This window comes from Streptomyces sp. NPDC046939 (assembly GCF_040644575.1).
GTDB lineage: Bacteria > Actinomycetota > Actinomycetes > Streptomycetales > Streptomycetaceae > Streptomyces.
Genome location: NZ_JBEYWV010000003.1, coordinates 113,114 through 167,833, shown reverse-complemented (window position 1 = coordinate 167,833; position 54,720 = coordinate 113,114). Strand labels below are relative to the sequence as shown.

At 70.9% G+C, this 54,720-nt stretch carries 56 protein-coding genes and 2 pseudogenes (2 of these 58 only partly in view); 28 read left to right on the top strand and 30 right to left on the bottom strand.

Annotated features, from left to right (window positions below):
* From mctP to ABZ877_RS04780, 3 genes are all read right to left on the bottom strand, one after another.
* A protein-coding gene (gene mctP / locus ABZ877_RS04790) for a monocarboxylate uptake permease MctP (protein ID WP_361064326.1) crosses the window boundary here: on the bottom strand, positions 1–520 show its beginning. It extends 1,109 nt beyond the left edge of the window; only the first 520 of its 1,629 coding nucleotides appear in the window; the start codon lies at positions 518–520; its stop codon lies off the left edge, out of view.
* The gene (locus ABZ877_RS04785; RefSeq protein WP_361064323.1) at positions 517–810 is read right to left on the bottom strand and encodes a DUF3311 domain-containing protein; all 294 of its coding nucleotides are present in this window, start codon (positions 808–810) and stop codon (positions 517–519) included. The genes mctP and ABZ877_RS04785 overlap by 4 nt, the downstream gene beginning before the upstream one ends.
* A 161-nt stretch (positions 811–971) precedes the next feature.
* Positions 972–1,736 (bottom strand): GntR family transcriptional regulator, encoded by a 765-nt coding sequence (locus ABZ877_RS04780; RefSeq protein WP_361064320.1) that lies wholly within the window; start codon positions 1,734–1,736, stop codon positions 972–974.
* Positions 1,737–2,124: 388 nt separating this feature from the next.
* Here ABZ877_RS04780 and ABZ877_RS04775 point away from each other — a divergent pair, with 388 nt between their 5' ends.
* The 4 genes from ABZ877_RS04775 (at position 2,125) to ABZ877_RS04760 (ending at position 6,812) form a co-directional block, all read left to right on the top strand.
* Positions 2,125–3,408 carry an extracellular solute-binding protein gene (locus ABZ877_RS04775; protein ID WP_361064317.1) on the top strand — a complete coding sequence of 428 codons (1,284 nt, stop codon included), beginning with the start codon at positions 2,125–2,127 and terminating at the stop codon, positions 3,406–3,408.
* Positions 3,409–3,502: 94 nt separating this feature from the next.
* Positions 3,503–4,492, top strand: coding sequence for a sugar ABC transporter permease (locus ABZ877_RS04770; RefSeq protein ID WP_361064314.1), 990 nt, complete (start codon positions 3,503–3,505; stop codon positions 4,490–4,492).
* Positions 4,489–5,319, top strand: coding sequence for a carbohydrate ABC transporter permease (locus ABZ877_RS04765; RefSeq protein ID WP_361064311.1), 831 nt, complete (start codon positions 4,489–4,491; stop codon positions 5,317–5,319). Before ABZ877_RS04770 ends, ABZ877_RS04765 begins: the two co-directional genes overlap by 4 nt.
* A gap of 8 nt (positions 5,320–5,327) precedes the next feature.
* Entirely contained in the window at positions 5,328–6,812 is a 1,485-nt protein-coding gene (locus ABZ877_RS04760; RefSeq protein ID WP_361064307.1) for a glycoside hydrolase family 3 protein, read from the top strand.
* A 137-nt stretch (positions 6,813–6,949) separates the two neighbouring features.
* On the opposite strand, the gene nagB is transcribed toward ABZ877_RS04760, so the two are convergent.
* Together nagB and ABZ877_RS04750 are read right to left on the bottom strand one after the other, a co-directional pair.
* Complete coding sequence (nagB, locus tag ABZ877_RS04755; RefSeq protein ID WP_361064304.1) at positions 6,950–7,735, bottom strand: glucosamine-6-phosphate deaminase; 786 nt, start codon at positions 7,733–7,735, stop codon at positions 6,950–6,952.
* A gap of 189 nt (positions 7,736–7,924) precedes the next feature.
* Positions 7,925–8,692 (bottom strand): SDR family oxidoreductase, encoded by a 768-nt coding sequence (locus ABZ877_RS04750; RefSeq protein ID WP_361064301.1) that lies wholly within the window; start codon positions 8,690–8,692, stop codon positions 7,925–7,927.
* A gap of 109 nt (positions 8,693–8,801) precedes the next feature.
* On the opposite strand from ABZ877_RS04750, the gene ABZ877_RS04745 reads away from it, so the two are divergent.
* Positions 8,802–9,455 (top strand): TetR/AcrR family transcriptional regulator, encoded by a 654-nt coding sequence (locus ABZ877_RS04745; protein ID WP_361064299.1) that lies wholly within the window; start codon positions 8,802–8,804, stop codon positions 9,453–9,455.
* A gap of 362 nt (positions 9,456–9,817) precedes the next feature.
* Entirely contained in the window at positions 9,818–11,284 is a 1,467-nt protein-coding gene (locus tag ABZ877_RS04740) for a PAS domain-containing sensor histidine kinase (RefSeq protein ID WP_361064763.1), read from the top strand.
* A 199-nt stretch (positions 11,285–11,483) separates the two neighbouring features.
* On the opposite strand, the gene ABZ877_RS04735 is transcribed toward ABZ877_RS04740, so the two are convergent.
* Both ABZ877_RS04735 and ABZ877_RS04730 read right to left on the bottom strand, forming a co-directional pair.
* Complete coding sequence (locus tag ABZ877_RS04735) at positions 11,484–11,741, bottom strand: WhiB family transcriptional regulator (protein WP_016639615.1); 258 nt, start codon at positions 11,739–11,741, stop codon at positions 11,484–11,486.
* A gap of 319 nt (positions 11,742–12,060) precedes the next feature.
* Positions 12,061–13,029, bottom strand: coding sequence for a diacylglycerol kinase family protein (locus ABZ877_RS04730; protein ID WP_361064296.1), 969 nt, complete (start codon positions 13,027–13,029; stop codon positions 12,061–12,063).
* Positions 13,030–13,088: 59 nt separating this feature from the next.
* Between ABZ877_RS04730 and ABZ877_RS04725 the strand changes: the two genes are divergently transcribed.
* Complete coding sequence (locus ABZ877_RS04725) at positions 13,089–13,538, top strand: hypothetical protein (protein ID WP_361064292.1); 450 nt, start codon at positions 13,089–13,091, stop codon at positions 13,536–13,538.
* A 16-nt stretch (positions 13,539–13,554) separates the two neighbouring features.
* Here the strand turns inward: ABZ877_RS04725 and ABZ877_RS04720 are convergent, their stop codons facing one another.
* From ABZ877_RS04720 to ABZ877_RS04710, 3 genes are all read right to left on the bottom strand, one after another.
* Positions 13,555–14,580, bottom strand: a complete 1,026-nt coding sequence (locus ABZ877_RS04720) for an RNA polymerase sigma factor SigF (RefSeq protein ID WP_361064289.1) — start codon at positions 14,578–14,580, stop codon at positions 13,555–13,557.
* Positions 14,577–14,990 (bottom strand): anti-sigma regulatory factor, encoded by a 414-nt coding sequence (locus ABZ877_RS04715; RefSeq protein WP_361064287.1) that lies wholly within the window; start codon positions 14,988–14,990, stop codon positions 14,577–14,579. The genes ABZ877_RS04720 and ABZ877_RS04715 overlap by 4 nt, the downstream gene beginning before the upstream one ends.
* Before the next feature lie 263 nt (positions 14,991–15,253).
* Positions 15,254–15,514, bottom strand: a complete 261-nt coding sequence (locus ABZ877_RS04710) for a UBP-type zinc finger domain-containing protein (protein ID WP_361064284.1) — start codon at positions 15,512–15,514, stop codon at positions 15,254–15,256.
* 50 nt (positions 15,515–15,564) lie between these two features.
* Here ABZ877_RS04710 and ABZ877_RS04705 point away from each other — a divergent pair, with 50 nt between their 5' ends.
* Complete coding sequence (locus ABZ877_RS04705; protein WP_361064281.1) at positions 15,565–17,163, top strand: Na+/H+ antiporter; 1,599 nt, start codon at positions 15,565–15,567, stop codon at positions 17,161–17,163.
* On the opposite strand, the gene ABZ877_RS04700 is transcribed toward ABZ877_RS04705, so the two are convergent.
* From ABZ877_RS04700 to ABZ877_RS04690, 3 genes are all read right to left on the bottom strand, one after another.
* Entirely contained in the window at positions 17,142–18,065 is a 924-nt protein-coding gene (locus ABZ877_RS04700; RefSeq protein ID WP_361064278.1) for a pyridoxal-phosphate dependent enzyme, read from the bottom strand. The two genes, ABZ877_RS04705 and ABZ877_RS04700, sit on opposite strands and share 22 nt — an antisense overlap.
* Positions 18,066–18,121: 56 nt before the next feature.
* Positions 18,122–18,709: an N-acetylmuramoyl-L-alanine amidase gene (locus tag ABZ877_RS04695; protein WP_361064276.1), complete on the bottom strand. Its 588-nt coding sequence runs from the start codon at positions 18,707–18,709 to the stop codon at positions 18,122–18,124.
* A 153-nt stretch (positions 18,710–18,862) separates the two neighbouring features.
* On the bottom strand, positions 18,863–19,096 hold the full coding sequence (locus ABZ877_RS04690) for a hypothetical protein (RefSeq protein WP_361064273.1): 234 nt from the start codon (positions 19,094–19,096) through the stop codon (positions 18,863–18,865).
* Positions 19,097–19,283: 187 nt separating this feature from the next.
* On the opposite strand from ABZ877_RS04690, the gene ABZ877_RS04685 reads away from it, so the two are divergent.
* The 3 genes from ABZ877_RS04685 to ABZ877_RS04675 all read left to right on the top strand — a co-directional run bounded on the left by ABZ877_RS04685 (position 19,284) and on the right by ABZ877_RS04675 (position 22,761).
* Entirely contained in the window at positions 19,284–20,690 is a 1,407-nt protein-coding gene (locus ABZ877_RS04685) for a family 2B encapsulin nanocompartment shell protein (RefSeq protein WP_361064271.1), read from the top strand.
* Positions 20,691–20,802: 112 nt separating this feature from the next.
* A complete protein-coding gene (locus ABZ877_RS04680) occupies positions 20,803–21,948 on the top strand; it encodes a family 2 encapsulin nanocompartment cargo protein polyprenyl transferase (protein WP_361064268.1) in 1,146 nt (381 codons plus the stop codon).
* A gap of 204 nt (positions 21,949–22,152) precedes the next feature.
* Positions 22,153–22,761: a GNAT family N-acetyltransferase gene (locus ABZ877_RS04675; RefSeq protein ID WP_361064265.1), complete on the top strand. Its 609-nt coding sequence runs from the start codon at positions 22,153–22,155 to the stop codon at positions 22,759–22,761.
* Between the two features lie 3 nt (positions 22,762–22,764).
* On the opposite strand, the gene ABZ877_RS04670 is transcribed toward ABZ877_RS04675, so the two are convergent.
* Positions 22,765–23,355: a TetR family transcriptional regulator gene (locus tag ABZ877_RS04670; protein ID WP_361064262.1), complete on the bottom strand. Its 591-nt coding sequence runs from the start codon at positions 23,353–23,355 to the stop codon at positions 22,765–22,767.
* A 114-nt stretch (positions 23,356–23,469) separates the two neighbouring features.
* On the opposite strand from ABZ877_RS04670, the gene ABZ877_RS04665 reads away from it, so the two are divergent.
* The 5 genes and pseudogenes from ABZ877_RS04665 (at position 23,470) to ABZ877_RS04645 (ending at position 26,454) form a co-directional block, all read left to right on the top strand.
* Entirely contained in the window at positions 23,470–24,057 is a 588-nt protein-coding gene (locus tag ABZ877_RS04665) for a dihydrofolate reductase family protein (RefSeq protein WP_361064259.1), read from the top strand.
* A gap of 29 nt (positions 24,058–24,086) precedes the next feature.
* Positions 24,087–24,410, top strand: a pseudogene (locus ABZ877_RS04660) (DUF952 domain-containing protein); the annotation flags it as partial.
* A gap of 33 nt (positions 24,411–24,443) precedes the next feature.
* Entirely contained in the window at positions 24,444–24,992 is a 549-nt protein-coding gene (locus tag ABZ877_RS04655; protein ID WP_361064760.1) for a sugar O-acetyltransferase, read from the top strand.
* 11 nt (positions 24,993–25,003) lie between these two features.
* On the top strand, positions 25,004–25,921 hold the full coding sequence (locus ABZ877_RS04650) for a hypothetical protein (RefSeq protein ID WP_361064256.1): 918 nt from the start codon (positions 25,004–25,006) through the stop codon (positions 25,919–25,921).
* Between the two features lie 77 nt (positions 25,922–25,998).
* Positions 25,999–26,454, top strand: coding sequence for a group II truncated hemoglobin (locus tag ABZ877_RS04645; RefSeq protein ID WP_361064253.1), 456 nt, complete (start codon positions 25,999–26,001; stop codon positions 26,452–26,454).
* 56 nt (positions 26,455–26,510) lie between these two features.
* Here the strand turns inward: ABZ877_RS04645 and ABZ877_RS04640 are convergent.
* From ABZ877_RS04640 to sodN, 3 genes and pseudogenes are all read right to left on the bottom strand, one after another.
* A pseudogene (locus tag ABZ877_RS04640) lies at positions 26,511–26,775 on the bottom strand (hypothetical protein); the annotation flags it as partial.
* Positions 26,776–26,798: 23 nt separating this feature from the next.
* The gene (locus ABZ877_RS04635; RefSeq protein ID WP_361064792.1) at positions 26,799–26,948 is read right to left on the bottom strand and encodes a hypothetical protein; all 150 of its coding nucleotides are present in this window, start codon (positions 26,946–26,948) and stop codon (positions 26,799–26,801) included.
* 131 nt (positions 26,949–27,079) lie between these two features.
* Positions 27,080–27,475, bottom strand: coding sequence for a superoxide dismutase, Ni (gene sodN, locus ABZ877_RS04630; RefSeq protein ID WP_361064250.1), 396 nt, complete (start codon positions 27,473–27,475; stop codon positions 27,080–27,082).
* A 157-nt stretch (positions 27,476–27,632) separates the two neighbouring features.
* On the opposite strand from sodN, the gene sodX reads away from it, so the two are divergent.
* Positions 27,633–28,076, top strand: a complete 444-nt coding sequence (gene sodX, locus ABZ877_RS04625; protein WP_361064248.1) for a nickel-type superoxide dismutase maturation protease — start codon at positions 27,633–27,635, stop codon at positions 28,074–28,076.
* Here the strand turns inward: sodX and ABZ877_RS04620 are convergent.
* Positions 27,980–28,609, bottom strand: coding sequence for a CGNR zinc finger domain-containing protein (locus ABZ877_RS04620; protein WP_361064245.1), 630 nt, complete (start codon positions 28,607–28,609; stop codon positions 27,980–27,982). The two genes, sodX and ABZ877_RS04620, sit on opposite strands and share 97 nt — an antisense overlap.
* A gap of 126 nt (positions 28,610–28,735) precedes the next feature.
* Between ABZ877_RS04620 and ABZ877_RS04615 the strand changes: the two genes are divergently transcribed.
* Positions 28,736–29,500 carry a class I SAM-dependent methyltransferase gene (locus ABZ877_RS04615; RefSeq protein ID WP_361064242.1) on the top strand — a complete coding sequence of 255 codons (765 nt, stop codon included), beginning with the start codon at positions 28,736–28,738 and terminating at the stop codon, positions 29,498–29,500.
* Between the two features lie 348 nt (positions 29,501–29,848).
* Here ABZ877_RS04615 and ABZ877_RS04610 read toward each other — a convergent pair whose 3' ends face one another.
* From ABZ877_RS04610 to ABZ877_RS04600, 3 genes are read right to left on the bottom strand one after another with little or no spacing between them, the layout of a single operon-like run.
* Positions 29,849–30,601, bottom strand: a complete 753-nt coding sequence (locus tag ABZ877_RS04610; RefSeq protein ID WP_361064757.1) for an amino acid ABC transporter ATP-binding protein — start codon at positions 30,599–30,601, stop codon at positions 29,849–29,851.
* Between the two features lie 35 nt (positions 30,602–30,636).
* Entirely contained in the window at positions 30,637–31,572 is a 936-nt protein-coding gene (locus ABZ877_RS04605; protein WP_361064239.1) for an amino acid ABC transporter permease, read from the bottom strand.
* Positions 31,573–31,608: 36 nt separating this feature from the next.
* Positions 31,609–32,586, bottom strand: a complete 978-nt coding sequence (locus ABZ877_RS04600; RefSeq protein WP_361064235.1) for an ABC transporter substrate-binding protein — start codon at positions 32,584–32,586, stop codon at positions 31,609–31,611.
* Positions 32,587–33,160: 574 nt separating this feature from the next.
* Between ABZ877_RS04600 and ABZ877_RS04595 the strand changes: the two genes are divergently transcribed.
* The 5 genes from ABZ877_RS04595 to ABZ877_RS04575 all read left to right on the top strand — a co-directional run bounded on the left by ABZ877_RS04595 (position 33,161) and on the right by ABZ877_RS04575 (position 36,725).
* A complete protein-coding gene (locus ABZ877_RS04595; RefSeq protein WP_361064232.1) occupies positions 33,161–34,384 on the top strand; it encodes an NADP-dependent malic enzyme in 1,224 nt (407 codons plus the stop codon).
* 241 nt (positions 34,385–34,625) lie between these two features.
* A complete protein-coding gene (locus ABZ877_RS04590) occupies positions 34,626–34,775 on the top strand; it encodes a hypothetical protein (protein WP_361064229.1) in 150 nt (49 codons plus the stop codon).
* Between the two features lie 119 nt (positions 34,776–34,894).
* Positions 34,895–35,857: a zinc-binding dehydrogenase gene (locus tag ABZ877_RS04585; protein WP_361064226.1), complete on the top strand. Its 963-nt coding sequence runs from the start codon at positions 34,895–34,897 to the stop codon at positions 35,855–35,857.
* A gap of 101 nt (positions 35,858–35,958) precedes the next feature.
* A complete protein-coding gene (locus tag ABZ877_RS04580; RefSeq protein WP_361064223.1) occupies positions 35,959–36,168 on the top strand; it encodes an HTH domain-containing protein in 210 nt (69 codons plus the stop codon).
* A complete protein-coding gene (locus tag ABZ877_RS04575; protein WP_361064754.1) occupies positions 36,168–36,725 on the top strand; it encodes a Clp protease N-terminal domain-containing protein in 558 nt (185 codons plus the stop codon). Before ABZ877_RS04580 ends, ABZ877_RS04575 begins: the two co-directional genes overlap by 1 nt.
* 142 nt (positions 36,726–36,867) lie before the next feature.
* On the opposite strand, the gene ABZ877_RS04570 is transcribed toward ABZ877_RS04575, so the two are convergent.
* Positions 36,868–37,872, bottom strand: coding sequence for a helix-turn-helix transcriptional regulator (locus tag ABZ877_RS04570; protein WP_361064220.1), 1,005 nt, complete (start codon positions 37,870–37,872; stop codon positions 36,868–36,870).
* Position 37,873: 1 nt separating this feature from the next.
* A complete protein-coding gene (locus ABZ877_RS04565; RefSeq protein ID WP_361064217.1) occupies positions 37,874–38,761 on the bottom strand; it encodes a DUF4097 family beta strand repeat-containing protein in 888 nt (295 codons plus the stop codon).
* Positions 38,762–38,941: 180 nt separating this feature from the next.
* On the opposite strand from ABZ877_RS04565, the gene ABZ877_RS04560 reads away from it, so the two are divergent.
* The gene (locus ABZ877_RS04560; RefSeq protein WP_361064215.1) at positions 38,942–39,775 is read left to right on the top strand and encodes a hypothetical protein; all 834 of its coding nucleotides are present in this window, start codon (positions 38,942–38,944) and stop codon (positions 39,773–39,775) included.
* A gap of 27 nt (positions 39,776–39,802) precedes the next feature.
* Here the strand turns inward: ABZ877_RS04560 and ABZ877_RS04555 are convergent, their stop codons facing one another.
* The 5 genes from ABZ877_RS04555 to ABZ877_RS04535 form a co-directional block, all read right to left on the bottom strand.
* The gene (locus tag ABZ877_RS04555) at positions 39,803–39,985 is read right to left on the bottom strand and encodes a DUF6104 family protein (protein ID WP_003961784.1); all 183 of its coding nucleotides are present in this window, start codon (positions 39,983–39,985) and stop codon (positions 39,803–39,805) included.
* A 68-nt stretch (positions 39,986–40,053) separates the two neighbouring features.
* Positions 40,054–43,875 carry a multifunctional oxoglutarate decarboxylase/oxoglutarate dehydrogenase thiamine pyrophosphate-binding subunit/dihydrolipoyllysine-residue succinyltransferase subunit gene (locus ABZ877_RS04550; RefSeq protein WP_361064212.1) on the bottom strand — a complete coding sequence of 1,274 codons (3,822 nt, stop codon included), beginning with the start codon at positions 43,873–43,875 and terminating at the stop codon, positions 40,054–40,056.
* A gap of 234 nt (positions 43,876–44,109) precedes the next feature.
* Positions 44,110–45,252 (bottom strand): HAMP domain-containing sensor histidine kinase, encoded by a 1,143-nt coding sequence (locus ABZ877_RS04545; RefSeq protein WP_361064210.1) that lies wholly within the window; start codon positions 45,250–45,252, stop codon positions 44,110–44,112.
* Positions 45,249–45,986: a response regulator transcription factor gene (locus ABZ877_RS04540; RefSeq protein WP_361064207.1), complete on the bottom strand. Its 738-nt coding sequence runs from the start codon at positions 45,984–45,986 to the stop codon at positions 45,249–45,251. Before ABZ877_RS04540 ends, ABZ877_RS04545 begins: the two co-directional genes overlap by 4 nt.
* Before the next feature lie 94 nt (positions 45,987–46,080).
* Positions 46,081–46,767: a spermidine synthase gene (locus ABZ877_RS04535; RefSeq protein WP_361064204.1), complete on the bottom strand. Its 687-nt coding sequence runs from the start codon at positions 46,765–46,767 to the stop codon at positions 46,081–46,083.
* Between the two features lie 164 nt (positions 46,768–46,931).
* On the opposite strand from ABZ877_RS04535, the gene ABZ877_RS04530 reads away from it, so the two are divergent.
* Positions 46,932–47,723 (top strand): rhomboid-like protein, encoded by a 792-nt coding sequence (locus tag ABZ877_RS04530; protein WP_361064201.1) that lies wholly within the window; start codon positions 46,932–46,934, stop codon positions 47,721–47,723.
* Positions 47,724–47,805: 82 nt separating this feature from the next.
* Complete coding sequence (gene lon, locus ABZ877_RS04525) at positions 47,806–50,229, top strand: endopeptidase La (RefSeq protein WP_361064198.1); 2,424 nt, start codon at positions 47,806–47,808, stop codon at positions 50,227–50,229.
* 162 nt (positions 50,230–50,391) lie between these two features.
* Here the strand turns inward: lon and ABZ877_RS04520 are convergent, their stop codons facing one another.
* Positions 50,392–51,213 (bottom strand): lysozyme, encoded by an 822-nt coding sequence (locus ABZ877_RS04520; protein ID WP_361064195.1) that lies wholly within the window; start codon positions 51,211–51,213, stop codon positions 50,392–50,394.
* Positions 51,214–51,525: 312 nt separating this feature from the next.
* On the opposite strand from ABZ877_RS04520, the gene ABZ877_RS04515 reads away from it, so the two are divergent.
* Positions 51,526–52,038: a MarR family transcriptional regulator gene (locus tag ABZ877_RS04515; RefSeq protein ID WP_361064751.1), complete on the top strand. Its 513-nt coding sequence runs from the start codon at positions 51,526–51,528 to the stop codon at positions 52,036–52,038.
* 15 nt (positions 52,039–52,053) lie between these two features.
* Here the strand turns inward: ABZ877_RS04515 and ABZ877_RS04510 are convergent, their stop codons facing one another.
* Positions 52,054–52,842, bottom strand: coding sequence for a protein phosphatase 2C domain-containing protein (locus ABZ877_RS04510; protein WP_361064192.1), 789 nt, complete (start codon positions 52,840–52,842; stop codon positions 52,054–52,056).
* A gap of 659 nt (positions 52,843–53,501) precedes the next feature.
* Between ABZ877_RS04510 and ABZ877_RS04505 the strand changes: the two genes are divergently transcribed.
* Positions 53,502–54,720, top strand: the 5' portion of a protein-coding gene (locus tag ABZ877_RS04505) for a nitrate- and nitrite sensing domain-containing protein (protein ID WP_361064189.1). The gene runs 1,841 nt beyond the window's last position; the window shows 1,219 of its 3,060 coding nt (coding positions 1–1,219); it begins with the start codon at positions 53,502–53,504; its stop codon lies beyond the right edge, outside the window.

The window sequence follows — 54,720 nt, the reverse complement described above, 5'->3', positions numbered from 1 at the left end:
GCGGCAGGTCCTTGATGAACCAGTTGGTGTTCTCGCCGCCGCCGACGCCCATGACGTCGAGCACGGCCTGGATGCCGACGAGCTGGAGCGCGATGTACGGCATCGTGGCGAGGATGCCGGTGATCGCGACGGCCAGTGACAGCCCCTTGGAGCCGAAGCGGCCGCGGACGAAGTCCGACGTCGTGACGTACCCGTGGCGGTGCGAGACCGACCACAGGCGCGGCAGGAACGTGAAGATCAGCGGGTACACCAGGATCGTGTACGGCACGGCGAAGAAGCCGGACGCGCCCGCCGCGTAGATCGCCGCAGGGACGGCGACGAAGGTGTACGCCGTGTAGAGGTCGCCGCCGAGCAGGAACCAGGTGATCCAGGTGCCGAACGAGCGTCCGCCGAGGCCCCATTCGTCGAGCGAGTCGTGCTCGGAGCGGCGCCAGCGCGCGGCGAGGAAGCCCATGACCGTGACGGCCACGAAGAAGAAGATGAAGACGGTGAGCGCGACACCGTTGACGCCGCCGTTCATCGCTGCCCCTCCGAGGTCTGGGCGGAACGGGTGGCCGAGTCCCTGCGGCCGCGCTGGTCGCGCTGCCACAGCTTGTACGCGATCATCGTGAGCCCGGTCGAGATCAGCACCCAGAGCATCTGGTACCAGTAGAAGAACGGGATGCCGATGAAGGTCGGGTCGATCTTGGAGTAGGAGCTGACCCAGAGCATCGCCACGAACGGCGCGACCAGGCACAGTCCGATCACCACGCGGACCGGTGTCACCACCGGTCCCCCTGCTTTGTTGGCCACATCCGGCGCATCGGACATTTCGGGCTCCGTCCCCTCGCTGATCCCACTTATCTCACGCTTAACGTGCGGGAAATCTAGTGCGAGAGTCTTGCTCTCCGGAACCCCTGTCCGGATAACGGACCGGACCGTTCCGGTCCCGGGCCTGCGGTTATGCAGGGAATCGGGCGCGTATGGGCGGGTCAGTCCATCGGGCGCTTGAGCCGCGCCACGAACTTGTACCGGTCACCCCGGTAGACCGACCGCACCCACTCCACCGGCTGGGCCGAACCGTCGATCGAGTGCCGGGAGAGCATCAGCATCGGCAGACCGACATCGGTGCCGAGCAGGCCGGCCTCGCGCGGGGTGGCGAGCGAGGTCTCGATGGTCTCCTCGGCCTCGGCGAGATGGACGTCGTAGACCTCGGCGAGAGCCGTGTAGAGAGAGGTGTACTTGACGAGCGAGCGGCGCAGTGCTGGGAAGCGCTTGGCGGACAGATGGGTCGTCTCGATGGCCATGGGCTCGCCGCTGGCCAGGCGCAGGCGTTCGATGCGCAGGACGCGGCCGCCGGCGGAGATGTCGAGGAGTTGAGCGAGGGTGTCGTCCGCCGTCACGTACCCGATGTCGAGCAGCTGCGAGGTCGGCTCCAGGCCCTGCGCCCTCATGTCCTCCGTGTAGGAAGTGAGTTGCAGCGCCTGGGAGACCTTGGGCTTGGCGACGAAGGTGCCCTTGCCCTGGATGCGCTCCAGGCGGCCCTCGACGACCAGCTCCTGGAGGGCCTGGCGGACGGTGGTGCGGGAGGTGTCGAACTCGGCGGCGAGCGTGCGCTCGGGCGGCACCGGCGTGCCCGGCGGCAGGGTCTCCGTCATGTCGAGCAGATGCTTCTTCAGGCGGTAGTACTTGGGCACGCGTGCGGTACGGACGGGCGCCCCGCTCTCGTTCTCCGCACTGCTCACGTCGGTGCTCATGCTCCGCCTTCCCGGCTCCGGTGCCGATGCGACCGACATGCCCATCGGCCACGGCTCACATCGTGGCACGGCTCGCTCCGGGGGAGACCCCGCACGCTCCGTGATCCCTCCTTATACCGCCCGCTGCCGCTCTGGTCTAGTCCACGCACCCACGGATGGGAGCGGTCCCCCGAACCGCCCAACGCCCTTGTCCCACCTGGCGGGTGTCGTTCCGATAACGGACGCACGGGTCTTTCTCAGCCTCCCTTGACACCTCAATTGGTCTGGGCCAAGCTCCCCGTACTGGTCTACACCATTAAACGGAGACCGGGTCCCAGTCCCACGAAGCACTGCTCGTCGTATGCGTCGCTGTGGGTGGGGGGTTGCTGGCATCCCTGAGGAGGGTGACGTGAAGCGCAAGCTCATTGCGGCCATCGGCGTCGCGGGCATGTTGGTCTCGATCGCGGCCTGTGGCAGTGACGACGACAAGGACAGCGGGAGCAAGGCGGGGGCGGACGGGTACAAGGGGCAGACGCTGACCGTCTGGACCATGTCCGGCTCCAACCCGCCGGAGTGGACCAAGAAGGTCACCGCCGAGTTCGAGAAGAAGACCAAGGCGAAGCTGGACATCCAGGTCCAGGAGTGGAACGGCATCCAGCAGAAGGTCACCACGGCCCTCTCGGAGTCCAACCCGCCGGACGTCCTGGAGATCGGCAACACGCAGACCCCTGCGTACGCCAAGACCGGCGGCCTCGCCGAGCTGACCGACCTCAAGAGCGAGATCGGCAAGGACTGGGCCGAGGCGGTCAACAAGCCGGCCGTGTACGACGGCAAGCAGTACGCGCTGCCGTGGTACTTCGGCAACCGCACGGTCATGTACAACAAGAAGATCTGGAAGCAGGCCGGCATCACGGAGACGCCGAAGACCCGCGCCGAGCTCTTCGACGACCTCAAGAAGATCGGCGAGAAGACCAAGGCCGAGCCGCTCTACCTGCCGGGCCAGAACTGGTACTTCTTCGACGGCCTCCTCGTCGGCCAGGGCGTCGAGCCCGTCAAGAAGGACGGCGACAAGTGGGTCTCCAACCTCGGTGACCCGAAGGTCGCCAAGGCGATGGACATCTACAAGCAGTACCAGGCCTTCTCCAAGGCGCCCAAGGACAAGGACGAGGCCACGCCGCAGCAGGCCACCGTCTTCGGCAAGGGCAACACCGGCGCGATCATCGCCATGGGCTACGAGGCCGGCACCGCGCTCCAGGCCAAGAAGCTCAAGGCCGAGGACATCGGCTTCTTCACCATCCCCGGTGAGAGTGCCGACAAGCCCGAGGGCGTCTTCCTCGGCGGCTCCAACCTCGCCGTCGCCGCGGGCTCCAAGAAGCAGGACCTCGCCAAGGAGTTCCTGAAGATCGCGCTCTCCGTCGAGAACGACGGCCAGCTCGTCAAGGAGGCCGGCTGGGTCCCGAAGTCCCCGGCCCTGGAGTCCTACGCCAAGGACCAGCCGGCCGCGCAGGCCGGCGCCCCCGCCGCCGCCAAGTCCGGTGGCACCACGCCGCTGATCCCGGAGTGGGCGCCGGTGGAGAACCCGCCGAACCCGATCAAGACCTACATGACCTCGGTCCTGAACGGTAAGTCCGCTGCCGCCGCCGCCAAGCAGGTCGAGGGCGAGCTCAACAAGCGCCTGAGTCAGCAGCAGTAGTCGCCCGGGCCGGGGCGGCGGAGCGGGTCCCGACCCGGGCCGCCGCCCCGGCCCGACGCATCATCCAGTCACGGCTTTGGAAGAGATGGCGAGCATGGCAGTGCAGACCAACCCGGCGGACACGGTCGACAAGATCGTGCCCGACGGGCAGCGCAGCGGTCGCGCACCCGGGCCGCGGGGGGAGAAGCGGAAGGGCGCGGCGAACACCGTCCCGTACCTGCTGCTGCTCCCCGCCCTCCTGGTGACGGCGATCTTCCTCGGCTGGCCCCTGGTGAAGGACGGCTTGCTGTCGTTCCAGAACCTCAACATGGGCCAGCTCATCCAGCACGTCACCGAGTGGAACGGCGTAGAGAACTACAAGGAGGTCCTCGGCGGCGAGGACTTCTGGCGCGTCACACTGCGCTCCACGATCTTCACGGCGATCAACGTCGTCCTGATCATGGTGGCGGGGACGCTCGTCGGGCTGCTGCTCGCGCGCCTCGGCAAGAAGATGCGCCTGGTGCTCATGCTCGGCCTCGTGCTGGCCTGGGCGATGCCGATCGTCGCGTCGTCCACCGTCTACCAGTGGCTGTTCGCGTCCCGCTTCGGCGTCGTCAACTGGGTCCTGGACAAGCTCGGCTGGCACTCCATGGCCGACTACAACTGGACCGGCTCGCAGATCTCCGCGTTCTTCGTGATCGGCCTGCTGATCGTCTGGGGCTCCATCCCGTTCGTCGCGATCAACCTGTACGCCGCCACGACCACCATCCCGCGCGAGCTGTACGAGGCCGCCGCGCTCGACGGGGCCGGCGTGTGGAAGCAGTTCACCTCGGTGACCTTCCCCTTCCTGCGCCCCTTCCTCTACGCCACGACCTTCCTCGAGGTCATCTGGGTCTTCAAGGCGTTCGCCCAGGGCTTCACGATCACCGAGGGCGGCCCCGACCGGCTGACCGAGACCCTGCCGATCTACGCGTTCGTCGAAGGCGTCGGCAACCAGCACTACGGCATGGGCGCCGCGATCGCGATGCTCACCATCGTGGTCATGCTGGTCCTCACCGCGTACTACCTCCGCATCGTTCTCAAGCAAGAGGAGGACGAGCTGTGAAGCGCTCACTGCTCGGCCGCATCTGGCCCAACGCCACGGCGATCGTGCTGTTCGCGCTGATGGTCTTCCCCGTGTACTGGATGTTCACGACGGCCTTCAAGCCGACCGCGGACATCGTCACCGACGACCCCGTCTGGTTCCCGACCGACGTCACCTTCGGGCACTTCAAGACGGCCGTCGACGCGCCCGACTTCTGGAAGCTGGTGACCAACTCGGTCACCGTCACCGTCTGCGCGGTGCTCCTCTCGCTCCTCATCGCGCTGTTCGCGTCGTTCGCCCTCGCCCGGATGCGGTTCAAGGGGCGCAAGGGAATGATCGTGGTCTTCATGGTCGCGCAGATGGCGCCCTGGGAAGTCATGGTCATCGCGATCTACATGATCGTGCGCGACGCCGACATGCTGAACAGCCTCCTCCCGCTGACCCTCTTCTACATGGTGATGGTGCTGCCCTTCACCGTCCTGACGCTGCGCGGCTACGTGGCCGCGGTGCCCAAGGAGCTGGAGGAGTCCGCGATGGTCGACGGGTGCAGCCGCCCGCAGGCCTTCGTCAAGGTCATCCTCCCGCTGCTCGCACCCGGTCTCATGGCCACCTCGCTCTTCGGCTTCGTCACGGCGTGGAACGAGTTCCCGCTGGTGCTGATCCTGAACAAGGAACCGGGCTCGAAGACCCTCCCGCTCTGGCTCTCGCAGTTCCAGAGCCAGTTCGGGGACGACTGGGGCGCCACCATGGCGGCGGCCTCCCTCTTCGCCATCCCGATCCTCATCGTCTTCGTCTTCCTGCAGCGCAAGGCCGTCAGCGGCCTCACCTCCGGCGCCGTGAAGGGATAACGCCACCGATGACCACTGTCACCAGCGGCACAGACACGCTGACCCGCGACGCGCTCGCCGTCCTCCAGCCCGGCTTCGCCGGCACCACCGCACCGGACTGGGTGCTGCGCCGTCTCGGCGAGGGCCTCGCCTCCGTCGGCCTGTTCGGCCGCAACATCCAGACGGCGGACCAGGTCGCGGCGCTCACCGCCCAGTTGAAGGCGGAGCGCGACGACCTGCTCGTCGCCATCGACGAGGAGAGCGGCGACGTCACCCGCCTCGAGGTCCGTACGGGCTCCTCGTTCCCCGGCAACCACGCGCTCGGCAAGGTCGACGACGTGGAGCTGACCCGCTCCGTCGCCTTCGAGCTGGGCCGACGCCTCGCCGAGTGCGGCGTCAACCTCAACTGGGCGCCGTCCGCCGACGTCAACGCCAACCCCGACAACCCGGTCATCGGCGTCCGCTCCTTCGGCGCCGACACCGCGCTCGTCGCCCGGCACACCGCCGCCTACGTGGAGGGCATGCAGGCGGCCGGGGTCGCCGCCTGCACCAAGCACTTCCCCGGCCACGGCGACACCGGTGTCGACTCCCACCACGACATGCCGCTCATCGACGTCGGCCTCGACGTCCTGAACGCCCGTGACCTCGTCCCGTTCCGCGCGGCGATCGCGGCGGGCAGCCGCGCCGTGATGAGCGCCCACATCATGGTCCCGGCGCTCGACGCGGACCGCCCGGCGACCCTCTCCCGCCGCATCCTCACCGGCCTGCTCCGCGAGGAACTCGGCTACGACGGCCTCATCGTCACCGACGGCATCGAGATGCGCGCCATCTCCGCCGCCTACGGGATCGAGCGCGGCAGCGTCCTCGCCATCGCCGCGGGCGCCGACGCCATCTGCGTGGGCGGCGGCCTCAACGACGAGGGGACCGTCACCCGGCTGCGGGACGCCCTCGTGGCCGCCGTCCGCTCCGGCGACCTCCCCGAGGAACGCCTCGCGGACGCCGCCGCCCGGGTCCGCGCCCTCGCCACGTGGACGGCGACGGCGGGCGCGGGCTCGGAGATCGTGTCCGACCCCGAGATCGGCCTGATCGCGGCCCGCCGCGCGGTGACGGTCACCCGCGGCGACTACGCGCCGCCGGCCTCGGGCCCGGTCCACGTCGCCGCCTTCTCCCCGCTGGCCAACATCGCGGTCGGCGACGAGACCCCCTGGGGCGTCGGCGCCGAACTCGAACGCCTCCTCCCCGGCACCACCACCGGCTCCTACTCGGGCCCCGACGCGGGCGCCGACGCCCTGGCCGCCGCCGGTGACCGGCGCATCGTCGCCGTGGTCCGCGACGAACACCGCCACCCCTGGATGACCGACGCCGTGACCACCCTCCTCGCCGCCCGCCCGGACACGGTCGTCGTCGAGATGGGCGTCCCGCAGGCGCCCCCGCGCGGCGCCCTGCACATCGCCACGCACGGAGCGGCTCGGGTGTGCGGGGTCGCTGCCGCTGAGGTCATCGTCGCGGGGTAGCCGACCCCCAGGCAGGTACTCACCGGCAAGCCGCTCGCAAGAGACGAAGGGGCCGGAGGGACGAAAGGGCCGGTCATCCCCAGCGGGGACGACCGGCCCTTTCGCGCGAGCCGCGGGCGGCTGGGACGAGCCCGGGCCTACAGCCCCTGCCACTCCGGCTTGTTGGCGTACGTGTGCCGGAAGTAGTCCGCGAGCTTCAGCTTCGACGCGGCCGCCTCGTCCACGACGATCGTCGCGTGCGGGTGCAGTTGCAGCGCCGACGCCGGGACGACCGACGCGACGGGCCCCTCCACCGTCGCCGCCACGGCGTCCGCCTTGCCCTCGCCCGTGGCGAGCAGCACCAGGTGCCGGGCCTCCAGGATCGTGCCGATGCCCTGCGTGATGACGTGGCGCGGCACCTGGCTCAGGTCCCCGTCGAAGAACCGCGCATTGTCCGCGATCGTCTGTTCGGTCAACGTCTTGATCCTGGTCCGCGAGGCGATCGACGAGCACGGCTCGTTGAACCCGATGTGCCCGTCGGTGCCGATCCCGAGCAACTGCAGATCGACCCCGCCGGCCTCGACCAGCGCCCTGTCGTACGCCTCGCACGCCGCCTGCACGTCCTCGGCGCTGCCGTCGGGCCCCATGAACGCCGCCTCGTCCAGCCCGAGCGGCTCGACGACCTCGCGCAGCACCGTCGCCCGGTAGGACTCGGGGTGTCCGGTCGGCAGCCCCACGTACTCGTCGAGCTGGGCGATGCGGGCCTTCGACGCGTCGACCTCACCGGCGCGCACCTTGGCCGTCAGCGCCTGGTAGATGGGCAGCGGCGTCGAGCCGGTGGCCACGCCGAGCAGCGCGTCGGGCTTGCGCCGCAGCAGCTCGGCCATGGCCTCGGCGATCAGCTCGCCACCTGCCTTGGCGTCCGGAACGATCACAACTTCCACGCTGGGCCTGCCGTTCTGGTCAGAGGAGACTGGAGAGTATGTGGTATAGACCAATCACCACCAATCTAGCAGAGCGCCCCCTCCCCGGTCAGGCCCCGCACACCCCTGCTCCGTCCATGCTCGGCGCTGCGGGCGGCCTTGGCATGTCGGGGACGGGGAGGGGCGGCGAACGCTCCGGGCGGGTGCGGCTCAGCGGCCCAGCAACGAGCCTCCCGTCGCGTCCACCCACTGCCCCGTCACCCACCGCCCGTCCGGCGACGCGAGGAACGCCACCACGTCGGCTATCTCCGCCGGCGTCCCGACCTTGCCCAGGGCCGAGAGCGCGGCAGCGCCGTCCCACGCCTCGTCGCTCGCGCGGAGCCACTCCGCGTTGACGTCCGTGTCGACGATGCCGGGCGCCACCGTGTTCGCCGTGATGCCGCGCGGCCCGAGCACCTTGGCGAGGTAATGGGTCAGCACGTCGAGCGCGCCCTTCGTCATCGCGTACGGCATGAGGTCGGGCAGCATCGCCGTGCGCGCGGCGCCGGAGGAGATGTTGATGATGCGGCCGCCGTCGCGCATCCGGGGTGCCGCGAGCTGGGCCAGGAAGAACGGTGACTTGGCGTTGACCGTGAAGAGGCGGTCGAACTCCGCCTCCTCGATGTCCGCGAAGGCGCTGGACGTGCCGATCCCCGCGTTGTTCACCAGGATGTCCACGCCGTCCGCCCGCGCGTCGAACTTCTCCCACAGCTCCTTCGCGGCCCCCGGCGCACCCAGCTCGGCCCCGAGCGCGAACGCCGAACCGCCCGCCGCCTCGATCGCGGCCACCGTCTCCTCCGCGGCCGCGCGGTTGCTCCCGTAGTGCACCGCGACCCGTGCCCCGTCCCGGCCGAGCCGCTCCGCGATGCCGCGCCCAATGCCCCGGCTCGCGCCCGTGACCAGTGCCGTCCTGCCTGCGAGTACACCCGTGCCGCTCATGCCGCAGCCCCTCTCGTCCCGTAGCCGTGAAATCTGTAGCGGTCGTTACGAAAATGACCGTAGCGCATCCCCGTCCCGTTTCGCTAGTGACCGCTATAGAATTCACTCCATGGCGACCAAGCAGCGTGGGCGGCCCCGCTCCTTCGACCGGGAGACCGCCCTGGAGAAGGCCATGCGGGCCTTCTGGGAGAACGGCTACGAGGGGACCTCGGTCTCCGAGCTGACCCGCGAGATGGGCATCGGCGCCCCCAGCCTCTACGCCGCCTTCGGCGACAAGCGCTCGCTGTTCGAGGAGGTCGTGCGGGTCTACGGCACCACCCACGGCGCCGGACCCGGCCGCGCCCTGGCCGAGGAGCCCACCGCCCACGCCGCTGTCGAGCGCCTGCTGCGGGAGGCGGCCGACGAGTTCACCGCCCCCGGTCACCCGCACGGCTGCCTCGTGATCCACGCCGCGACCAACTGCACGACGCCCGAGGTCGAGCAGGCGCTGCGCGACCAGCGCGGCGCCAGCCTCGCCGCGATCGAGGACCGGCTGCGCCAGGGGGTGGCGGCGGGGGAGTTGCCCGAGGCCACGGACACCGCGGCTCTCGCGCGCTACGTGGGCGCCGTCTTCCAGGGCATGTCGCAGCAGTCCAGGGACGGTGCGACCAAGGCCGACCTGGAGGCGATCGCCGCCCTCGCGATGGCCGCCTGGCCCGTGAGCGAACCGGCGCGACGAGGCGTAGGAACCGGCGCGGGACGAAACGTAGGGACCGGCGCGTGAACCGGCGCGCGTGCGTGCCCGTGAAGAGAGGCGTACGCCACTGCCGAAAGAGCCCCGCGGCTCGGAGGAAGGGACGAGAATTAAGCCGGTCCGACGCATAGACATCGGAGAATGGTCTAGTCCACAATGCGTACGGAAGACCTCCGCCCTCCCCGCACAGGAGGACGGACAGAGGAACCCCGCTCTCTGCCCTGACTGCGGCGGCTCCTCGATCGGCAGCCGGGCACCGCACACCTGGCGGCCGATGCACCTGAAGGGCTGCGGTGCCAGGGAAAGGGTCGAGGGTCCCTCCCCCCGGCGCCGCGGCCCGTCGGTCTTTTCGGGGCCCGACGACCTGCGGGTACGCTCGCCTCGTGCCCTCCATGAACGATCTCGTACGCCAGCACACCGCCCTCGGCGACTCCGACCTCGAGTGGCTCCACCTGCTGGTCTCGGAGTGGCAGCTGCTCTCCGACCTCTCCTTCGCCGACCTCGTCCTGTGGGTCCCGACGCGCGACGGCACCCGGTACGTCTCCGTGGCGCAGATGCGCCCGAACACCGGTCCGACGTCCTACCAGGACGACATGGTCGGCCATCTCGTGCCGCGCGGCCGCCGCCCCATGCTGGACGCCGCGCTCGACGAGGGCCGCATCGTGCGCGAGGGCGATCCCGAGTGGCGCGAGGAGGTCCCGGTGCGGGTCGAGTCCATCCCCGTACGCCGGGAGGGCCGGGTCCTCGGCGTCATCGCGCGCAACACGAACCTGCTGACCGTCCGCACGCCCTCGCGCCTGGAGCTGACCTATCTGCAGTCGGCGTCCGACCTGGCGCAGATGATCGCCGCCGGCGCGTTCCCCTTCCCGGGGCAGCAGGTGGACATGGACGCCTCCCCACGCGTGGGCGACGGTCTGATCCGGCTCGACGCCGACGGAGTCGTCCAGTACGCGTCCCCGAACGCGCTCTCCGCGTACCACCGCCTCGGCTTCTCGGCGGATCTGGTCGGCCACCACCTCGGCACGACGACGGCCGAACTCGCGCCCTCGCGCGGGCCGGTGGACGAGGCGCTCGCCAAGGTGGCCAGCGGATGGGCGCCGCGCGAGTTCGAGATCGAGGGCGAGGAAGGATCGATTCAGCTGCGCGCGATCCCGCTCAAGCCCAAGGGCACGCGCATCGGTTCCCTGGTCCTCCTGCGTGACGTCACCGAACTGCGGCGGCGCGAGCGGGAGTTGATCACAAAGGACGCGACCATCCGGGAGATCCACCACCGGGTGAAGAACAACCTGCAGACAGTGGCCGCCCTCCTGCGCCTCCAGGCCCGGCGCATCGGGTCGGACGGGGGGCGCGAGGCGCTCGAGGAAGCGGTCCGGCGCGTCGGGTCCATCGCGATCGTCCACGAGACGCTGTCGCAGAACCTGGACGAGCGCGTGGAGTTCGACGAGATCGCCGACCGGGTGCTCGCCATGGTCGCCGAGATCTCACCCGGACAGGTGACGGGCCGGCGCACCGGCCGCTTCGGCATCCTGGACGCCGAGGTCGCCACACCCCTGTCGATGGTCCTCACCGAAGTACTGCAGAACGCCCTGGAGCACGGCTACCGGCAGGGCGACACCGGCACCGTCGAGGTCTCGGCGGTGCGCGGCGGCACCAGCAAGGACGCCCGGCTCCTCATCACCGTCCAGGACGACGGCGTCGGCCTGCCCGAGGGCTTCGACCCCAAGCGGGCGGGCAACCTGGGGCTGCAGATCGTACGTACGTTGGTGGAGGGCGAGTTGGGCGGATCGTTCGACATGGTGCCCGCACCCGAGCGCGGCACCCAGGTCGTCCTCGACATCCCGGTGCGCTCGACCAAGTAGCCGATCCCGCTGTCAGGTGGACAGCAATGAGCCCCGGACCGTCGAACGGTTCCGGGGCTCACTGCTCGCGTTGCTCGGGTCTTGTCCCGGGCTGAGCCTGGGGGAGCATCGGGGGGTACTGCGCGCTGCGGCTCGGGGGCGGGGGGATGCGTACTCGCTGTACGCGCCGCCGGGCTCAGGCTCGATAAGGGGTGGGGGATCAGGCGGAGGCCTGACGGGCCCGGTTGCGAGCGGCGCGGCGCTTCATCGCGCGGCGCTCGTCCTCGCTGAGGCCACCCCAGACGCCGGAGTCCTGGCCGGACTCGAGCGCCCACTGCAGGCACTGCTCCATGACGGGGCAGCGACGGCAGACGGCCTTGGCTTCCTCGATCTGCAGCAGCGCGGGACCGGTGTTGCCGATGGGGAAGAACAGCTCGGGGTCTTCCTCGCGGCAAACGGCGTTGTGACGCCAGTCCATGGCTGCTACCTCTCCTTGGTATTACGTGCGGATTGCTTGTGAATGTGAACGCTTTCACGAATCCCTCAACAAGTGAAGGGACGGACGTCACATCTGCGACGGGTGTCCGTTGCTTTGAGGAGGGGATTCGGGCTCTCTGTGGGGCCGATGTTGCGGGCCGTCCCGAGCGCCATGTAGAGATTCGCAAACCTCGGCGGCGGATACAACCCCTTCCGGAAAGTTTTTTTTGATTCCTCGGTGTCGACTAGGTCACAGCCGTCATTCCATGGGGTGGGACCTGGCCCAAACGTTCGAGATGAAGGACTTTGGACCCTTCCACTCACACAATCACACGCAGTGCACGGCGTACGCCTGTGAACGTCACGCTAGTACGCAGCCCCAGGTGGTCACCGTCCATCTGAAGGGGCAGGGGCGCCTTCGAATGCAAGGTGAAGTCCGTGAGGTCATGGAGCGTGACCGCGTTCTTACCGTGAGGTCCCCGCTCGGGCGACGACGTCAGCAACTGGGTGCCGTAACGGGCCACCGCCGGCGTCGACAATTTCTTGAGTCCCAGCACGTCAAGGCCGGTGTCGAAGGACGCCTTCGGCGTCGGATAGAGCGGCCGGTTGCCCAGGAACGACCACGGGGAGGTGTTGCTGACTATGGAGACGACCAGATCCGTGACCGGATCCTCGCCCGGCCGTTCGAGCGTGATCGTGCCGTGTCTGCGGTCCGGCTCCCCAAGGAATTGACGCACCACCTGTCGCACGTACAGGGCATGCGTCGAACGCTTGCCGCGTTCCCGCTGCTGCTCGACTCTGCCGACCACACCGGCGTCGAAGCCGACCCCCGCGCTGAAGGTGAACCAGCGCGACGGCACCGCCTCGTCCTCCGTGCCCGGAGTGCCCGCGGTGAGGCCCAGACCGACCGTGCGCTCCCGGCCCTCGCGCAGGGCGTCCAGAAGCTGCCCGGTCGCCTCCACGGGCTCGTTCGGCAGACCCAGGGCGCGCGCGAAGACGTTGGTGGAGCCGCCGGGGACGACGGCCAGGCGCGGCAGCCGGTCGGGGTCCGGGCCGTGGTGCAGCAGCCCGTTCACCACCTCGTTGACCGTGCCGTCGCCGCCGAGGGCGACGACCAGCTCGATGTCCTTGCTCTCCGCCGCCTGGCGGCCCAGGTCGCGCGCGTGCCCGCGGTACTCGGTGGTGACCGCGTCGAGCTTCATCTCGCTCGCGAGGGCGTGGATCAGGACATCGCGCGTGCGCGCACTGGTGGTGGTTGCCGCCGGATTGACCACGAGAAGTGCACGCATGCGAAGCAGGGTACCCAGCGCCCTGCGGGGAACGCGTGGCCGGGGGCTACCCTGCACAGGTGACCTCTGAGCAGAATCCCGCCCCCGAGACCTCCGAAGCAGACGGCCCGCGCCCCGGCCGGCTGACCGCCGCGGCGGCCCTGGCCGGACTCGAGGGCGTCGCACTCGTCGCGGGCGGCGTCTCCCTGCTGGTCGCCGGGGTCACCGGGAACCCCGACAACACCCAGCAGGCCGTCACCGGCGGGGTGACCCTCATCGTGCTCGCCCTGCTGCCGCTGCTCGCCGCGCGCGGGCTCCTCGCGCGCAAGAGCTGGAGCCGCGGCCCGGCGATCATCACGCAGATCATGGCGCTGCCGGTCGCCTACACGCTGCTGCAGGCCGACAGCATGGCCATCCCCGGCGGCATCGCGCTCGCCGCCGTGGCGATCGCCGCGCTGGTCCTGCTGGTCAATCCGGCGACCACGCGCGCGCTCGGCATCCGTACGCCGGGCAGCGCACAGCCCAAGTAGGCGCGGCCGCCGCGACTCACTCCTCTACGAGGAGCTTCTCCCGCAGCTGTGCGAGGGTGCGGGCGAGGAGGCGGGAGACGTGCATCTGCGAGATGCCGACCTCCTGCGCGATCTGCGACTGCGTCATGTTCCCGAAGAAGCGCAGCAGGAGGATCCGCTTCTCGCGCGGGGGCAGGTCCTCCAGGAGCGGCTTGAGGGACTCGCGGTACTCGACACCCTCCAGTGCCTCGTCCTCGGCGCCCAGGGTGTCGGCGACCGCCGGGGACTCGTCGTCCGTGTCCGGGACGTCCAGGGACAGCGTGGAGTAGGCGTTGGCCGACTCCAGGCCCTCCAGGACCTCCTCCTCCGAGATGGCCAGCTTCTCGGCCAGCTCGTGGACCGTGGGGGAGCGGCCGTGCGTCTGCGACAGCTCGGCCGTCGCCGTCGTCAGGGACAGGCGCAGCTCCTGGAGGCGGCGCGGGACGCGCACCGCCCAGCCCTTGTCGCGGAAGTGCCGCTTGATCTCTCCGACGACCGTCGGCGTCGCGTACGTGGAGAACTCCACGCCGCGCTCCGGGTCGAACCGGTCGACCGACTTGATCAGGCCGATCGTCGCGACCTGGGTGAGGTCGTCCAGCGGTTCCCCGCGGTTGCGGAAGCGGCGGGCCAGGTGCTCGACGAGCGGCAGATGCATGCGCACGAGCTGATTGCGCATCTCCGCGTACTCGGGGCTGCCGGACGGCAGGGTGCGCAGCTCGATGAACATCGCGCGCGCGTTGCTGCGGTCCCGCGGGTCGTGCCGGCCCTGCTGCTCACCGTGTCGCTCGTGGTCGCTCATCAATCCCGCCCGTCGCGCGTCCGATCCCCCTGGCCGCTCACGGAGCCCGGCCCCGGAAGTCGGCGCTGCCTGCTCTGGCGCGTCGGCCATCGGGTCCTCCGGGTGCGGCCTGGCCTGCTGCTCGGGGATGCCGGCGGCCATCCGCCGCACCCCCGCCGTGCCGTCGGCCGGGAAATCCCGTGTGCCGCGCTTGTCGTCCCGCACCGGACCGTCCCCGTTCCTCACGCCGGGCCGGGGCCCGCGCCGCGCTTCTTGTAGAGGCTGATCGAGACGGTGTTGTCCTCGGCCACCGAGGAGTCGACCTGGCCCGCGAGGGCCGACAGCACCGTCCAGGCGAAGGTGTCGCGCTCCGGGGCCCGGCCGTCGGTGGTCGGGGCGGAGACCGTCACCTCCAGGGAGTCGTCGACGAGCCGGAACACGCAGCTGAGCACCGAGCCCGCGACGGCCTGCTGGAGCAGGATCGCGCAGGCCTCGTCGACCGCGATGCGCAGGTCCTCGATCTCGTCGAGGGTGAAGTCCAAACGTGCCGCGAGACCGGCCGTGGCCGTCCGCAGCACCGACAGGTAGGCACCCGCAGCCGGCAGCCGGACTTCCACGAAGTCCTGATTCCCGGGCTCTCCCGCGATCTCGGACACCCTCACCTCCAAGGTGGTACAAGCACTTTCGGGCTCCGGAGGTCCTCCCCCGGGTGACGCGCCACATATATCTGCGGTGACGCTACCGCGCGCCCGACTTCCCTGTCCCGGGGACCCCCGGCCCAGTGCTGTCACTCATAGTAAGCCTACGGGTACGGACAGTGGCTAGAGGGCGTGCGCTCCCAATTGGAAAGAGCGGGCGCCGGATTGACGTACCCAAGCGCCAACCGGTCGAACCCCGACCCGGCCGCGGATCGTCCGGATCAGACCAAAGTCGTGTCCACGAAGCACCAACGCCAGCTCTCACCAGGCTCGAAGGTGCGCATCACCGGATGGCCCGTCTCCTTGAAGTGCTCCGTCGCGTGCCGGTACGGCGAGGAGTCGCAGCATCCGACGTGGCCGCAGACCAGACACAGCCGTAGTTGCACAGGGTGACTGCCCAGGGCCAGGCACTCCAGACAGGTCTCGCTCAGCGGGGCCGGCTCGGGGTGCGGCAGCGCGTCGACGTGCGGGCACTCGTTCATGATGGCCAGGTTACGACGGGGGACGTGAGAAGGACGGCGGAAGGCTGGGCATGGACGTATTGCCACTGGTGGGGTTGGTCGCGGTGAGCGCGGCGGTGGCGGGGGTGGCGCGCAGGACACCGATACCGGCACCGCTCCTCCTGGTCGCGGCAGGCCTGATCGCCTCCTATGTGCCGGGGGTCCCGGCGTACGCGCTCGACCCGCACGTCGTCCTGCCGCTGATCCTTCCGCCGCTGCTGCACACGGCGGCCCTGGAGAGCTCCTACCTGGACCTGCGGGCCAACATCAGACCCGTCGCCCTGCTCTCCGTGGGCTACGTCCTGTTCGCCACGGTGGCGGTGGGCTGGCTGGCGTACGAGCTGATCCCGGACCTGCCGCTGACCGCCGCGCTCGTCCTCGGCGCGGTGATCGCCCCGCCCGACGCGGTGGCCGCGACGGCGATCGCGCGCCGGGTGGGCCTGCCCGCGCGGCTCACCACGATCCTCCAGGGCGAGTCCCTGGTGAACGACGCCACCGCGATCACCGCCTACAAGGTGGCGCTCGCCGCCGCCGTGGGGGAGGGGGCGAGCTGGGCGGGCGGCATCCGCGAGTTCCTCATGGCCGCCGTGGGCGGTGTCGGGGTCGGCCTGCTCCTGATGGTGCCGCTGCACTGGCTGCGCAAGCGGCTCACCGAGGCGGTCCTGCAGAACACCCTTTCCCTGCTGATCCCCTTCGTGGCGTACGCGACGGCGGAGCAGGTGGGCGCCTCCGGGGTCCTCGCGGTCGTCACGGTCGCCCTGTACCTCGGGCACCGCTCCTGGCAGGTCGACTTCGAGACGCGGCTCCAGGAGGCCGCGGTGTGGAAGGTCGTCTCCTTCATCCTGGAGTCGTCCGTCTTCGCGCTCATCGGTCTGCAACTGCCCGTCGTCCTGAAGGACCTCGGCGAGTACAGCGTGGGGCAGGCCGTCTGGTACGCGGTCGGGGTGTTCGTCCTGGTGGTCGTGGTCCGCTTCGTGTGGTCCTACCCGGCCACTTACCTGCCGATCTTCCTGTCGGCGCGGATCAGGGAGCGGGAGAGCGACACCGACTGGAAGCGGCCGCTCATCGTGAGCTGGGCGGGGATGCGCGGGGTGGTGTCGCTGGCCATCGCCTTCTCCATCCCGCTCGTCACGGAGGACGGCGAGGAGTTCCCCGCGCGCAACCTTGTGCTCTTCCTGACCTTCACCACCGTCATCGGCACCCTCGTGGTGCAGGGGCTCAGCCTGCCGGCGCTGATCAAGGCGCTGAGGCTGCCGGGGCGGGACGTCCAGCGCGAGACGCTCGCCGAGGCGCAGGCCCAGAGCGTCGCCTCGACCGCCGCGGAGGAGCGCGTGGACACCTTGATGCAGGACGAGCGCAACTGCCTGCCGCAGCCCCTCCAGGACCGTCTGCGCACCGTTCTGGAGCGGCGCCGCAACTCCGTGTGGGAGCGGCTCGGCCAGCCCAACCCCGTGACGGGCGAGTCCGCCGACGACACCTACCGCAGGCTCGCGCGCGAGGCCATCGCGGCCGAGCGCGAGGTCTTCGTACGGATGCGGGACGAGCGGCGGATCGACGACGAGATGATGCGCACCCTGCTGCGCAAGCTCGACCTGGAGGAGGCCGCCGCCTACCGGGAGGTCGACGACTGAGCACCCTCGAAAGGGGCTCCCGTGACGACGGCGGCGAGCGTCGTGCCCGGCGCGAACGCGCCCTCCTCCGCGAGCACGACAAGAGCGTGGAGCATCTTGGCGACGTAGAGATGCTCGACCGGGACGCCGTGGCGCCGCTCGAAGTCCTCCGCGAAGGCGACCAGAGCGGCGGGCACGCGCGCGTAGCCGCCGCAATGGAAGCGGTCCTCGATGTGCCATGTGCCCCGGGGGCAGCCGAACGCCGCCTCTTGCAGCGCGCGGACGTCGGCCGTCAGGAAGCCGCCCTTGAGCACGGAGACGCCCAGGGCGCGCTGGCCGGGGGCGAGCCCGGCGGCGAGGCCGGCGAGCGTGCCGCCCGTCCCGCAGGCGACAGCGACGACGTCGGCCTCGCCGCGCAGTTCACGGCCGAGCTCCGTGCAGCCCGCCACCGCGCGGGCGTTGCTGCCGCCCTCGGGAACGACATGGGCGTCCGTCGCACCCGTGGCGTCCAGGAGCGCGGCCAGGACGTCCGGATCGCTCTTGCGCCGGTACGTGGCCCGGTCGACGAAGTGCAGCCGCATGCCGTCGCGGACGCACCGGGCCAGCGACGCATTGGGCGGCCGCTCCGCGAGCTCCTGGCCGCGGACGATGCCGAGGGTGGGTACGCCGAGGAGGCGCCCGGCGGCGGCCGTGGCCCGCAGGTGGTTCGAGTAGGCGCCGCCGAACGTGACGAGGGCACGGCCCCGCGCCGCCGCCAGGTTCGGGGCGAGCTTGCGCCACTTGTTGCCGATCAGCTCCGGGTGGATCAGATCGTCCCGCTTGAGCAGCAGACGCAGGCCGTGGCGCCCGAAACGGTCGTCGTCGACCTCGGTGAGCGGCGACGGCAGTCGCGGGCGGAGAACATCGGTGAGCGGGCGGGGCACCCGGCCATTGTCGAACACCGGACATCTGTCCGGGCGCCACCGCCGCAGGGGTGCTCCTACAGGCGGTCACCGATGCGGTTGCGCATCCACGCCATGGTGAACCCCTTCGGATCGATCTTCCCGGGCTGCCACTCCAGATGGCCGATGACCGAGCGCTCCGTCCAGCCGTGGTGGCGACAGACGGCCGCGGCCGCCTTCTCGACGGCCTCCAGCTGCGCCGCGGGCCACGGATCGCGCCCGTCGCCCATGTTCTCGCACTCGAAGCCGTAGAAGTGGCGGTTGCCGTCGGTGTTCGCCTCGTTGTCCGGCGGTAGCGCCCGCTCGGCGATGACGGCGCGCAGGACGTCGTCGTCACCGAGGCCCGCGTGGTTCGCCCGTCCGTAGCCGACCAGGTGGACCCGGCCGTCCTTCGTGATGACGCCGTGGCACAGCGGCCCCGGCAGGTCCGGGTGGCCGTCGCGACAGATGCGGACCGTGGCGTCACTGCCCTTGGTGACGGTGTGATGGATCATCACCCCGTGCATCGGCCCCCAGGCGCCCTGGTGGTTGCGATTGTGATCCTTCCAGTCGCCGACCTCGACGACCGTCAGCCCCTCGTTCTCGAGAGCGGCGAGAAAGCTGTCCGCGGACATGGGTGGGGCCATGACCGACTCCTCACGGGCGCGACGGCCCGCCCGTCGCGCACCGTCTCGTACCGTGCATTTACCCGCAACTGCGGTACGGGGACCAGTCGTTCGGATTCCGTGCGAGCCGTTCCGGACACCGGCGACCCGCCGCTCCCACGGGCGGCGCGGGTCTCAGCCGCGCAGGAAGCCGTCCCCGTTCGCCGCGATGTGCGCCTCCAGGGCCTGCAACGCCCGCTGCGTGGCGTCCGGGCTGCCGGTACCCCTGCGCTCCTCGTAGTAGGCCGCGCCCAGCTTCTTCAGCAGATCGCCGCCGGCGCGCTGCGCCTGCACGTCGTCCAGCTTCTGCTTGCCCTGCGTCAGGCCGCGCTGCGCCTGCTCCTTCGCACGGTCCAAGAACCCCGCCATGGTCGTCTCCTCGTCACGTCGTGGTGTTGTCCGATCAACGTGTCGCTGGATCGGTGAGTTCCGCAAAAACGCGACTGATGCCCCGCTCGGGCGTGATCCATTCCCCCTCGTTTGTGTAATGGCGCCATCACGCAGCGTGCTGGCAGTGTGTGCCGCCGCAGGTCGGTTCCTGATCAGGAGGCAATCCATGTCGGTAGGCGAAGAGGTCCGCACGGAGCAGTCGGGTTCGCAGAAGAGCCTCAGCACATCCGCCGCGCGGAATCTGGCCACCACCAGCAAGTCCGTGCCGCAGATGCAGGAGATCAGCTCCCGCTGGCTGCTGCGGGCGCTGCCCTGGGTGAACGTGAAGGGCGGCACGTACCGGGTCAACCGCCGCCTGAGCTACACCGTCGGGGACGGACGGATCACGTTCGTGAAGACCGGGGACCAGGTCCGCGTCATCCCGGCCGAGCTGGGGGAACTGCCGGCGCTGCGCGGCTTCGAGGACCCCGACGTCCTGGGTGAGCTGGCCCAGCGGTGCACGCAGCGGGAGTTCGCCCCCGGTGACGTGCTCGCCTCCTTCGGCAGTCAGGCCGACGAGGCGTACCTCATCGCGCACGGCCGCGTGGAGAAGATCGGCACCGGCCCCTACGGAGACGACGCGCGCCTCGGCGTCCTGGCGGACGGCTCGTTCTTCGGCGAACAGGCCCTCCTCGACCCGGACAGCATGTGGGAGTTCACCGCCCGCGCGATCACCGCGTGCACGGTGCTCGTGCTGCCGCGCCGGGACCTGGAGCAGGTCGCGGAGCGGTCCGAGTCGCTCGGCGACCACCTGCGGCAACTGCGCACGATCCCCGAGCAGCGGGCCAACGACTTCGGCGAGAAGGAGATCGACCTCTCCGCGGGCCACGTCGGCGAGGCCGTCCTGCCCGGCACGTACGTCGACTACGAGTCGGCGCCGCGCGAGTACGAGCTGAGCGTCGCCCAGACCGTCCTGCGCGTCCACACGCGCGTGGCCGACCTCTACAACCACCCGATGAACCAGACGGAGCAGCAGCTCCGCCTCACCGTCGAGGCGCTGAAGGAGCGCCAGGAGTACGAGCTGGTCAACAACCCGGAGTTCGGCCTGCTCAACAACTGCGAGTACGACCAGCGGATCCAGCCGCACAACGGCGCGCCGACCCCCGACGACATGGACGAGCTGCTCAGCAGGCGGCGCGGGTCCAAGCTGTTCCTGGCGCACCCGAAGGCGATCGCCGCGTTCGGCCGGGAGTGCAACAAGCGGGGCCTGGTCCCCGAGAGCATCGACATGGGCGGGCACCGCATCCCGACCTGGCGCGGCGTCCCGATCTACCCCTGCGGCAAGATCCCGGTCTCGGACGCCCGGACCACGTCCATCATCTGCATGCGTACGGGGGAGGAGGAGCAGGGCGTCATCGGACTCCAGCAGACCGGCATCCCGGACGAGATCGAGCCGAGCCTGTCGGTGCGGTTCATGGGCATCAACGAGCAGGCGATCATCTCCTACCTGGTGACCACCTACTACTCGGCGGCGGTCCTGGTGCCGGACGCGCTCGGCGTCCTGGAGAACGTCGAGATCGGCCGGTGGCAGTGACGCCCCGAGCACAGTCCGCCGTGTCCCCGCCCGGCAGGGTGGGTACACCCAGGGGGTACGCGCCCTCCATCAGCGGATCCGCCACCGTCCGCGCCCTGTCCGGGGTGAGTCCATGACGCAGACGGCACAGACGCGAGGGGCGGCGGGGCCCGCCGAGCCGGCCACGGCACGCGGGAAGGTGGTGCCCGCGCCCGCGACGGCCGGCGCGGGAAGCCGGGACGGACGCGAGACCGCCGCGGACGCGGAGGTCGTCCTGGCGCAGGCCAGGGCGTCGGTGGGGCCTGCATTACGGCGGGCCGTCGAGTCGCTGCCGGGGTCCATACGCGGCGTCGCCCTCTACCACTTCGGCTGGCAGGAGGCGGACGGCACGCCCGCGGCGGGGAGCGCGGGCAAGGCGGTCCGCCCCGCGCTCGTCCTCGCCGCGTCGCGCGCCCTCGGGGGGCGCGCCGAGCGGGCGGTACGGGCGGCGGCCGCCGTGGAGCTGACCCACAACTTCACCCTCCTCCACGACGACGTCCTCGACCGGGACGAGACGCGCAGGCACCGGCCGACGGCCTGGACCGTGTTCGGGGACGCCGACGCGATCCTGGTCGGGGACGCTCTGCAAGCGCTGGCGCAGCGGCTGATCGCCGAGGACCCGCACCCGGCGGCTCCGGCCGCGGCGGCCCGGCTCGCCGCGTGCGTGGTGGAGCTGTGCGCCGGTCAGTCCACGGACGTGGCGCTGGAGCGGCGCGGCCCGCGCGAGGTGTCCCTGGAGGAGACCCTGGTCATGGCGGAGGCCAAGACGGGGGCGCTGCTCGGGTGTGCCTGTGCGATCGGCGGGCTGTACGCGGGCGCGGGCGAGGAGGAGGCCGCGGCGCTCGACGCGTTCGGGCGGGCCGCGGGCCTGGCCTTCCAGCTCATCGACGACGTGATCGGCATCTGGGGCGATCCGGCCCGCACCGGCAAGCCCGCCGGGGCCGACCTCGCCGTCCGCAAGAAATCCCTGCCCGTCGTCGCGGCGCTCGCCTCCGGCGGTCCGGCGGCGGAGGAGCTGGCCGCGCTGTACGGGCCGCCGGGCCCCGACAAGGAGGGCCCCGCCGAGCTGGAGGCGATCGCGCTGGCCGTCGAGCGCGCGGGCGGCCGCGACTGGGCGCAGGCCCGCGCCGCCGACGAGATGGCCCGCGCCCTGCACGAACTGGCCCGCGCGGTGCCGGTGCCGGAGGCGGCGGGCGGGTTGTTGTCGCTGGCCGAGTTCGTCACGCGGCGGGGGTACTGAGAGCGGCGGGCAGATGCAGCGGCCCGGCCCAGCCCAGCCCAGCAGAGCGCGGGGCCCCCTTCCCGTACCCGGTGATGAGCCCGCACCCCGTGCCGTACCCGCGCTCGTCCCCACGACCATGGCTCTCCCCGTACGTGATCGCTTAGGCTGCCAACCGCCGGTGCGTGAAAGCCGGTTGGTGGACGACGCGAGGGGACGATCGGCGTGGGCGTGGGGATCCGGCGGGCGCGGGCGGACGAGCGGGACTTCGTCGTGGGGCTGCTCGACGAGGCGTTCATGGACGACCCCGTGAGCAGTTGGGTGTTCCCCGACCCGGCGCACCGGCGGGCGCGGCACCCGTATCTGATGGGCGCGTTCACCGACGCCACCTTCGCCGACGGTTACATCGACCTCTTGGAGGACGGCACCGCCGTCGCCCTGTGGATGGACATACCCGCGGCCCCCGACGAGCCCGGGGCCGGTGCGGACGAGGACGGGCCCGCGCAGGTGCGGGCCGCCGTCGACTCCGACAACGAGCGGGTCGAGCAGATCGCCCGGCTGACCGAGGCCGCGCACCCGGCCGGCCGGGCGCACGTCTACCTGTGGATGATCGGCGTCAAGCCGGGGCGGCAGGGCGAGGGCCTCGGGACCGCGCTGATGGCGCAGGTCCTGGAGCGGTGCGACCGCGAAGGGCTCCCTGCCTACCTTGAGGCGAGCAACGCCCGCAGCCGCGCCCTGTACGAGCGGCTCGGCTTCGTCTTCACCGGGACCGCCGTCGAGCTGCCCGGCGGCCCGTCGCTGTGGCCCATGTGGCGGGAGCCGCAGGGCGGCTGAGGCTCAGGCGGGCGGCACGATCCGTTCCACCAGGCGTTCCACGATGCCGTCCGGCACGCTCACGCCCGGGATCGCGCCCTCCAGCAACCCCGGCATCGTGAGGTGCTCCAGGATGAGACCGAGCATGCCCAGATAGAGCAGGGTGATCTCCTCCGCGCCGCCGGGCAGTTCGGACTCGGCATTGAACGCGATGCCGAAGTCGAGGTCGCCGCGGAGCGATGTCATCAGGGACGCGCGCAGCGCGGGGCGGCGCGTCGCCTCCAGGCGCATCTCCATCATGGCGAGGAAGCCGGTGCGGTCACCCTGCACCCGGCCCATCAGGTCGTGCATGAACGCGGTGACGAGGGCGCGGTCCCTCGGCCTCTTCAGCAGCTCGGCGACGACCTCCGGGTCCGGCGCGAGCCGTTCGTGCAGATACGTGTCGATCTGGTGCAGCAGGTCGTCGCGGTTGGCGAAGTAGTTCGACGACGTGCCTGTGGGCACGCCCGCCGCCGTGTCCACCGCGCGGAAGGTCAGCCCGCGCGCGCCCTCGGCCGCGAGCACCTCGACGGCCGCGTCCACGAGCGCGGCCCGGCGCTCCGGGTTCTTCACCATGCTCCGACTCCTTGTTCCTCAACCCTCTTGCAACCACTACACACGAAGTACTATAACTGAAGTGGTTGGGCGCCGGCCCTCCACCCACCACGTCCTCCACGAAAAGAGACCAGCTTGCGCAAGCTCACGTACTTCGTCGCCGTCTCCGTCGACGGCTTCATCGGTGACGAGTCCGGTGACGGAACGATGTTCATGTCCTACGTCGACGAGGAGTTCCGGGACTTCCTCGTCCAGGAGTACCCGGAGACCATCTCGTCGGAAGGCCGCAGGCTCCTCGGCATCGAAGGGGTCGCGAACAAGAAGTACGACACCGTGGTGCAGGGCCGTCGCAGCTACCAGGTGGGGATCGACGCCGGGCTCCTCAGCCCGTACGGACACCTGCGCGAGTACGTCGCGACGCGCAGCCTCACCGAGTCCCCGCACCCGCACGTGGAGCTGATCCGTGACGACGTCGTCGGCACGGTGCGCGCGCTCAAGGCCGAGGAGGGCGAGCTGGGGATCTGGCTCTGCGGGGGCGCGGAGCTGGCCGGGCTGCTCGCGGACGAGATCGACGAACTCGTGATCAAGACGTATCCGGTGGTGTTCGGCGGCGGCATGCCCATGTTCGCGGGCCGCAAGTACGCGCTCGCGGAGTTCGACCTGGCGGAAAACCGCACCTTCGGGAACGGTGTGATCGTCCGCCGCTACACCAGGCGCCCGTAGAAGATCGGCCGAGCCCATAGATTGGGCGCATGGCGATCGAACTGCTGCACCTCACCGAGCGCGCCCTGTGGGAGAGCGCACGGGCGACCGGCGCGTACACGATGTCGACCCGTGGCAAGACCCTCCAGGAGGTCGGGTTCATCCACTGCGCGTTCCCGCACCAGCTGCGGGCCGTGGCCGACATGCTGCACGGGGGTGAGGGGGCCGCGGCCGGAGAGCTGGTCGTCCTGGTCATCGACCGCGAGCGGCTCGGCGTGCCGGTGCGTGTGGAGCCGGGGGTGCCGGGCGGCGAGGAGTTTCCGCACGTGTACGGGCCGCTGCCGGTCGGCGCGGTGAGCGAGGTACGGGACTGGCCGCGCCCCCAGGACCGTAGCCAGAAGGAGCGCATGCTCGCCGGTGACCTCTACCTCGCCGACGATCCCGAGCTGACCGCCGACGCGCTGCGCGGCGCCGAGCTCGCCGAGCGGTACAACGCGAGCAGCGTCACCGACCTGCCGGCCCGGCGCGCGCTGCTGCGTGAACTGCTCGGCGAGGTCGGCGACGACGTCGTGGTGCGCCCGCCGCTCGCCGTCGACTACGGGCAGTACATCAGCATCGGCGCGCGGACGTTCGTCAACTGCGGGGCCGTCATGCTGGACGTGGCGCCCATCCGGATCGGCGAGGACGTGCAGATCGGCCCGAACGTCCAGCTCCTCACGCCCACCCACCCCGTCGACCCCGAGCCGCGCCGCGCCAAGTGGGAGGCGGCGAAGCCGATCACCATCGGCGACAACGTGTGGCTGGGCGGCGGTGTCATCGTCTGCCCCGGCGTCACGATCGGCGCGAACACGGTGGTCGGCGCCGGTTCCGTCGTCACCCGCGATCTGCCGCCGGACGTGGTCGCCGTGGGCAATCCGGCGCGGATCGTCCGCACGACGGGGGCGGCCGGGGAGTGAGACGCAGGGGGGTGCTGTGTGTTCTCGCCGGGGTGCTGGCCGTCGTCTGCGTCCAGGGCGACGGCGGGGCGGGAGCCGCCGGTGACCACGCGAGGACGTGGGCGGACGGGACACCGGTCGTGCGCACCGATGGAGACGTGCCGGAACTGCCGTTCGCCGCTTACGAGTTCGATGGCGCCGACAAAGACGCGTACCTGAAGTGGGAGTCGGCCGTCGGGCTGCTCGCGCAGCGCTGCATGGTCCGGCACGGCTTCGCCGACTTCCCCCGCGACCCGCAGCCGTACACCATGGCCGCCACCTACACCGTGACGGGGGTCGCCATGAGCGCGGGCCCGGTCGGCTCCCACGACCTGGAGAACGCCAGGCGCTGGGGGTACGGCTGGGACCCGGCGAAGGCGGTCGGCCCGCGTCGCCACACCGGACGGATGATGACGAGCGAGGAGTCCGAGGTCTACCACGGCGACCAGGAGGCCGGGGACAACGGCTGCTCGGGCGAGGCCGAACGGCGGCTCCGGCGCGGGGTGCACGACATCGAGCGCGTGTGGACGTACGTCACCGAACGCGAGGACGCCGTCGACAAGCGGGCCGCACGCGACCCGCGGCTGCGCCGCGCCTACCGGGTGTGGGCGGACTGCGTGGCCGGCAAGGGGTTCACGCGGTACGCCGACCCCATGGCCGCCGCCGATGACAAGGCATGGCGGCGCGGACAGGACGGCAACACGCGGCGGACGCGGCGCGAGATCGGTACGGCCGTCGCCGACGTCGAGTGCAAGCGCGCGCACAACACGGCGGGGGTGTGGTGGTCGGTGACGGCCCGCCTCCAGCGCCGCGAACTCGCTGCGCACCGGGCCGAGTTCGACGCCGTACGCGCGGACCGGGACCGTGTGCTCCGCAATGTACGGGCGGTCCTCGGGACCGAGGGGTCCTGAGGATTCCCGGGTCCGGGGACACCGGGTAGGTTCCGCCGTGACGGCCACATGGGCCCTGGCGCTGGGGGGTGCCGAGCATGACGGAGCAGACCGGATCCCTGTACGAGCACGCGGGCGGCGACGAAGGGCTGCACCGGGTCGAGGATATCTTCTACACAAAGGTCCTGGCCGATCCGGTGCTCAAGGAGCTGTTCCCGCGCCGCCGTCCGCACCACGTCGAGCATCTGACCTGGTTCACGGCCGAGTCGCTCGGCGGGCCCGACCGCTTCACCCGTGAGCTGGGGTTCCGCCACCTCATCGACGCGCACCGGGACCTGGAGATCACCGAGGAGCAGCGGGCGCGCTTCGCCGAGTTGTACGAGGAGGCGCTCGATGAGGCGGGGCTGCCGGACGACGGGCCGTTCCGTGAGGCGTTCCGCTCGCACATCGAGTTCGGCACACGGGTCGCCCAGCAGAACTCCCGCGCCCGGACCGAGGAGGAGCTGCACCCGCTGCGCGAGGTGCCGAGGTGGCGGTGGCCGGCTAGGGAGTAGCCGCGGCCCCGCGCATCGATCCGGTCATCGCCTCCACGGACGCGTCCCGCACCGCCCCGGCAGGCGTCGACGCGCTGGATTCCGTACGGGAGGCCGTTCCAGTCGATGAAGCGCTGGGCGAACGCGCGGTCGGCGGCGGTGGGCCCGTACGGGCGCAGCTCCCAGCGGCGTGCCGGATCAGGGGCGTACAAGGCGTATTGGAGCGTGTCGTCGACGAAGCAGAAGGAGACCTCGTAGGCGAAGTCGACGCGGGGCTGGACGAGGACGGCGCCGCCGGGCCGGAGCGCGCACGTCGGCCGGTGACAGCACGCGCAGGCCCATCGAGTCCGCGCCCAGCTTCGGCTTCACCACGTACGCGTCGGACTCGGCAGCAGGGCGAGGTCGGCGGCGCGGAAGGCCGTGTACGCCTCCTGATGGCCGAGCACGGGGCCGCTGTTGCGCCGGGCGCAGGCGCGAGGTGAGGAAGATGTCCTCGTCGCGGTAGCGGCGGCCACGGGCCTGGGTCTCCTGACGGTGGTACGCCGGAGGGGCCCGGCCGAGTTCGATCGGCCGGGCCCCTCCGGATGGTTCGGGGCCCGCGGGGGTGCACCGCCCGCCGGTCACCGGTACCGGGGTGCGACCCTGGTCAGGCCTTCTTGGTCTCCCAGAAGATCTTGTCGATCTGGGCGATGTAGTCCAGCGCCTTCTGGCCCGTGGCCGGGTCCTTCGACGCCTTGGCGGCCGAGAGGGCCTTCAGGGTGTCGTTGACCAGCTGGTGCAGCTCCGGGTACTTCTCGAAGTGCGGGGGCTTGAAGTAGTCGCTCCACAGCACCGAGACGTGGTGCTTGGCGAGCTCGGCGCGCTGCTCCTTGATGATGGTGGCGCGCGTCTGGAAGTGCGGGTCGTCGTTGCCGGCCATCTTCTCCTGGACGGCCTTGACCGACTCGGCCTCGATGCGGGCCTGGGCCGGGTCGTACACGCCGCAGGGGAGGTCGCAGTGCGCGCTGGCCTTCACCTTGGGGGCGAACAGGCGGGAAAGCATGTGCTGTCCTTCCTCGTGATCGTCTTCTCAGGTGCGACATTACTCCGTGCGGCACGGCTTTTCTCGGGTGCCCCCGGGGGCTTAGGCCAAAAGTCCAGGGCGACACTGGGACAGGTGGAGGATGGGACCGGCGGACGGAAACCGGGGAGGTCGGCAGATGCCCGAGGCGATCGGCGAAGGGCGTGGGACGAAGGTGCCGTTTCAGATCATCGAGGTGGACGGGCCTTCGATGGTGCCGACCCTGTACCACGGGGACTGGATGCTCGTGCAGTACGGCGCCCGGGTGCGGCCCGGCGACGTCATCGTCCTGCGCCACCCCTTCCAGCAGGACCTGCTGGTGGTGAAGCGGATCGCCGAGCGGCGCGAGGGCGGCTGGTGGGTGCTGGGCGACAACCCCGGGGCCGGCGGCGACAGCACCGTGTACGGGGTCGTGCCCGACGACCTCGTCCTTGCCAAGGTGCGCGGGCGGCTGCGGCGGCGCAGACCGTGGGCCGAGGGCGAGGGTCAGCGCTCGGTGACCGCCGTGGTGTCCTGGGCGCTCGGCGCGGTGCGGCCCGTGCTCTCGGACCGGTCCGCCTCCAGGCGCTTGCGGGCGCGGTAGGCGGCGACGTTGGCGCGGGTCGCGCACCGGTCGGAGCAGTAGCGCCGGGAGCGGTTGGTGGAGGTGTCCAGGTAGGCGTTGCGGCACGGGGCCGCCTCGCACAGGCCCAGGCGGTCCACGCCGTACTCGGTGAGGTGGAAGGCGAGCCCCATCGCGGCGATCGCGGCGTAGCCGGCCGTCGCGTTCGAGGGGTGGTCGGCCAGGTGCATGTGCCACAGCGGACGGCCGTCGTCGTCGCGGTAGTCGTGGCCGGAGATCTGCGGGCTCACCGGGAACTCCAGGAGCAGCGAGTTCAGCAGGTTCACCGCGAGCGTCTCGTCGCCGCCGTCCGCCGCCTCGAACACCGCGCGCAGACGGGCGCGGACGCTCCTGAACCGGGTCAGGTCGGCGTCCGCCGCGCGGCGGGCCGCCTCCTGGTTGGCGCCGAACAGCGCGCGCACCGCGTCCACGGACGTCAGGCTGTCCTTGCCGCGGACCGGCTCCTCGGTGTTGACGAGGCGCACGGCGTAGTCCGAGTAATAGGCCAGTTCCACTTGTAGTCCTTACGGGGGCGGTCTATGGTCAGGGCGGGCAGTTGTAATGCTCGTATCGGCTTTCAGGGTATTACGTGTCGGGGTGCGCGGCGCATCACGCACACGATGCCCGTACGGGAGGGCTTCATGACCGAGACCGACATCACCGGGACCGACTGGCACGCCTGGCAGCAGAGCTGGGACCGGCAGCAGGAGTGGTACATGCCCGACCGCGAGGAGCGGTTCCGGGTCATGCTCGACATGGTCGAGGCATGCGTCGGGCGCACACCCCGCGTCCTCGACCTCGCCTGCGGCACCGGCAGCATCACCGCACGGCTGCTCGCCCGCTTCCCCGAGGCCACCAGCGTCGGGGTCGACCTCGACCCGGCGCTGCTCGCCATCGCGCGCGGCACCTTCGAGGACGACCCGCGCACCGCCTTCGTCACCGCCGACCTCAAGGACCCGCGCTGGACGGAGGCGCTGCCGCACACCTCGTACGACGCCGTGCTCACCGCCACCGCCCTGCACTGGCTGCATACCGAACCCCTCGCGACGCTCTACGGCCAGCTCGCCGGACTCGTCCGGGACGGCGGCGTCCTCATGAACGCGGACCACATGATCGACCAGACGACGCCCCGGATCAACGCCGCGGAGCGGGCGGTTCGGCATGCGGCCATGGACTCGGCGAAGGCGGAGGGGGCGCTCGACTGGGCCGCGTGGTGGGAGCTGGCGGCCAAGGATCCGGTTCTCGCGGAGCCGACGGCTCGGCGGTTCGAGATCTACGGGGAGCATGCGGACGGGGATACGCCGTCGGTCGCCTGGCATGTCGAGGCGCTGCTCGGGGCGGGGTTCGGCGAGGCTCGGGCGGTGTGGGCGTCGCCGTCCGATGCGATGGTGCTGGCGCTGCGGTGACCGTGCGCGGTCGCGTCTGCGGGGTCTTGTCCCGTCGCGGGGTGCGGGTGCGTTGTGGCTGGTCGCGCAGTTCCCCGCGCCCCTGAAGGCCTGCGGCTGCGCCGCGCCTTCCCCGTGGTGAGGTGGTTCCGCGCGTACGTGCCCCTGAGATGGTGCACGGAGTGCGCGTCTCAGGGGCGCGGGGAGCTGTGCGAGCGACCACGGCGGGACCCGCGCTCGGGCACGTGCTCGAGACGGAGGCGCCAGGGGTCACACGCCCGGGCGCCTCGCACGGGGGCGTGCGCCCGGGGAAGGGGCGCCCGGGGTCCAGCCCCGGGCGCGCACCCTCCCCCGGGTCAGCCGGGATGGCTACAGGACCTTGGAGAGGAAGCCCTGCGTCCGTTCGTGCTGGGGGTTCGTCAGGACGTCGCGGGGATGGCCTGATTCCACGACCACGCCCTCGTCCATGAAGACCAGGCTGTCGCCGACCTCGCGGGCGAAGCCCATCTCGTGGGTGACCACGACCATCGTCATGCCGGACTCGGCGAGCCCGCGCATGACGTCGAGGACGTCCCCGACCAGCTCGGGGTCGAGCGCGGAGGTCGGCTCGTCGAAGAGCATCAGCTTCGGGTCCATGGCCAGCGCGCGGGCGATGGCGACGCGCTGCTGCTGGCCCCCGGAGAGCTGCGAGGGGTAGTTCTTCGCGCGGTCGGCGAGGCCGACGCGTTCGAGGAGTTCACCCGCCCGCTCCCGGGCCTGCGCCCGGGAGACGCCCTTGACCTGGACCGGCGCCTCCATGACGTTCTCCAGGGCCGTCATGTGCGGGAAGAGGTTGAAGCGCTGGAAGACCATGCCGATGTCCCGGCGCTTGAGGGCGACCTCGCTGTCACGCAGCTCGTAGAGCTTGTCGCCCTTCTGCCGGTAGCCGACCAGTTCCCCGTCCACGTAGAGGCGACCGGAGTTGATCTTCTCCAGGTGGTTGATGCAGCGCAGGAACGTCGACTTGCCGGAGCCCGAGGGGCCGATGAGGCAGAAGACCTCGCCCTGCTTGACCTCCAGGTCGATGCCCTTGAGGACCTCGACGTTGCCGAAGGACTTGTGGACGCCCTCGGACTTGACCATGGCTGTGGCGGCGGAGGCCGTCTTCTCCGGAGTGCTCACGCGGCACCTCCCTTCGGGCGGCCGACGACGGTGCGCAGGCGCTGCAGCGGGGTCGGGGGCAGCGAACGGGACGTGCCGCGCGCGTAGTACCGCTCGATGTAGTACTGCCCGACGCTGAAGATCGAGGTGAGGACCAGGTACCAGGCGGCGGCCAGGAAGTACATTTCCACCGTGGAGGCGGAGGACTGGCCGATGTCCGAGGCCACCTTGAACAGGTCGAGGAACTGCACGGCCGAGACGAGCGAGGTCGTCTTCAGCATGTTGATGACCTCGTTGCCCGTGGGCGGCACGATGACGCGCATGGCCTGCGGGATCACGATGCGGCGCAGGGTCTTGGAGTGGCTCATGCCGAGCGCGTGCGCGGCCTCGGTCTGGCCCTCGTCGACGGCGAGGAGGCCGGAGCGGCAGATCTCCGCCATGTACGCGGCCTCGTTGAGCCCGAGTCCGAGGAGCGCCGTCAGCAGCGGGGTCATGAACGAGGACCAGTAGTCCTTGTAGATGAACCCGAGGTTGATGTACTCGAAGACCAGGCCCAGGTTGAACCAGATGAACAGCTGGACGAGGACCGGGGTGCCGCGGAAGAACCAGATGTAGAACCAGGCGATGGTGCTGGTCACCGGGTTCTTCGACATGCGCATCACGGCGAGGACGATGCCGCCGACGACGCCGATGACCATGGAGAGCACGGTCAGTTCGAGCGTCTTCCCGACGCCGGTGAGGACCCGGTCGTCGAAGAAGTAGTCGGGGATCGTGCCCCACTGGATCTTGCCCTGCGAGAAGGCGTAGACGATGGCGCCGAGCAGTGCGAGGGCGACGACCGCGGAGACGTAGCGGCCCGGGTGCCGGACCGGGATGGCCTTGATGGCCTCCGGCGGGGCGCCCGCGGGCGCGCTGCCCGCGGGCTCGTTCGCCTTGCTGAGGGGTGGTGTCATGGGTGGTGCCTTTCAGAGCCCGTCAGAGTGCTGGGGTCAGGAACCACCGTTGATCTTCGCCTCGGTGACGGCGCCGTCCTCGACGCCCCACTTCGCGATGATCTTCTTGTACTCGCCGTTCTTGATGATCGCGTCCAGCGCGGCCTTGAGGGCGTCGCGCAGCTGCGTGGCGTCCTTGGCGACGGCGATGCCGTAGGGGCCGGCCTCGACCTGGTCGCCGACGATCTCGAAGTACTTGCCGCCGCCCGACTTCTTCACCGAGTACGCGGCGATCGGGTAGTCGGCGGAGACGACGTCGGCGCCCTTGGAGCGCATCCGGGTCTCGGCCTCCGGGTTGGTGGCGAAGTCCTCGACCTTCAGGGCCTTCTTGCCGTCCTTCTCGCACTTCTTCGCCTGCTCCTTGGCGAGGTCCTGCGAGAAGGTCGCCGTCTGCACGGCGATCGTCTTGCCGCACAGGTCGTCCCAGGTCTTGATCCCCTGGTCGTCGCCCTTGTTGGTGTAGAGCGAGACGCCCGCGGTGAAGTAGTCGACGAAGTCGACGCCCTTGCCGACCTTCTTGCCGGTGTCGCTGTCGATGCCGTTCTGACGGTCCTTGGTGTCCGTCATGGCCGACATGGCGATGTCGTAGCGCTTGGAGGCGAGGCCACCCACGAGGTCGGCGAACTTGCCGTTCTGGAAGTCGAACCGCACGCCGAGCTGCTTGCCGAGCGCCGCGGCGATGTCCGGGTCGATACCGACCGCGTTGCCCGAGTCGTCCTTGTACTCGACGGGCGCGTACGCGATGTCCGAACCGACGTGGATGACGCCCTTGTCGCGGATCTGCGCCGGCAGCTTGTCGGCGAGCGGCGCCGACGTCGAGGAGCCCGAGGCGGAGGAGGAGTCGTTGTCCTTCGACTTCGTCTGGTCACCGCAGCCGGTGAGCAGCAGGGCGCCGGCGACCGCGATCGCGCCGACCGCGGCTGTCCGGGACTTCGCGGAGTGCGCGGTCGTGCGACGGGTGGTGCTTGCGGTCATGGTGGGGTCCTCCGGCGGAATGGGTGGAGTTGCCGTTCGGTCGCCTGGGCACACACCTTCGGGTGTCGCGACCTCGTGCGATGTCGTTGCGATGAACGGCATCTTGCCATTCGGACGGGCGGCCGTTGGGGGTCGGCGATGTCAAAATCGGATAACGGGTCCGCCAAGACGGCCAACACGGTGGCTCATCACGGTGCATGGGGCCGGATCATCTGCGGGCCCGCCGCGGGGTGACGGGAAAATCTCCGGCCGACGGCCTGGCGTCTCAATATTCGAGCCGTGTTCCGGCGGGCGTCGAGCGCGAGTTGACGACTTGTCCACATATTCGGCTATGAGTCATGTCACCGGGCTGTGATCGATCACGTATGGGGTCGTCCGCACCACGGTCCGTCGGGTAAGAAGGTTCTTTACACCCCTCATCCGGGGCTCAGGGCGCGCGTGCGGCGCGCCCGTCGTGTACGCACCTGTGCGGCGGTTCCCCAACAGGAACCGACTGGGGCGTACGCGGTGCCCGCCCGCTCCTCAACCAGGAGCGGACACCCTCACCTGATTCAGAACCTAAGGGGTAAGACAAGTGGCAGCGGAGATCGTCAATCCTCGCAGCGACAGCAGTACCGGCACCGAGGGCGGCAGCGACGTCGCGGACCCCTTCGATCCGGCGTTCGCGCTGCACCGTGGCGGCAAGATGGCCGTGCAGGCCACCGTGCCGGTCCGTGACAAGGACGACCTGTCCCTGGCGTACACGCCCGGCGTCGCGAAGGTGTGCAGCGCGATCGCGGAGCAGCCGGAGCTCGTCCACGACTACACGTGGAAGTCGAGCGTCGTCGCCGTCGTGACCGACGGCACGGCCGTGCTCGGGCTCGGTGACATCGGCCCCGAGGCGTCCCTCCCGGTGATGGAGGGCAAGGCCATCCTCTTCAAGCAGTTCGGCGGCGTGGACGCGGTGCCGATCGCCCTCGCCACGACCGACGTGGACGAGATCGTCGACACCGTCGTGCGGCTCGCCCCGTCCTTCGGCGGCGTCAACCTGGAGGACATCTCGGCGCCGCGCTGCTTCGAGATCGAGCGCAGGCTCCAGGAGAAGCTCGACATTCCGGTCTTCCACGACGACCAGCACGGCACCGCCGTGGTCACGCTGGCCGCGCTGAAGAACGCGGCCCGGCTCAGCGGCCGCACGCTCGGCGAGCTGCGCGCCGTGATCTCCGGCGCCGGCGCGGCGGGCGTCGCCATCGCCAAGTTCCTCCTGGAGGCGGGGCTCGGCGACGTCGCGGTCACCGACCGCAAGGGCATCGTCAGCCGCGACCGCGAGGACCTCACCGAGGTCAAGCGCGAGCTGGCGGAGATCACCAACAAGGCCGGCCTCTCCGGCTCCCTGGAGGACGCCCTCGCGGGCGCCGACGTCTACATCGGCGTCTCCGGCGGTACGGTCCCGGAGGCCGCGGTCGCCTCGATGGCGCCGGGCGCGTTCGTCTTCGCGATGGCCAACCCGACGCCCGAGGTGCACCCCGACGTCGCGCACAAGTACGCGGCCGTCGTCGCCACCGGGCGCTCGGACTTCCCGAACCAGATCAACAACGTGCTCGCGTTCCCGGGGATCTTCGCGGGCGCGCTGCAGGTCCGGGCCTCGCGGATCACCGAGACGATGAAGATCGCCGCGGCCGAGGCGCTCGCCTCCGTGGTCGGCGACGACCTCTCCGCCGAGTACGTCATCCCGTCACCGTTCGACGAGCGGGTCGCCCCCGCGGTGACCGCGGCGGTCGCCGCTGCCGCGCGGGCCGAGGGCGTGGCGCGGCGGTAGTGCCTTCGCGGCCGTGCCAGGTGCCGGCCGCGCGGGCCGGGCTGACCGGGCTTGACCGTGCTGGCGGTGCTGACCGCGCTGCTCGGGCTTGGCGGCGCGGGTGGTGCTGGCTGCGCTGGTAGTGCTGGCCGTGATGCTCGTGCTTGGCCGCGCTGGTCGTGATCCGCGTGCTGGCCGTGCTTGGCCGCGCTGGTAGTGATGCCCGTGCTGGCCGCGCTGGGCCGTGCTGGTGGTGTTGGCTGTGTTGGTCGTGGTGCGCGTGCTGGCCGCGCTGGTGGTGCTGGCCACGTGGGTCGTGGTACTCGTGCTGGCTGTGCTGGCCGTGCTGGTCGGCTTGGCCGCGCTTGGTCGTGGTGCACGTGCTGGTCGTGCTTGGCCGGGCTGGTCGTGATGCTCGTGTGAAAAGGGGCCCCGCCTTGTGTGGGGCCCTTTTCTCGTGGTGCGCCAGAGGACGTGTGTCACAGCCGTGGGTGGTTCCCCGCTCCTGGCGGGACGCCTATCGTCAAGGTCATGTTCGCCGCCTATGCCGCCCGCATCGACCGTGACCAGCCGCTGAACGGATTGGAGTTGGGGGAGCGGCCCGCCCCCCAGGACCGTCCCGGCTGGACGACCGTGAACGTCAAGGCCGCCTCCCTCAACCACCACGACCTCTGGTCCCTGCGCGGGGTCGGGCTCGGCGAGGAGGCGCTGCCCATGATCCTGGGCTGCGACGCCGCCGGAATCGACCGCGACGGCAACGAGGTCGTGCTCCACTCCGTCATCGGCCAGACCGGCTACGGCGTCGGGCCCCGCGAGGGCCGCTCCATCCTCACCGAGAAGTACCAGGGCACCTTCGCCGAGCAGGTCACGGTCCCCGAGTGGAACGTGCTGCCCAAGCCCAAGGAGCTCTCCTTCGAGGAGGCCGCGTGCCTGCCGACCGCGTGGCTGACCGCGTACCGGATGCTCTTCACGAACGCGGGCGTGCGGCCCGGTGACTCGGTGCTCGTGCAGGGCGCGGGCGGCGGTGTCGCAACCGCCGCGATCGTCCTCGGCAAGGCCGCCGGTCTACGGGTCTTCGCCACCAGCCGCGACGAGGCCAAGCGCAAGCGCGCGCTCGAACTCGGCGCTGTCGAGGCCGTCGAGTCCGGGGCGCGGCTGCCGCAGCGGGTGGACGCCGTGATCGAGACCGTCGGCGCCGCGACCTGGTCGCACTCCGTCAAGTCGCTTAAGCCGGGCGGCACGCTGGTCATCTCCGGCGCGACCAGCGGGCCCAGCCCGAAGTCGGCCGAGCTGAACCGCATCTTCTTCCTGGAGCTGAAGGTCGTCGGCTCGACGATGGGCTCCAAGGACGAGCTGGAGGACCTGCTGTCCTTCTGCGCGGCGACGGGGGTGCGGCCGGTCATCGACGAGACGCTGCCGCTGGACCGGGCGCGGGAAGGGTTCGAGAAGATGGCCGGCGGCGAGCTGTTCGGGAAGATCGTGCTGACGGTCTGACCAGCGGACCGAGCGGGGGAGGGGCGCTGCGGCGCCCCTTTTTCGCACCATCGATGTCAACCCTGGTTGACGCGTGGGCACTGTCAACCTACATTGACACCATGACCGAGGCTACAGATCTCGCCGAGCAGGCGGGCGCCCGCGACCCGCGCGTCGGGCTGCGGTCCGTCGCCGCGCTGCGGCGGCTGCTCGAGCAATTGGAAGCGGTACAGGTGCGCAACGCGCGCAATCAGGGCTGGTCGTGGCAGGAGATCGCGGCCGAGCTGGGGGTCAGCCGGCAGGCCGTGCACAAGAAGTACGGGAGGCGATGATGTTCGAGCGGTTCACCAAGGGCGCCCGGGACGTGGTCAAAGGCGCCTACGTCCATGCGGAACGGGAGCGCGCCCCGCACGTCGACGAGGGCCACCTGCTCCTCGCCGTCCTCGACGCCCGCGGCACCCGGGGCTCCTTCGCCCTGGGCGCGCTCGGCGCGGACACCGCCGGGAAGCGGGCGTCGATCGGCGAGGCGCTGCTCACCGCACGCCGCCGCGCCGGGCTCAGCCAGGCCGACGCGGAGGCCCTCGCCGGGCTCGGCATCGACGTGGACGAGGTCGTCGCCCGGGTCGAGGAGGCCCACGGCGTCGGGGCGCTGAGCGGCGGCCGTCGCCTCGGCGGGCGGCGCCCCTTCGCCAAGGGGGCCAAGGGCGTCCTGGAGTCGTCCCTGCGCATGGCGCTGGCCCACCACGACCGCGCGATCGGCGACGAACATCTCCTCCTCGCCCTGGCGACCCGCCCCGGCATCACGAGCGAGGCGCTGGCCGCACACGGGGTGACGGTCCCCGCGCTGGAACGGGTCCTGTACGCGGGCGGCGAGGCGGCGGCGAGCTGAACGCCCCGGGGTCATGAGTCACAGGGCGCTGGACGTGGGCTGATCGTGCTGGGCGGTGCTGCACGCCGTACGGCTTCCGAACCGGGCGCGGCGTCGTCCTCACCGGCCCGGCGCGGAAGCGGACCGCGCCGGCCGGACCCCCTCACACCTTCGGCCCCCGCAACACCTCCCCGATCCGCGCCGCCGCCTCCGCCAGATGGTTCCGGGCCGCCGTGACCTGGTCGGCGGAGACGCCGTGGTCGCGGGCCGTGTCGCGGATGTCGTCCCTGAAGCGGTCCAGGAGGCGGTCCAGGTCGCGGGCCGGGTCGCCGGTGGAGTCCTCGGCGGCCCAGGACGGCACGTACTCCGCGGCCACCTTCTCCGACCCGGGGCGGTACGCGGGCTCCGCCGTCCCGAAGTCCTTGCCGAAGGTGCGGCCGAACTCGCCGAACTCCTTCGCCAGCTCGGAGAGCCCTTCCCGCACGCCCGTCGGCCAGTCGCCCCGCGCGAAGTGGTCCTGCACCTGGTCCTGCACGCGCTTGGCCATCCGCTGGAACTCGTCCTGCGCCTGCGCCCGCACCTTGTCCTGCGTCTCCTTGGCCTGGCGGCGCGCCCGCTGCGCCTCCTCGCGGGCCCGGCGGCTCTCGTCCTTCGCCCGCCGCGCCTGCTCCTTCCACTCCTGCTTGGCGCGGCGCAGCTCCTCCTTGGCGGTGCGCCAGGACTCCTTGTCGGTGAAGTCCATGAGGTCGCCGAGGTCCGGCGTCCGGCCGCCACGGGCGCCGCGCGCCTGCGAGGTGGCGGCCCGCACCTCGCGGCGCAGATCGCCCGCCGCGCCCCGCACGTCGTCCCGGATCTCGGCGGCCAGCTCGGCGACGGACTCGCGGATCTCCAGCTCCAGGTCGGCCAGTTCACCGCTGCGGTCGGCCAGCTCGGCGCGGCCCGCGTCGGTGATCGCGTAGACCTTGCGGCCGCCCTCGGTCGTGTGGGTGACGAGGCCCTCCGACTCCAGCTTGGCCAGGCGCGGGTAGACCGTGCCCGCCGACGGCGCGTAGAGCCCCTGGAAGCGCTCCTCCAGCAGGCGGATCACCTCGTAGCCGTGGCGCGGGGCCTCGTCCAGCAGCTTCAGGAGGTACAGGCGCAGGCGGCCGTGGGCGAAGACGGGGGGCATGTCAGAGCACCTTCTTGTCGGCGGGGGCGTCGGCCGGCGCATCGGCGGGGTCGTCGGCGGTGGGGGTGGCGGGTTCGTCGTCCTCGCCCGGGGGCCTGCGCAGCAGCGCGATCGAGCCGGAGACCGTGGTCGCCTTGAGGGTGCCGGTGCCCGCGCCGAGCCGCCCGGCGATCCGGTGGGCGCCCCACTGGCCGGAGACGCGCAGCCCCTCGAAGGCGTTGGAGACCGCTCCGCTCGCCGTGCTCGCCTCGACCTCGGTGTCCGCCGGGTGCGGGATGCGGACGGCTATCTCGCCGGAGACGCTCGTCAGCGCCACGTCCGTGGGGCCCGCCGGGTCCAGGTCCACGACCAGCGAACCGCTGACGGTGTCGGCCTTCACGAGCGGGCCGGAGCCCTCGACGACGGTCAGGTCGCCCGAGACCGAGTTGAACCGGAGATCACCGGTGACCGCCTGCGCCTCGACGCTGCCGGAGACCGTGCTGGTGCGCACCGGGCCGGTGACGCCCACCAGCGTGGTGTCGCCGGTGACGCCCTTCACCTCGGTGCGCCCCTCGATGCCGGAGACGACGGCGCCCGCGCCCACCGCGCCCAGCTCGACGCGGGTGCCGCTCGGCACGGCCAGCGAGACGACGGCGCTGCGGTGCCAGCCCTTGCGGTCGAGCCATTTGAGGAAGCCCTTCCAGGGCAGGTCGTCATAGGCGACGGTGAGCGTGCCGCCCTCCAGGGCGACCCGCAGCGGCGGCCCCTCCATCTCCGACACCTCCAGGCGGGCGGTGTCCTCCTCGGTGCCCACCACGTTCACCGTGCCGTTCACGATGCGTACGTGCAGGGCCGTCACCGGATCGTCGAAGGTGAGTTTCCGCGGCTCCCCGACGGACCACTCGGTCATGGTGCGACCTCCTCGCATGGAGCGAACGCGCCATATCGCGTCCTCTGTCCAACACGATATATCTCGGTTACGGAAAGTCAAGACTGTCGCGAAGTCCCGTGCGGGTCACTCCCGGACCCGCGCCACCGAACAGCATCTATCTGTGGTGCAAGTGGGGTGAATTGCCCCTAGCGTGGATACATGCCGTCCCCGCGATCCGCCACCGGCGCACTGCTGCTCTGCCGCGCCGAACCCGATGTCGTCGGCCCCGCCGCCCAACTGCTGCGCCAGCGGATGCTGCTCACCCGCGCAGGCGCCGAGTGGAGCGTGCTCGTGCCCGAGAGCGAGCCGTGGCGGGCCGCGACGGACGGCGGCGGCGACCCCAGCGAGGTCATCGACCGGATCCTCGGCGGCTGGGCGGCGGCGCTCGCGGTCGGCGCGCCCTGGCCGGTACTCGCGCTGTGGTGGGACGCCGACCGCAGCGGCTTCACGCTCGCCTCCGGCTTCCGCCGCCCCGTCGGCTACGAGTGGCTGGCGAACGGCACGCCCGTCGGCGAGGAGGAGGCCATGCGGACCTTCGCCGCCCGCCTCGGCCTCGACCCGGTGCTCGACATGCAGTCCCTCGACGTGCTGACCACGCCCGACACCGCGGCCGACGCCCGCGCCCGGCTGCGCGGCCTGCTCGCGGTGCTCACCCGTACCGGACTCGCCCTGCCCCCGGGCCTGGTCCCCGGCGAACCGTCCGACCGCCTGTGCGAAGCCGCGCGGCGGGACGGCGCCGAGACCGTCGAGTGGCCCGGCTGGCGGGACGCCGTCCACGCGGAACTGGACGTCGTGGAGACCACCGGCATCGGCCCGTGGATGCGCGGCCCCAAGGGGCGCGCCCTGGCCGCCGCGCACCTTGCGGCCGGGCTGCCGCTGACGGTGTACGGCTTGCGCAGGCGCGGTGGCGGCTGGCTCGCGGCGGGCGGCCTGCTGCTGGTCCAGGGCGCGCTCGGACTCGCCTACGACCGGATGCGCGCGGCCCGCGACTGACGGTGCCCAGACGCCCGTAGGACGGAGCTACTCGTCCTCGTCCTCGTCGTCCAGGCGCGCCAGCCACGTCGCCAGGCGCTCCACCGGCACCTCGAAGTCCGGGTTGAGATCGACGAACGTACGGAGCTGCTCGGCGAGCCACTCGAAGGTGACCTCCTCCTCGCCGCGCCGCTTCTCCAGCTCTTCGATGCCACGGTCCGTGAAGTACATACCCCCAGGATATGCGGCAGGACCGCACCCCCTGACGGGGATGCGGCCCTGCACAGTGACCGGGGCGACTACGCCTCGAACACCTCGCGGACGAGCTGCTCCTGCTCGGCCTGGTGGCGCTTGGCGGAGCCGACCGCAGGGGACGAGCCGTGCGGGCGCGAGATGCGCCGCAGACGCTCGGTGCCCGGGAGGCCCGCACCGACGGCGAGGTCCAGGTGGTCGATCAGGTTGAGGGCGATGAACGGCCAGGCACCCTGGTTCGCCGGCTCCTCCTGCGCCCACAGGTACTTCTCGGCGTTCGGGTACTTGGCGATCTCCGCCTGGAGCTCGGCGCCCGGCAGCGGGTACAGACGCTCGACGCGGATGATCGCCGTGTCCGTGATGCCCTTCTTCTTGCGCTCGGCGTCGAGGTCGTAGAAGAGCTTGCCCGCGACGAAGACGACCTTGCGGACCGCGCTCGCCTCCACCGACTCGTCGCCGATGACCGGGCGGAACTGGCCCGACGTGAACTCCTCCACCTTCGACGCGGCGGCCTTGAGGCGCAGCATCGACTTCGGCGTGAAGACCACCAGCGGCTTGTGGTGCGGGTTGTGCACCTGCCACCGCAGGAGGTGGAAGTAGTTCGACGGCAGCGTCGGCATGGCGACCGTCATGTTGTTCTGCGCGCAGAGCTGGAGGAAGCGCTCGACACGGGCCGAGGAGTGGTCCGGGCCCTGGCCCTCGTAACCGTGGGGGAGGAGCAGCGTCACACCGCTCGTCTGGCCCCACTTCTGCTCGGCGGCCGAGATGTACTCGTCGACGACCGTCTGCGCGCCGTTGACGAAGTCACCGAACTGCGCCTCCCACATGACGAGGGACTCGGGGCGCGCGAGCGAGTAGCCGTACTCGAAGCCCATGACCGCGTACTCGGAGAGCAGCGAGTCGTAGACGTTGTACCGGGCCTGGTCGGGCGACAGGTACAGCAGCGGCGTGTAGTCCTCGCCGGTCTCCCGGTCGATGAGGACGGCGTGGCGCTGGCCGAAGGTGCCGCGGCGCGAGTCCTGGCCGGACAGCCGGACCGGGGTGCCCTCCAGGAGGAGGGAGCCGACGGCGAGGGTCTCGCCCATGCCCCAGTCGATCGTCCCGTCCTCGATCATCGCGGCGCGGCGCTGGAGCTGCGGCAGCAGACGCGGGTGCACCGTGACGTGGTCCGGGATGTTGACCTGGGACTCGGCGATGCGCTTGACGACCTCCTGGGAGATCGCCGTGTTGACGGGCACCGGGAACTCGGCCTGCGGCTCGGGCATCTGGGCCTCGCCCGGCTGCGCGACGGCCTCGCGGACCTCGGTGAAGACCTTCTCCAGCTGGCCCTGGAAGTCCTGGAGCGCCTGCTCGGCCTCCTCCAGGGTGATGTCGCCGCGACCGATGAGGGACTCGGTGTAGAGCTTGCGCACCGAGCGCTTCTTGTCGATCAGGTCGTACATCAGCGGCTGCGTGAACGCCGGGTTGTCCGACTCGTTGTGACCGCGGCGGCGGTAGCAGATGAGGTCGATGACGACGTCCTTGTTGAACGCCTGGCGGAACTCGAAGGCCAGCCGTGCGACGCGGACGACGGCCTCGGGGTCGTCACCGTTCACGTGGAAGATCGGCGCCTCGATCATGCGGGCCACGTCGGTGGCGTACATGGAGGAGCGCGAGGACTCCGGGGCGGCGGTGAAGCCGACCTGGTTGTTGATGACGATGTGGACCGTGCCGCCCGTGCGGTAGCCGCGCAGCTGCGACATGTTGAGCGTCTCGGCGACCACGCCCTGGCCCGCGAAGGCCGCGTCACCGTGCAGGGCGACGGGCAGGACGGTGAAGTCCGTGCCGCCCTTGTTGATGATGTCCTGCTTGGCGCGGGTGATGCCCTCGATGACCGGGTCGACCGTCTCCAGGTGGGAGGGGTTCGCGGCGAGGGAGACCTTGATCTGCTCGCCGTCCAGGCCGGTGAAGGTGCCCTCGGCGCCCAGGTGGTACTTGACGTCGCCGGAGCCGTGCATCGACTTCGGGTCGAGGTTGCCCTCGAACTCGCGGAAGATCTGCGCGTACGACTTGCCGACGATGTTCGCGAGGACGTTCAGGCGGCCGCGGTGGGCCATGCCGATGACGACCTCGTCGAGGCGGGCCTCGGCGGCGGAGTCGATGACCGCGTCGAGCAGCGGGATGACGGACTCGCCGCCCTCCAGGGAGAAGCGCTTCTGGCCGACGTACTTGGTCTGGAGGAACGTCTCGAACGCCTCCGCCGCGTTCAGGCGGCGCAGGATGCGGAGCTGCTCCTCGCGCTCCGGCTTGGAGTGCGAGCGCTCGATGCGGTCCTGGATCCACTTGCGCTGCTTGGGGTCCTGGATGTGCATGAACTCGACGCCGGTGGTGCGGCAGTACGAGTCGCGCAGCACGCCGAGGATGTCGCGCAGCTTCATCATCGACTTGCCGGCGAAGCCGCCGACGGCGAACTCGCGCTCCAGGTCCCACAGGGTGAGCCCGTGCTCGGTGATGTCCAGGTCGGGGTGCTTGCGCTGCTTGTACTCCAGCGGGTCGGTGTCGGCCATGACGTGGCCGCGGACCCGGTAGGAGTGGATCAGCTCGAAGACGCGGGCGGCCTTGGTGACGTCGTCGTCGTGCGAGGCGTCGATGTCCTTGAGCCAGCGGACCGGCTCGTAGGGGATGCGCAGGGCCTTGAAGATCTCGTCGTAGAACTCGTTCTCACCGAGGAGGAGGTTCGCGACGATGCGCAGGAACTCGCCGGAGGCGGCGCCCTGGATGACCCGGTGGTCGTAGGTCGACGTGAGCGTCATGACCTTGGAGATGCCGAGCTTGTTCAGGGTGTCCTGGGAGGTGCCCTGGAACTCCGCCGGGTAGTCCATCGAGCCGACGCCCATGATGACCGACTGGCCGGGCATCAGACGCGGCACGGAGTGGACGGTGCCGAGGCCGCCGGGGTTGGTCAGGGAGACCGTGACGCCGGAGAAGTCCTCCATCGTCAGCTTGCCGTCGCGGGCGCGGCGGACGATGTCCTCGTAGGCCTGCCAGAACTCGAAGAAGTTCAGCGTCTCGGCCTTCTTGATGCCCGCCACGACCAGCTGGCGGTCGCCGTTGGGCTTCACCAGGTCGATCGCGAGGCCGAAGTTGATGTGCTCCGGCTTGACCAGCGTCGGCTTGCCGTCCTTCATCGCGAAGGAGTAGTTCATCGACGGCATGGCCTTGATGGCCTGCACCATCGCGTACCCGATGAGGTGCGTGAAGGAGATCTTCCCGCCGCGGGCGCGCTTGAGGTGGTTGTTGATGACGATGCGGTTGTCGAACAGCAGCTTCACCGGGACGGCGCGCACGGACGTGGCCGTGGGGACCTCGATGGAGGCGTTCATGTTCTTCGCGACGGCGGCGGCGGGACCGCGCAGCGTCACGAGCTCGGGGCCGGCGGGGGCCTCGGTCGTCACTTGTTCAGCCTTCTTCGGAGCGGGGGCGGCGGGAGCGGGGGCGGCCTTCGCGGCGGGCGCCTGCTGAGCGGTCTGAGCCGGCTGCGCGGGCGCGGCGGCGGGCTTCGCGGGCTCGGGGGCCTTCGCGGGCGCCGGTGCGGCGGGGGCGGCCTGGGTCTGCGCGGCGGGCGCCGGCTGGGCCGGGGCCTCGGCCTTCTGCGCCGGCGCCTTCACAGCCTCGGTCGGCGCGGCCCCCGTGGCCGCGGCACCGGGCTTGTAGTCGGCGAAGAAGTCCCACCAGGCGCGGTCGACCGAATTCGGGTCCTGGAGGTACTGCTGATAGATCTCGTCGACGAGCCACTCATTGGGACCGAAGGCGGCGGCAGGGCTCTTGCCCTGCTCCGCTTGGTCGGTCTCGGTGGAGATGCTCGAGTTACTGGGGGACTGTGGCGACACGGCGGTAACCGCCCTCTTCCGCTTCTCACAAGGTGATGGACAGCGGGAATAAAGGCTACGCCTCCATGAGCGGGACGTGCAGACCGGGCCGGTGATCCGTCGCGTAAGTCACACTGGGGATCTGGTTTCGGGCCGCGAAATGGCGGGAAACAACCGGGGTTCACGTACGTTCGACCGCGCGCCCGGCGCACCTGGCGCGACTGGGCGCGGCTTGACCTCCGCCTTACCGAGACCCTACGTCAACTTTGCGGTCCCGGCTTGTCCCGGAAGAGTGACCCTGATCCGGCAGCCGCGCTCCGATTCGGCCACGCCGATCTTGCCGCCGTGCAGGTCCACGGCCCAGCGGGCGATGGCGAGGCCGAGACCCGTGCCACCGTCACCCTTCCCCTTCGCCGAGTGTCCGGCGTTGCCCCGGTTGAAACGCTCGAACACCCGGTGCCACTCCGACTCGGGGATACCGGGCCCCTCGTCCAGCACCTCCAGCTCCAGGGAGTCGGGGGTGAGCCCGCGTCGCGCGCGTACCGTGACGCGGCCGTGGGCCGGGGAGTGCTTCACCGCGTTGTCGATGAGGTTGGCCACGACCTGGTGGATGCGTTCCGGGTCGGCGTGGGCCGTAAGTTCCGGAGGCGAGACGTCCAGGTGCAGATGGACGTCCGTACGCGTATGGGTGCCGGAGCCGGAGGCGATGCCCGCGCGCTGGGAGACCGCCATGTTCGCCTCCTTGAGCACGCCCGACAGGTACGGCCAGACCTCGAAGCGGCGGGCCTTGAGCGGCACCACGCCGTTGTCCAGGCGGGAGAGGTCCAGGAGGGTCTCCACGAGGCGGCCGAGCCGCTCCGTCTGCTTGAGGGCCGTGCGCATGGTCTCCGGGTCGGCGGCCATGACGCCGTCCACCACGTTCTCCAGGACCGCGCGGAGCCCCGCGATGGGGGTGCGCAGCTCGTGCGAGACGTTGGCGACCAGCTCCTTGCGCTGGAGGTCCTGCGCGGCCAGCTCGTCGGCCATGCGGTTGATCGTCACCGCGAGGTCGCCCAGCTCGTCGCGGCGGTCCGCGCCGCGCACACGGCGCGTGTAGTCGCCGTTGGAGATGGAGCGGGCCACCGTGTTCATCTCGTCGAGCGGCGCGGTGAGGCTGTGCGCCACGAACTGCGTGATGAGCAGCGTCGCGATGATCGAGAAAACGGTGATGAAGCGCAGCTCCGTCGCCGTGTACATCGCCACCATGATCAGGCCCGTGGTGATGAAGACGGAGACGACGACGAGCGTGCCGAGCTTCGCCTTGATCGAGAAGGGGCGCAGACCGCCCGTCGCCCGGTGCGGGCCGACGGCGTGCGGGCGTGCGGCGCGGGCGTGCGGTGTCCGGTCCCCGCCGCTCATGGCGTCGGCGTCTCCAGTGCGTAGCCCACACCGTGCACGGTGCGGATGCGCTCGGCGCCGATCTTGCGGCGCAGCGCCTTGATGTGGCTGTCGACGGTACGGGTGCCGGAGGCGTCGGCCCAGTCCCACACCTCGGCGAGCAACTGTTCGCGGGAGAGCACCGCGCGCGGGGTGTTCGCGAGGCAGACGAGCAGGTCGAACTCGGTCGGGGTGAGGTGCACGTCCTCGCTCCTGACGCGGACCCGGCGCTGGGCGTGGTCGATCTCCAGCTCGCCGAGGCGCAGGATGCCGCTGCGCGGGGTCGCGGCGGCGAGCGCCGCCCGCTCGACCCGGCGGAGCAGGACGTGGACGCGCGCGGCCAGCTCGCGCATGGAGAACGGCTTGGTCATGTAGTCGTCGGCGCCGACGCCGAGCCCGACCAGCATGTCCGTCTCGTCGTCGCGCGCGGTCAGCATCATGACCGGCACCGGCCGCTGCGCCTGCACGCGGCGGCAGACCTCCAGGCCGTCGAAGCCCGGCAGCATGATGTCGAGGATCAGCAGGTCGGGCTGCCACGCCTCGGCCGTGTCGACCGCCGAGGGCCCGTCCTGTGCGGTTTGCACGAGGAATCCCTCGGCCCGTAGCCGGGCGGCGATGGCGTCCACGATCGTGGGGTCGTCCTCGACGACCAGAACCCGGCGCTGGGCGCCCGGGGTCGCCGTGCTTCCGTTGTGGGAGGTGTGTGTCTGCTCCATCGCCCCGCCCCTGAATGCGCACCGTCCCGGCGCGCTTGACGCTTGAATGATCTGGGTTTCGGACGTCAGCGTACGGGGAGTTACCGCCGGTCGGCTACGCGGCCCGTACTGCGAGGTGCACCACGTCGGGTACGCCTCGGACAACGGGGATCTCTTCGGTGCGGACCGACCGGAATCCGGCATTCCGCAAGGTTCCTTCGAAATTTGCGGACGGCTGTGCGGACCAGACGGCGAGCACACCGCCGGGGGTGAGCCGGGCCCGGCAGGCGGCGAGCCCGGCGGGGGAGTAGAGGCTGTCGTTGTCCTCGGTGACGGTCCAGTCCGGGCCGTTGTCGATGTCCAGGCAGAGCGCGTCGTAGCTGCGGGACGTCTCGTGCAGATGCCGTACGAGATCGGCCTCGACGATCTCCGTACGGGGGTCGGCGAGCGCGTCGGCGGAGAGCGGGCGCAGCGGTCCGTCCAGGTGCCAGTCGATGACGGCGCGCTCGCGCTCGATCACGGTGATGCGGCCCCAGCGCGGGTCCGCCGCCGCGTGGGCCAGCGAGAAGCCGACGCCGAGGCCGCCGATCAGCACGCTCGGGGCCGGGCGCTCCGGGGGCAGTTCGGCGAGCGCCGCGTCGATCAGGAGCCGCTCGGAGCGGCCGTCGGAGGTGTCCATCAGGAAGGTGCCGTTGGCGATGATCTGGAGCAGGTCGCCGTGGCGGCGCAGGACGACTTCGCCGTACGGGCCCGTACGGCGGTCCAGGACGGTGGGCTGTTCCGTGAGAATGCTGTCGGGCATGCGGCCATTCTTCCGGGCCCGCGCACGCATGGCGTGGGAGTTCCGGGACAGGAGAGGGAAAACGCGACCAGTGCCGACGCGATCGGCGTCCATGAGGTTGCTGTGAAACGAGTCACATTTGAGGCCCCGGTGAAAATCGAAACGTGCAATAAGGGGTGTCCCGCGTGAAACCGGGCGCGACGGCTGACCAGACGACCGCGCCGGTCGCCGAGGCCGCGCCCCGGCCTGCGCTGATCGGGGTCCCGGCGCAGCCCGGGCCGCCCGCCGTCGAGAGCGCGCCCAGAGGGTCCGGGCGCCGCCGCCGGCTCCTCCGGCTGCTCCCCACCCCCACCGGCACGCCGTTCACCTTCGCCTACGCCCTGGTCCTGATCGCCACCTCGCTCTTCACCGAGTTCGCCGACCCGGACACGGTCACCCGCGTGCACCAGGCGTCCAGTACAGATGTCACTCATCTTGCTCAGTCGCCGATGCTCGTGCTGACGGCCAGCGCGCTGTGGACCGTGGGCGGCATCGCCTCACCGTTCATGATCGCGTTCGTGCTCGTGCTGACCGCGCTCGAACGGCGCACGGGCGGCCCGCGCACCGCCGCCGTCTTCGTGCTCGGCCACGTCCTCGCGACCCTGGCCACCGAGGTCCCCGTCGGCCTGTCGGTGATGCTGGGCCACCTTCCCCACACCTCCCTGCACCGCCTCGACTACGGCGTCAGCTTCGGCCTCGCCGCCAGCATCGGGGCGCTCGCCGGACTCCTCACGCCCTGGCCGCGCTACGCGGTGCTCCTCGTCTTCGGCGCGATGCTCGCCGCCGACCTGTGCTCGTTCGCCGACCCGATGACGAGCTGGGGCCACCTGCTCGCCCTGGCGATCGGCGTCGCCACCTGGCCACTGCTGCGCCGCCGCCGTCAGAGTCGGTGGGCTCAGGAGGCTTCCCTCGGAGGTGCCGGTCCCGACGATCGCTGAGAGCGAACGCATGCCGGGGAACATCCCGAGGCAGTCAAGCATTGAGTCCACATAGCTCAACTTGAATGCCGAAGGGGAGATCATGGCTTCGACGTCCACACCGCTCACCTTGCCTGTGCTGCCGCTCGACGACGAGGTCGTGCTGCCCGGCATGGTCGTGCCCCTGGACCTGAACGACAACGACGTACGCGCCGCCGTGGAGGCCGCCCAGGCCGCCGCCCGCTCCGACGGCGACAGCAAGCCCAAGGTGCTGCTTGTTCCGCGGATCGACGGCACGTACGCGAACACCGGTGTGCTCGGCACGGTCGAGCAGGTGGGCCGTCTCGCCGACGGTGACCCCGGCGCCCTCATCCGCGGCCGCGGCCGCGTGCGCATCGGCGCGGGCACCACCGGACCCGGCGCCGCCCTCTGGGTGGAGGGCCTGACCGTCGAGGAAGAGGTGCCCGAGCCGCTGCCCGGCGCCGTCACCGAGCTGGTCAAGGAGTACAAGGCGCTCGCCACGAACTGGCTGAAGAAGCGCGGCGCCTGGCAGGTCGTGGACCGCGTCCAGCAGATCGACGACGTCTCCGTCCTCGCCGACAACTCCGGCTACTCGCCCTTCCTCACCACCGACCAGAAGATCCAGCTCCTGGAGACCGCCGACCCGGTCGCCCGCCTCAAGCTCGCCACCGAGCAGCTGCGCGAGCACCTGGCCGAGCAGGACGTCGCCGAGTCGATCGCCAAGGACGTCCAGGAAGGCGTCGACAAGCAGCAGCGCGAGTTCCTGCTGCGGCGCCAGCTCGACGCCGTCCGCAAGGAGCTGCGCGAGCTGAACGGCGAGAAGGAGGGCGAGGAGTCCGACGACTACCGCGCCCGCGTCGAGGCCGCCGACCTGCCCGAGAAGGTCCGCGAGGCCGCGCTCAAGGAGGTCGAGAAGCTGGAGCGCGCCAGCGACCAGTCCCCCGAGGGCTCATGGATCCGCACCTGGCTCGACACCGTCCTCGAACTCCCGTGGAACGAGCGCACCGAGGACGCCTACGACATCAAGGGCGCCCAGGAGGTGCTCGACGCCGAGCACGCGGGCCTGCAGGACGTGAAGGAGCGCATCACCGAGTACCTGGCCGTGCGCAAGCGGCGCAGCGACCGCGGTCTCGGGGTCGTCGGCGGCCGTCGCGGCGGCGCCGTGCTCGCCCTCGTCGGCCCGCCCGGCGTCGGCAAGACCTCGCTCGGCGAGTCCGTGGCGCACGCCATGGGCCGCAAGTTCGTCCGCGTCGCCCTCGGCGGCGTCCGCGACGAGGCGGAGATCCGCGGCCACCGCCGTACGTACGTGGGCGCCCTGCCGGGCCGCATCGTGCGGGCGATCAAGGAGGCCGGGTCGATGAACCCGGTGGTCCTGCTCGACGAGATCGACAAGGTCGGCTCCGACTTCCGCGGCGACCCGGCCGCGGCCCTGCTCGAAGTCCTCGACCCGGCGCAGAACCACACCTTCCGCGACCACTACCTGGAGGTCGAGCTCGACCTGTCCGACGTGGTCTTCCTGGCCACGGCGAACGTGCTCGAAGCCATCCCCGAGGCGCTGCTCGACCGCATGGAACTGGTGCGGCTCGACGGCTACACCGAGGACGAGAAGGTCGTCATCGCCCGCGACCACCTGCTTCCGCGCCAGCTGGAGCGGGCCGGTCTGGCGAAGGACGAGGTCACCATCGACGAGAGCGCGCTGCGCAAGCTCGCCGGTGAGTACACCCGTGAGGCCGGCGTCCGCAACCTGGAGCGCGCCGTGTCCCGGCTGCTCCGCAAGGTCGCGGCGCAGCACGAACTCGGCGAGCGCGATCTGCCGTTCACGGTGACCGACGCCGACCTGCGCGACCTCATCGGGCGCCCGCACCACGTGCCCGAGTCCGCCCAGGACCCGGCCGAGCGGCGCACGGCGGTGCCGGGTGTCGCGACCGGCCTCGCGGTGACCGGCGCGGGCGGCGACGTCCTCTTCGTCGAGGCGTCCCTCGCCGACCCGGAGACGGGCGCGGCGGGCCTGACCCTCACCGGTCAGCTCGGCGACGTGATGAAGGAGAGCGCGCAGATCGCCCTGTCGTTCCTGCGCTCCCACGGGGCCGAGCTTGAGCTGCCCGTCGGCGACCTGAAGGACCGCGGCGTGCACATCCACTTCCCGGCGGGCGCGGTGCCCAAGGACGGGCCGAGCGCGGGCGTCACCATGACGACCGCCCTCGCCTCCCTGCTCAGCGGGCGCCTGGTCCGTACGGACGTGGCGATGACCGGTGAGGTGTCGCTGACCGGGCGGGTCCTGCCCATCGGCGGCGTGAAGCAGAAGCTGCTCGCCGCGCACCGGGCGGGGATCACGACGGTGATCATCCCTAAGCGGAACGAGGCGGATCTGGACGACGTCCCCGCCGAGGTTCTGGAGAAGCTGGACGTGCACCCCGTGACGGATGTCCGTCAGGTGCTGGAGCTGGCGCTCGCCCCGGCCTCGGCTTCGGCCGACGCCGGGCTGGAGGTTCCGGTCGCGGCGTGACGTGTGCGGCTGGGCAGTGAAGGCCCGGGCTCCCATGGGGGGCCCGGGCCTTCTTCGCGTACGTCACGGGTTCTCTTGGGAGCCCCGGGTGTTCCCTTACCGCCACGGGGCTCTGCCCCGGACCCCGGTCCTCAATCGCCGGACGGGCTTGTCGTGGCCGGTTCAGCCGTTGGCTAGGGCCTGGACTCGGTCGAGGGCGCCGTTGAACTTGTCGTGGTCGCCGACGGTCGGGCCGCTCGATGTGTACTGCCACATCGTGTAGAAGCCCCAGCCCGCGGGCAGCGTGCCCGGGTCGGAGGCGTAGCGGGCGATCCACAGCGGGTTCGTGGAGCCGAAGGCGGCGGAGTTGCCCGTGCACTGGGTCCACCAGCTCGTCGCCGTGTAGATGACGGCGTCGCGGCCGGTGCGCGCCTTGTACTGGGTCACGAAGTCGCGGATCCAGGACACCATCCCGGACGCCGTCTTGCCGTAGCAGGCGGCGCCGTACGGGTTCCACTCGATGTCGAGCACGCCCGGCAGTGTCCTGCCGTCCTTGGACCAGCCGCCCCCGTGGTCCACGAAGTAGTTGGCCTGCGTGGCGCCGCTCGTGGTGTCGGGGGTCGCGAAGTGGTACGCGCCGCGGATCATGCCCACGTTGTACGAGCCGTTGTACTGCTGCGCGAAGTACGGGTTCGTGTAGTACGTGCCTTCGGTGGCCTTGGTGTAGGCCCACTTCACGCCGCTGCCCCACAGGGTCGACCAGGCCACGTTGCCCTGGTGGCTGCTGACGTCGACGCCTTCCGTCTGGGTGGCGCGGCCGACGGGGCCCTGGCCGGTGTCGCCGTCGTGCGCGGCGACGCCCATGCCCAGGTGGGCGCTGCCGCGGGCGGGCACGTCGGCGGCCTGCGCGGAGCCGGGGAGAGCGAGGAGGAGGGAGAGCGCGGCGAACAGGGCGCCTGCGGCGACGCCTCTGCGCTTGCGGAAGACGGGTCTGTGCACGGGCATTGCATGCCTCCATAAGGCCGTGGGGGACCAGCGAGGCGCTGATCGGGGACCTGTACTGGGGTGTGCGACCTCTCGGCATGTCACAGGTGGGGATGGCACCGTGGACGTCCGTCTGCGTCACCGACCCGGACGCGGCTGGTGTGGACATGCCATGCATGACGCTACGCATGTAGACCCGGAGGTGGGAAGGGGGTCCGGATGCCGCCGTTGGTCTACTCCTGCGAAATACTGACGGAGCTGCGGTGATTGCCGCGATTGGCGAAAACTTTCAGAACTGGGAAACCCGGGGAAACTCTGGCCATGGGTGCTGACGTGCACGAAGACGGGAACGGCGAGCGGCGCGCCGCCGAACGGGACGCGCGTTCCGCTTCGGCGCGAAGTGGTGTGGACCAGCGTGTGGACCAGGAATTCCTCTCCCTCGAAAGGGAGTTGACCGTCTTCCTGCGCCGCGCCCGCGCCTCCTCCGGCGAGATGGCCCGCGAGGTCCACCCCGACCTGGAACCGGCCGCGTACGGGCTGCTTGTGCGCCTTGAGGAGTGCGGGGCGCAGCGGGCCACCGAACTCGCCGCGTACATCGGCGTCGGCAAGGCGACGATGAGCCGCCAGTTGCGCGCCCTGGAGGAGCTGGGCTTCGTCTCCCGCGAACCCGACCCGGCCGACGGACGCGCCTGGCTCATCTCCCTCACCGAGCGCGGCCGTGTCGATTTCGGGCGGGTTCGGGATGCCCGGCGCGAGCGGTATGTGCGGCAGCTCGCGGGGTGGGACCGGTCGGAGGTCGCGGAGTTGGCGCGGTTGCTGCATCAGCTGAACGCGGGGGCCGAGTAGGGCGGGGCTCGGTGGTCACAGCTCCGCGTAGACGAGTGTCGCGTCGTCGTGAAGTTTGCCGCGGCCCAGATACGTACGGGTCTCCGCGTCCGCGTCCTCCAGCGCCCGGACCCTGGCCACCGTCGCCTCCGCGCCCTCCTTGCGCACCAGTGCGAACAGGTCGGCCCAGTCGCCCTCACGGAACTTCTCGACCCAGCGCGTCACCCCGTCGGTCAGCGCGGCGAGCGCGCGGACCTCGGAGCGGGGGAGCGAGCCGGTGACGGCGCGGGAGGCGACCGTCGGGTCGGCGGCGGCCGTGAAGAAGCCGCCCTCCTTGTTGCGCACGGTCGCGTCGGCCACGGCGTCGGAGACCAGGTTCGCGCGGGGCACGCGGTCGAGGCGGTCGTCGAGCAGCGCCGACACCGTGCCGTCGGCCGCCTCGACCAGCAGCGCCGAGTCCGACAGCACCAGGTAGGCGACGCGCTCCGCGTCCCAGCGGGCGAGCACGACGGTTGCCTGAGGTGTGCGCGGGTGAGAAAGGTCACAGGTTGAACGATGTGCTTCGGCGGTACGGGCGAGGGCCTCCGCGAGGATGTCACGCAACGTCATATCGGGGCGCGAAGCGGACAGTTCGGCCAGGGCGCCGCCCAGGCGGGCCGTGAACCAGGGGACCGAATGCAGACAGCCGTCGTCGCCGGTCGGAGGGGTGACACCGTCGAGCACGACCACGGCGCCGCCCCGCCCCGAAGCCGGAACCGCTACCGACGCGTAGTCCTCGTTGGGGCGGTCCTGGGTGCCGGGTTCGGTGGCCAGTTCGATGCGCATCCAGCCAGTCTGCACGAGGGGTGCGGGGGCGGGTCACGGCTGGGTCCGGCGGGGCGTAGTGGCAGGTGGGGCGCCGGTTTTGGGGTGGAACGATCGGCTTCGTCGGAGCGTAGCGGGGCATCTTTTCAAAGCCTGTGCGAGACGTCCAACCGGCGTACCGTCCGGGCCGCGACGCGGTGTCCGGGGAACTTGCTCCCCAACTCCCGCTCGATGTTCACTCCTTCGGGTGGCGGGCAAGGTGATGTGCGCCCCCTGCTCACGGGCACTGGAATGGTCAGGAGCCATGCCAGAGGGGCGCGTGGGTTGTCGGACCGTCACCTGCGCCCATGGGTAGGACGAGTCAGGAATGCGAGCACCAGGTGCGGAACACCTCCGGCAGTGATGTGGCCAGTGGGACGGGTGGGCCGGAGGGTGCGGGTGGCTTGGAATCGGCCCCCTCGGCAGCGGCCCCGGGTCCCTCGGTAGCGGCCTCGGGTCCAGCGGCCCCGGGTTCAGCGGCCGCGGGTTCCTCCGGTGCTGGGCGGGTTTCTGGTGAATCGGTTTGGCCGAACGGGCAGCAGGGTGGCGCCGCGACCGGCGCACCCAAGGCGCCCGCCTCGAAGACGACCGGCTCGAAGACGACCGGCTCCAAGACGGCCGCCCCGAAGACGATCGAACCCGTGCCCGTCGGCAAGGGGAAGCGGGCCCGCGTGCGGAACCGGCTCATCATCGCCGTCGCCGTCGTGGCCGCCGCCGTCGTCGGCGCCGGGGCGCCCACCCTCATCGCCGCCTCGGGGCGGGTCGGGGAGTCCCAGGGGCTCGTGGACGACGCGGAGCGGACCCAGCGCGCCGTCGCGCTCTCGCACGCGCTCGCCGACGAACGGGACGAGGTCAGCGCCTACATCGCCGCCGGCCGCCCCAAGGGGCGCGGGCTGAGCGAACAGCGCAGCGCCCGCGTCGACCGCCAGGTCGAGGAGTTGCGCGCCGACGCCGAAGGCTCCCTGCGGAGCACCGTCGACGACATCGCCGCCGTCCGGCGCTCCGCCCTCACCGGCAAGGGCACCGCCCTGGAGGCCCACACCGCGTACTCCAAGGCCATCACGGAGCTGCACCGGCTCGCCGAGGAACTGGCCGACGCGATGCCGCCCCGCGCGGGCTCCGGCGCGCACGCGCTCGCCGACCTCGACCGCGCCGTCGACCAGGCCTCCGCCGCCCGCGGGCTGCTCCTCGCCGCGTACGCCGTGCCCCGGTCGACGACGACGACCATCGACCCCGTCACGGGGCTGCCGAAGACCGTCCAGAGCGCCGACTCGCCCCAGTCCAAGCAGCGCGACGCGCTCAGCGCCGCCGCCCAGCGGGCCCGCGTCCGCGAACAGGCCGCCCTCGACGACTTCCGGGACTCCGCCCCGGCCGCGTCCGTGTCCGCGTACGACTCCACCGTCACCGGCGCCGACATCGAGAAGGCCGACACCTACCTGGACCGGCTCACGGACGCGCCGACGCTCTCCGACGACGAGCTGGGCTACAACACCAAGAACGTCGACGCCGCGCTCACCGCCCGGATCGACGCCATGCGCGGCGCCGAGGCCGCGCTCGGTGACCAGCGCGTCAAGAACCTGGAACGGCTGCGCGACGACGACGTGGACGGCCTGGAGATCCGGGTCGCCCTCGTCGGCGTCTGCCTGCTCGCCGCGCTCGGGTTCGCCACGGGGGCGGCGCGGTCGCTGACCCGGCCGCTCGCGGTGGTCCGGATCGGATCGGCGCGGGTCGCCGAGTCGCCGGCCACCGAGGAGCCGATCAAGTTCACCGGGCGCAACGACGAGTTCGCGCAGGTCGTCCGCTCGGTCAACGCCCTGCACGCGCATGCCGTCGCCCTCCACGAGCGGCAGGGCACCCTGG

Bases quoted from the DNA above. Each gene is read 5' to 3' on its own strand.
- ABZ877_RS04600 (WP_361064235.1), bottom strand. From the start codon at position 32,586: ATGACCGCAAGCACCACCCGTCGCACGACCGCGCACTCCGCGAAGTCC.
- ABZ877_RS04780 (WP_361064320.1), bottom strand. From the start codon at position 1,736: ATGAGCACCGACGTGAGCAGTGCGGAGAACGAGAGCGGGGCGCCCGTC.
- ABZ877_RS04565 (WP_361064217.1), bottom strand. From the start codon at position 38,761: ATGACCGAGTGGTCCGTCGGGGAGCCGCGGAAACTCACCTTCGACGAT.
- ABZ877_RS04540 (WP_361064207.1), bottom strand. From the start codon at position 45,986: ATGGAGCAGACACACACCTCCCACAACGGAAGCACGGCGACCCCGGGC.
- ABZ877_RS04730 (WP_361064296.1), bottom strand. From the start codon at position 13,029: ATGCGTGCACTTCTCGTGGTCAATCCGGCGGCAACCACCACCAGTGCG.
- ABZ877_RS04690 (WP_361064273.1), bottom strand. From the start codon at position 19,096: ATGGCGGGGTTCTTGGACCGTGCGAAGGAGCAGGCGCAGCGCGGCCTG.
- ABZ877_RS04555 (WP_003961784.1), bottom strand. From the start codon at position 39,985: ATGTACTTCACGGACCGTGGCATCGAAGAGCTGGAGAAGCGGCGCGGC.
- ABZ877_RS04610 (WP_361064757.1), bottom strand. From the start codon at position 30,601: ATGGTCAAGTCCGAGGGCGTCCACAAGTCCTTCGGCAACGTCGAGGTC.
- ABZ877_RS04735 (WP_016639615.1), bottom strand. From the start codon at position 11,741: ATGGACTGGCGTCACAACGCCGTTTGCCGCGAGGAAGACCCCGAGCTG.
- ABZ877_RS04770 (WP_361064314.1), top strand. From the start codon at position 3,503: ATGGCAGTGCAGACCAACCCGGCGGACACGGTCGACAAGATCGTGCCC.
- ABZ877_RS04680 (WP_361064268.1), top strand. From the start codon at position 20,803: ATGACGCAGACGGCACAGACGCGAGGGGCGGCGGGGCCCGCCGAGCCG.
- ABZ877_RS04535 (WP_361064204.1), bottom strand. From the start codon at position 46,767: ATGCCCGACAGCATTCTCACGGAACAGCCCACCGTCCTGGACCGCCGT.
- ABZ877_RS04585 (WP_361064226.1), top strand. From the start codon at position 34,895: ATGTTCGCCGCCTATGCCGCCCGCATCGACCGTGACCAGCCGCTGAAC.
- lon (WP_361064198.1), top strand. From the start codon at position 47,806: ATGGCTTCGACGTCCACACCGCTCACCTTGCCTGTGCTGCCGCTCGAC.
- ABZ877_RS04570 (WP_361064220.1), bottom strand. From the start codon at position 37,872: ATGCCCCCCGTCTTCGCCCACGGCCGCCTGCGCCTGTACCTCCTGAAG.
- ABZ877_RS04520 (WP_361064195.1), bottom strand. From the start codon at position 51,213: ATGCCCGTGCACAGACCCGTCTTCCGCAAGCGCAGAGGCGTCGCCGCA.
- ABZ877_RS04670 (WP_361064262.1), bottom strand. From the start codon at position 23,355: ATGGTGAAGAACCCGGAGCGCCGGGCCGCGCTCGTGGACGCGGCCGTC.
- ABZ877_RS04605 (WP_361064239.1), bottom strand. From the start codon at position 31,572: ATGACACCACCCCTCAGCAAGGCGAACGAGCCCGCGGGCAGCGCGCCC.
- ABZ877_RS04560 (WP_361064215.1), top strand. From the start codon at position 38,942: ATGCCGTCCCCGCGATCCGCCACCGGCGCACTGCTGCTCTGCCGCGCC.
- ABZ877_RS04545 (WP_361064210.1), bottom strand. From the start codon at position 45,252: ATGAGCGGCGGGGACCGGACACCGCACGCCCGCGCCGCACGCCCGCAC.
- sodX (WP_361064248.1), top strand. From the start codon at position 27,633: ATGCCCGAGGCGATCGGCGAAGGGCGTGGGACGAAGGTGCCGTTTCAG.
- ABZ877_RS04705 (WP_361064281.1), top strand. From the start codon at position 15,565: ATGGACGTATTGCCACTGGTGGGGTTGGTCGCGGTGAGCGCGGCGGTG.
- ABZ877_RS04615 (WP_361064242.1), top strand. From the start codon at position 28,736: ATGACCGAGACCGACATCACCGGGACCGACTGGCACGCCTGGCAGCAG.
- ABZ877_RS04760 (WP_361064307.1), top strand. From the start codon at position 5,328: ATGACCACTGTCACCAGCGGCACAGACACGCTGACCCGCGACGCGCTC.
- ABZ877_RS04710 (WP_361064284.1), bottom strand. From the start codon at position 15,514: ATGAACGAGTGCCCGCACGTCGACGCGCTGCCGCACCCCGAGCCGGCC.
- ABZ877_RS04750 (WP_361064301.1), bottom strand. From the start codon at position 8,692: ATGAGCGGCACGGGTGTACTCGCAGGCAGGACGGCACTGGTCACGGGC.
- ABZ877_RS04685 (WP_361064271.1), top strand. From the start codon at position 19,284: ATGTCGGTAGGCGAAGAGGTCCGCACGGAGCAGTCGGGTTCGCAGAAG.
- ABZ877_RS04655 (WP_361064760.1), top strand. From the start codon at position 24,444: ATGCTCGCCGGTGACCTCTACCTCGCCGACGATCCCGAGCTGACCGCC.
- sodN (WP_361064250.1), bottom strand. From the start codon at position 27,475: ATGCTTTCCCGCCTGTTCGCCCCCAAGGTGAAGGCCAGCGCGCACTGC.
- ABZ877_RS04575 (WP_361064754.1), top strand. From the start codon at position 36,168: ATGTTCGAGCGGTTCACCAAGGGCGCCCGGGACGTGGTCAAAGGCGCC.
- ABZ877_RS04740 (WP_361064763.1), top strand. From the start codon at position 9,818: ATGAACGATCTCGTACGCCAGCACACCGCCCTCGGCGACTCCGACCTC.
- ABZ877_RS04745 (WP_361064299.1), top strand. From the start codon at position 8,802: ATGGCGACCAAGCAGCGTGGGCGGCCCCGCTCCTTCGACCGGGAGACC.
- ABZ877_RS04645 (WP_361064253.1), top strand. From the start codon at position 25,999: ATGACGGAGCAGACCGGATCCCTGTACGAGCACGCGGGCGGCGACGAA.
- ABZ877_RS04580 (WP_361064223.1), top strand. From the start codon at position 35,959: ATGACCGAGGCTACAGATCTCGCCGAGCAGGCGGGCGCCCGCGACCCG.
- ABZ877_RS04785 (WP_361064323.1), bottom strand. From the start codon at position 810: ATGTCCGATGCGCCGGATGTGGCCAACAAAGCAGGGGGACCGGTGGTG.
- ABZ877_RS04510 (WP_361064192.1), bottom strand. From the start codon at position 52,842: ATGCGCATCGAACTGGCCACCGAACCCGGCACCCAGGACCGCCCCAAC.
- ABZ877_RS04695 (WP_361064276.1), bottom strand. From the start codon at position 18,709: ATGGCCCCACCCATGTCCGCGGACAGCTTTCTCGCCGCTCTCGAGAAC.